Origin of the sequence: Pseudomonas sp. RL_5y_Pfl2_73 (genome assembly GCF_963970515.1) — a bacterium.
In the GTDB taxonomy this organism is placed as follows: domain Bacteria; phylum Pseudomonadota; class Gammaproteobacteria; order Pseudomonadales; family Pseudomonadaceae; genus Aquipseudomonas.
The window spans coordinates 225,190-282,860 of sequence record NZ_CAXAPD010000002.1; the positions used below are offsets into that span (position 1 = coordinate 225,190).

Consider the following 57,671-nt stretch of genomic DNA (forward strand, 5'->3'; position numbering starts at 1 on the left):
TGTCGCCATCACGCAGCTCCAGCGCTTCGCGCGAGCCAGTGGAAGCACCGGACGGCGCGCAGGCGCTGCCGATGATACCGTTGTCAAGCAGCACGTCCGCTTCAACAGTGGGGTTGCCACGGGAGTCGAGAACTTCACGACCTTTGATGTCGACGATTTTTGCCATTGTTGTAAACACTCCAAAGTTGACGTAAACGCTGTGGGAGCACGGCTCGCCGGCGATGGGCCCTCAAGGACGCCATCGCTGGCAAGCCATACTCCCACAAGAGCAGTGCGGCCAGCGGGCCAGAGCGATAATCGAGCGGTACTTTACCGGAGAAAACCGCGTTACGCGGTTTCTATTGTCGGAAAACTCTTGACCAGCTCGTCCAACGCCTTGAGCTGAGACAGGAAGGGTTCCAGCTTGTTCAAACGCAAGGCACACGGACCATCGCACTTGGCGTTGTCTGGATCAGGATGGGCCTCGAGGAACAGACCGGCCAGGGACTGGCTCATGCCCGCCTTGGCCAGATCAGTGACCTGGGCACGACGACCGCCGGCGGAGTCTGTGCGACCGCCCGGCATCTGCAAGGCGTGCGTCACATCGAAGAGCACCGGGTATTCAAACTGCTTCATGATGCCGAAGCCGAGCATGTCGACCACCAGGTTGTTGTAGCCGAAGCTTGAACCACGCTCGCAGAGGATCAACTGGTCATTACCGGCCTCTTCGCACTTGCTCAGGATGTGTTTCATCTCCTGGGGCGCGAGGAACTGGGCTTTCTTGATGTTGATCACCGCGCCGGTCTTGGCCATTGCAACCACCAGGTCGGTCTGACGCGACAGGAAGGCCGGCAACTGGATGACGTCGCAGACCTCGGCGGCGACTGCGGCCTGGGCAGGCTCGTGGACGTCGGTGATGATCGGCACGCCAAAGGCTTGCTTGATGTCCTGGAAGATCCGCATGCCTTCTTCCAGGCCCGGGCCACGGTAGGACGTCACGGACGAGCGATTGGCCTTGTCGAAGCTGGCCTTGAAGACATAGGGGATACCCAGTTTCTGGGTGACCTTCACGTACTCTTCGCAGATCTGCATCGCCATGTCACGGCTTTCCAGCACGTTCATGCCGCCAAACAGCACCATGGGCTTGTCGTTGGCAACCTCGATGTCGCCGACGCGGATGATCTTCTGGGCCATCGTCTTATGCCTTTTTCTGGTGTTGAGTCAAAGCGGCTTTCACGAAACCGCTGAACAACGGATGACCGTCCCGTGGCGTCGAGGTGAACTCGGGGTGGAACTGGCAGGCGACGAACCATGGGTGATCCGGGGCCTCGACCACTTCGACCAGTGCGCCGTCACCGGAACGACCGGAGATTTTCAGGCCCGCTTCGATCAACTGTGGCAGCAGGTTGTTGTTCACTTCGTAGCGATGACGGTGACGCTCGACGATCACATCCTTGGCGTAGCAATCGTGCACCTTGGAGCCGGCGTCCAGCAGGCACTCCTGGGCACCGAGACGCATGGTGCCGCCCAAGTCCGAACTTTCGGTGCGCACTTCCACGGCACCGGTGGCATCTTCCCACTCGGTGATCAGGCCCACGACCGGATGGCCACTGGCGCGATCGAACTCGGTGGAGTTGGCGTCTTTCCAGCCCAGCACGTTACGGGCGAACTCGATGACCGCCACTTGCATGCCCAGGCAGATACCCAGGTAAGGCACCTTGTTTTCGCGAGCGTATTGCACGGCAGTGATCTTGCCTTCCACGCCCCGCAGGCCAAAGCCGCCCGGCACGAGGATCGCATCGGCGCCTTCGAGCAGGCCGGTGCCCTGGTTCTCGATGTCTTCGGAATCGATGTAGCGCAGGTTGACCTTGGTACGGTTGCTGATGCCGGCGTGACTCATCGCCTCGATCAGCGACTTGTAGGCATCCAGCAGTTCCATGTACTTGCCAACCATGGCGATGGTGACTTCGTGCTCCGGGTTGAGCTTGGCATCGACCACCGCTTCCCATTCGGACAGGTCGGCGCTGGCACACTGCAGGCCGAAGCGCTCGACGACGAAGTCGTCCAGGCCCTGGGAGTGCAGGATGCCCGGGATCTTGTAGATAGTGTCGGCGTCTTCGAGGCCGATGACCGCGCGCTCTTCAACGTTGGTGAACTGGGCGATCTTGCGACGCGACGAGATGTCGATCGGGTGATCGGAGCGGCAGATCAGCACGTCAGGCTGCAGGCCGATGGAACGCAGCTCCTTGACCGAGTGCTGGGTAGGCTTGGTCTTGGTTTCGCCGGCCGTGGCGATGTACGGTACCAGTGTCAGGTGCATCAGCATCGCGCGCTTGGCGCCGATTTCAAAACGCAACTGGCGGATGGCTTCCAGGAACGGCTGGGACTCGATGTCGCCCACGGTACCGCCGATTTCGACCATCGCCACGTCGGCATCGCCAGCACCCTTGATGATGCGGCGCTTGATTTCGTCGGTGATGTGCGGGATGACCTGGATGGTCGCGCCCAGGTAGTCACCACGACGTTCCTTGCGCAGCACGTGTTCGTAGACACGGCCGGTGGTGAAGTTGTTGTTCTGGGTCATGGTCGTGCGGATGAACCGCTCGTAGTGGCCCAGGTCCAGGTCGGTCTCGGCGCCGTCGTGGGTGACGAACACTTCACCGTGCTGGAACGGGCTCATGGTGCCCGGGTCAACGTTGATGTACGGGTCCAGCTTGAGCATGGTGACCTTAAGTCCCCGCGCCTCCAGGATGGCCGCCAATGAAGCCGAGGCAATGCCTTTCCCCAATGAAGAAACAACACCGCCCGTGACGAATATGTAGCGCGTCATGAAAAACCCTAGAAGTCTGCGTTAAAGCGGTCCGAGCCGCCGGGGAAAGCGAAGGAAGGCCGAAGCCCCCGATCACCTGCATTAATCACAGTGCACCTTTCAAAAAAACCGCCGCGTTGGGACAGACCGGAAGTGAAATCACCGGTACGTTGCTCGCTACACATTTTTTGGAATCGCCCAGCAAAGACTGCTTGGTAATCGGCAACTCCTGCAATTCAGGCGAATCCACAGAAGTTGTATCAAGAAGGGAGCGTAGTCTACCGGAAAGCCCCTTTCAGCTCAAATCCAGATCTTGGCTTCCTGGCGTCCAGATCAATTGCCAACTGCCATCAGCCTGTGCATCGAGCCCGGCAAGGTTGGCCACCGCCAGCAATTGCTCGCCCTGGTAGAGCAGCGGCAATCGGCCGCGAACGAACGCCGGCACGCCCTTTTCATTGAGCAAACGCTTGAGGTCACGGTGACCACGCCCCGCTAACGCCAGCACCTCGCCGCCTTGACGATAGCGCACACTAAGCGGCCCCGCAGGCGGTGTGCCGTCGAGCACCACCCGGCCATTGCCCGGCAAGCGCTGCGCAACCGCCGGATCTGCCCAGTCGACGCTGCCTGGCAACGAACATAGCCAGTGGTCGGATAACCACCAGACCCGCCCCGCGGCGCGGTGCAGCTCGCCACCGGCCAGGCGCCAGATCGGCCGGGCGTCGTCGGCGGCATCGCGCAACGAGTCCCAGCCCGACCAGTGATCGGTGTCGGGCAGCAGGGTCAGTGGTGCCAGCCAGTGGCTCAAGGCGTTGCGCTGACGGGCCGGCGACAACGCCCGCAAAGGCGCCAGCGCCAGGGATTGCAGTCCGAGCCAGTCGAACGCACCCGCAGTCGCGGCCTGGGCCAGGTCGATTCGCGCCAGATCGTCCAGCAGACCTTGGGCCTCCCCCATGTGCGCAGCGCTGCGAGCCAGGGTCACCGAAGCTTGGGGCCACTGCTCGGCCAGCACTGGAAAAACCCGCTGGCGCAGGTAATTGCGCGCGTACCGTTGGTCGTCGTTGGACGGGTCTTCGATCCAGCTCAAGCCTTGTTGCCTCGCATAAGCCTCCAGCTCCGCCCGGGACACATCGAGTAACGGCCGCAGCAAATGCCCCTGACCCAAAGGACGCTGCCGCGGCATCGCCGCCAACCCCTTCACCCCCGCCCCCCTTAGCAGACGAAACAGCAGGGTTTCAGCCTGGTCATCGCGATGCTGGGCAGTGAGCAGCACTTCGTTGCCGTGGATCGCCGCGACAAAGGCCGCGTAACGCGCCTCCCGGGCGGCACGCTCGACACTGGCACCGGGGCGCACTTGCACAGTCACCACATCCAGCGGCACGCCCAGAGCCGCGCAGACCGAGCGGCAATGGCCCGGCCACGCCTCAGCCACAGCCTGGAGGCCGTGATGCACATGGATAGCACTCAGTGCGGGCAAGGGTTGGCGTTGCGAAAGCGTCGCCAGCAGGTGCAGCAGGACGGTGGAGTCGAGGCCGCCGGAGAAGGCGATGCGCCAGGTGGCGGCGTTGCGCCAGGGAATGAGTTGAGTAAGCAGGCGGCTTGGCAGATCGTTGCTTGGGTTCATGGGTTTCAGCCTTGGCACAAATCAAATGTGGGAGCGGGCTTGCTCTCGAAGGCGGTGAATCAGTCAACACATGGGTTGAATGTTAAACCGCTTTCGCGAGCAAGCCCGCTCCCACATTGGCTCCCCACAACTGCTGGAAGCTTGGTCAGATCAGAGGCCGTAGCTCATCAAGCGCTCGTAGCGACGAGCCAGCAGCGCTTCGTTGTCGAACTTCTTGAGCATCGACAACTGCGAGCTCAGCTCGGCACGAATCAGCGCCGCCGCTGCAGCCGGGTCACGGTGAGCGCCGCCGACTGGCTCGTTGATCACTTTGTCGACGATGCCCAGGCCTTTGAGACGCTCGGCGGTAATACCCATGGCCTCAGCGGCATCCGGCGCCTTCTCGGCAGTTTTCCACAGGATCGAGGCGCAGCCTTCCGGCGAGATCACCGCATAGGTGGAATATTGCAGCATGTTCAAGTGGTCGCAGACACCGATGGCCAACGCACCGCCGGAACCACCTTCGCCGATTACGGTGGCGATGATCGGGGTTTTCAAGCGCGCCATGACGCGCAGGTTCCAGGCAATCGCTTCGCTCTGGTTGCGCTCTTCGGCGTCGATGCCCGGGTAGGCGCCCGGTGTGTCGATGAAGGTCAGGATCGGCATCTTGAAGCGCTCGGCCATTTCCATCAGGCGGCACGCCTTGCGGTAGCCTTCCGGACGCGGCATGCCGAAGTTGCGGCGCACCTTCTCGCGCACTTCGCGGCCTTTCTGATGGCCGATAACCATCACCGGTTGGTCGTCCAGGCGGGCGACACCGCCGACGATCGCGGCGTCGTCGGAGAAGTGACGGTCGCCATGTAGCTCATCGAACTCGGTGAAGATGTGGTCGATGTAGTCCAGGGTATAAGGACGACGTGGATGACGCGCCAGGCGGGCAATCTGCCAGCTGGTCAGCTTGCCGAAGATGTCTTCGGTCAGCGTGCGGCTTTTGTCCTGCAGACGAGAGATTTCATCGCCGATATTCAGCGAATTGTCATTACCGACCAAGCGCAACTCTTCGATCTTGGCTTGCAGGTCGGCGATCGGCTGTTCGAAATCTAGAAAATTCGGGTTCATAGGCGTCCGTCTTGGGTCGACGTCCAAAAGAGCTTGGGCCGGCCGGTTGTCTATTCGCGCCTACCTTAAGGGAGAGGCGCGTTCAGGTCGAGATTAAAAATTCAGGTCGAGATCAGGGGTATTCCGGTTTCAGGAATGGCCCCTGGCCGTCAACGGTATTGGAGGAAGACGTTGTCTTTGCCGAACTGGTCACGCAAGGCTTGAATCAACGCATCCGCCGGATCGATCCGCCAGCCTTCGCCGAACTGCAGCACAGCCTTGGCATCGGGGCGTACATACTCCATGGTGATCGGGCAGGCACCGCGATGGCGCTTGAACAATTCGCCCAACCAGCGTAGCTGATCGCCCTTGAGATCCTGGGTCTGCAACTTCAGGCGCAGGCTTTCAGCCAGGTTGGTACGGGCATCTTCCATGCTCATCACCCGTTTGACCCGCAGCCGCAGGCCACCGGAAAAATCATCGTTGCTGACCTCGCCTTCCACCACCACCATCGCATCGGTCTGCAACAGCGCCTGCGCCGAGTGGAACGCATCGGCGAACAATGAGGCCTCGATGCGCCCGGAGCGGTCGTCGAGGGTGATGAAGCCCATCTTGTCGCCCTTTTTGTTCTTCATCACCCGCAGGGCGATGATCATGCCGGCGACGGTTTGCGTGTCGCGCGCAGGCTTGAGGTCGATGATGCGCTGACGGGCGAAACGGCGGATCTCGCCTTCGTATTCGTCGATCGGGTGACCAGTGAGGTACAGGCCCAAGGTGTCTTTCTCACCCTTGAGGCGCTCCTTGAGGGTCAGCTCCTTGGCCTTGCGATGGTTGCCGTAGACATCGGCGTCTTCTTCGACGAACAACCCGCCAAACAAGTCGGCGTGGCCGCTGTCGTGGGTGCGGGCGGTCTGCTCGGCAGCCTTGATCGCCTCCTCCATCGCCGCCAGCAACACCGCGCGGTTGCGGTCGATGTTGGCCTGGTAGGCCTTGGGCTCATCCTGGAAGTAAGGCCCCAGCCGGTCCAGGGCACCACTGCGGATCAAACCGTCGAGGGTGCGCTTGTTGATGCGCTTGAGGTCAACCCGAGCGCAGAAATCGAACAGGTCCTTGAACGGCCCGTCCTGGCGCGCTTCGGTGATGGCCTCCACCGGTCCCTCGCCCACGCCCTTGATCGCACCCAGGCCATAGATGATGCGGCCTTCGTCGTTCACCGTGAACTTGAACTCCGAAGTGTTCACATCCGGTGCGTCGAGGCGCAGCTTCATGGTCCGCACTTCTTCGATCAAGGTCACGACCTTGTCGGTGTTGTGCATATCCGCCGAAAGCACGGCGGCCATGAACGGCGCCGGGTAGTGCGCCTTCAGCCACGCGGTCTGGTACGACACCAGGCCGTAGGCGGCGGAGTGGGATTTGTTGAAACCGTAGCCGGCGAATTTTTCCACCAGGTCGAAAATGTTACCGGCCAGGTCAGGGTCGATGCCGTTGGTCGCGCACCCCTCAATGAAACCGCCGCGTTGCTTGGCCATTTCCTCGGGCTTCTTCTTACCCATCGCCCGACGCAGCATGTCCGCACCGCCGAGGGTATAACCGGCCATGACCTGGGCAATCTGCATCACCTGTTCCTGATACAGGATGATGCCATAGGTCGGTGCCAGCACCGGTTTCAAGCCTTCGTACTGATAATCCGAGTGCGGGTATGCCAGCTCGGCGCGGCCGTGCTTACGGTTGATGAAGTCATCCACCATGCCCGATTGCAGCGGACCCGGACGGAACAGGGCCACCAGTGCGATCAGGTCTTCCAGGCAGTCGGGCTTGAGCTTTTTGATCAGCTCCTTCATGCCCCGGGATTCAAGCTGGAACACCGCCGTGGTTTCGGCTTTTTGCAACAGGCTGTAGGTCGGCTTGTCATCCAGCGGGATGAAGGCAATGTCCAGCGGCTCTTCGCCGACCTTGGCCCGGTCGCGATTGATGGTTCTCAGCGCCCAGTCGATGATGGTCAGGGTCCGCAGACCAAGGAAGTCGAACTTCACCAGGCCCGCCGCCTCGACGTCATCCTTGTCGAACTGGGTCACCAGGCCGTCGCCTTCTTCGTCGCAATAAATCGGCGAGAAGTCAGTCAGTTTGGTCGGTGCGATCACCACGCCCCCGGCGTGCTTGCCGACGTTACGCACCACGCCTTCGAGCTTGCGGGCCATCTCCCAGATCTCTGCGGCTTCTTCGTCGACCTTGATGAAGTCCCGCAGAATCTCTTCCTGCTCGTAGGCTTTTTCCAGGGTCATGCCGACTTCGAACGGAATCATCTTCGACAGACGATCCGCCAAACCGTAGGACTTGCCCTGCACCCGCGCCACGTCGCGCACCACTGCCTTGGCGGCCATGGAACCGAAGGTGATGATCTGGCTCACGGCGTTGCGGCCATATTTCTCGGCCACGTAGTCGATCACCCGGTCGCGACCATCCATGCAGAAGTCGACGTCGAAGTCGGGCATGGAGACCCGTTCCGGGTTGAGGAAACGTTCGAACAGCAGGTCATATTCCAACGGGTCGAGGTCGGTGATCTTCTGCACATAGGCCACCAGCGACCCGGCACCCGACCCACGGCCAGGACCCACCGGCACGCCGTTGTTCTTGGCCCACTGGATAAAGTCCATCACGATCAGGAAGTAACCGGGAAAGCCCATCTGGATGATGATATCCAGCTCGAAATTCAACCGATCGACATAGACCTGGCGCTTGGCTTCGTAATCTTCGGTGGTGTCCTTGGGCAGCAGGACGCTGAGGCGCTCCTCGAGGCCGTCGAAGGACACCTTGCGGAAATACTCGTCGATGGTCATGCCATCGGGGATCGGGAAGTTGGGCAGGAAGTGTTTGCCCAGCTTCACTTCGATGTTGCAGCGCTTGGCGATCTCGACGGTGTTTTCCAGCGCCTCGGGCAGGTCGCTGAACAACTCGGCCATTTCCTCGGCGCTCTTGAGGTATTGCTGGTTGCTGTAGTTCTTCGACCGACGCGGATCGTCGAGGGCTCGGCCTTCACCGATACAGACGCGGGTTTCGTGGGCTTCGAAATCGTCCTGCTTGATGAACCGCACATCGTTGGTCGCCACCAGCGGCGCACCTATCTTGTCGGCCAGGGCCACGGCGGCATGCAGGTGCTCTTCGTCATTAGGACGATTAGTGCGCTGCACCTCGATGTAGAAGCGGTCAGGGAACACCGACATCCAGTCACGGGCCAGGGTCTCGGCTTCCTCGGGATTGCCACTGAGCAGGGCCAGGCCGATTTCACCCTCCTTGGCCGCCGACAGCATGATCAGCCCTTCACTGGCCTCGGCTACCCACTCGCGCTCGATGATGATCGAGCCGTTGCGCTGGCCATCGATAAAACCACGGGAGATCAGCTCAGTGAGGTTACGATAGCCCAGGGCGTTCATCACCAACAGGCTGATACGGCTCAGCGGTGCGTCCGGGTCCTTGTTCGACAGCCACAGGTCCGCGCCACAGATCGGCTTGATCCCGGCGCCCATGGCGGCCTTGTAGAACTTGACCAGCGAACACATGTTGTTCTGGTCGGTGACCGCCACGGCAGGCATGTTCATGCCCACCAGGGTCTTGACCAGGGGCTTGATCCGCACCAGACCGTCGACCAGGGAGTATTCAGTGTGCAGGCGTAGATGAACGAATGAAGCCGGCATAGTGATCCTGCGTTAAGTCATGAAAACAACAAGGCCCGGATTGTACCGGGCCGTGGGTAAAACATGTAGGAGCTGTCGAGCGAAGCGAGGCTGCGATCTTTCCACTGCCGATTGAGTCGAGAGTGAAAGATCAAGATCAAAAGATCGTCCGAACGCGGCCCGAGCCTTCGCCAGCTCCTACAGGGCACGGCAGGGCATCGCGACGCTTTCGCTAGATTCTTTCGATCAAGCCATCACGGGCTTCATAAGCCAGCCGCACCGGGGCGAACGAGCGCCGATGGATCGGCGTTGGCCCAAGGCGCGCCAGGGCCTCTAGATGAACGGGGGTCGGGTAACCCTTGTGGCCGCCGATGCCATAGCCCGGGTAAATCAATTCGAAGGCGGCCATTTCCCGGTCTCGACTGACCTTCGCCAGGATCGAGGCCGCCGCGATAGCCGGCACCTTGGCGTCGCCCTGGATCACCGCTTCGGCGCGCATCGACAGTTTCGGGCAGCGATTGCCATCGATCATCGCCAGTTTCGGCGTGATGTGCAGGCCCTGCACGGCACGCTGCATGGCGAGCATGGTGGCATGCAGGATATTGAGCTCATCGATTTCTTCGACTTCGGCCCGGGCGATGCACCAGCTCAGGGCTTTCTCGCAGATCTCGTCGTAAAGCTTTTCGCGACGGGCCTCAGTAAGTTTCTTCGAATCATTGAGGCCCAGGATCGGACGCTTCGGGTCGAGAATCACCGCCGCCGTCACCACCGCGCCGCACAACGGGCCGCGTCCCACTTCATCGACACCGGCCACCAACTCTTCCACTTCGGCGACCAGGTTGAAATCCAGGCCCATCTGTAGCTTTGAGTTGCTCATGGTTTTGCGCCAATCAGGGTCAATACCGCGTCAGCCGCCTGGTTGGAAGCATCACGCCGCAAGGTACGGTGGATTTCGTCAAAGCCCCGGGTCTGTTCCTCGCCGCCGTCGATCAAAGGCGACAGCGTGTTGGCCAGCGCCTCGGCGGTCGCCTCTTCCTGCAACAGCTCCGGCACCAACAAGCGCTGGGCCAACAGGTTCGGCAAGGACACGTAGGGGCTCTTGACCATGCGTTTGAGAATCCAGAACGTCAGCGGCGCCAGGCGATAGGCAACCACCATCGGGCGCTTATACAACAGCGCCTCAAGGGTTGCGGTGCCAGAGGCAATCAACACGGCATCGCAGGCCGCCAACGCTTCATGGGAACGGCCGTCGAGCAGCGTCACCGGCAAATCTCGGCCGACCAGCAACGCTTCCAACTGGGCGCGACGCTGCGCACTGGCACACGGCAGGACAAAACGTACACCGGGGCGCAGCGCCCGCAGGCGCTCGGCCGCGTCGAAAAACAAGCCGCCCAGGCGACTCACTTCGCCGCCTCGGCTGCCGGGCATCAAGGCCACCAGCGGCCCATCGGGCAGGCCCAACGCCTGGCGAGCCGCGTCGCGGTCGGCTTCCAGGGGAATGGTATCGGCCAGTGTGTGCCCGACAAACCGCACCGATACGCCCTTCTCTTCGTAGAACTTGGCCTCGAACGGCAGCAGGGTCAGCATCAGGTCGCAACCTTCGCGTATCTTCAGCACCCGCTTCTGCCGCCAGGCCCAGACCGACGGGCTGACGTAATGCACGGTCTTAATACCGGCCTGACGTAACTTGAGTTCGATATTGAGGGTGAAATCCGGCGCATCGATGCCGATGAACACATCCGGTTTTTCATTGATCAGGGTCTGGATCAGCTTCTTGCGCCGGGCCAGTAGCTCACGCAGGCGACCGAGCACTTCCACCAGCCCCATTACCGACAGGCGTTCCATCGGAAAATAGGACGTCAGGCCCTCGGCCTCCATCAACGGCCCGCCGACCCCAATGAATTCGACAGCGGGATGCTGCGCCTTGAGCGCACGCATCAGACCGGCGCCCAGAATGTCACCGGAAGCCTCTCCTGCCACCAGTGCAACACGCAAATTAGCCATGGTCAGCGAGTGATGCCGCGGGTCGAAGACTGGATGGAATCACGGAAGATCGCGACTTCCGGGTATTGCGCCGAAGCCTCGGCCAGTTCGGCGAGTGCCTGCTCGACTGTCAGGCCCTGGCGATACACGACTTTGTAGGCGCGACGCAGCGCCGTAATCGCCTCTTCGCTGAAACCACGACGACGCATGCCTTCGAAGTTCATGCTGCGGGCTTCGGCCGGGTTGCCGAACACTGTGACATAGGCAGGGACATCCTTGCCGATGGCAGTGCCCATGCCAGAGAAACTGTGGGCGCCAATATGGCAATACTGGTGCACCAGGGTGAACCCTGACAGGATCGCCCAATCATCCACGTGCACATGGCCGGCCAGCGCAGTGTTATTGACCAGGATGCAATGGTTGCCAATCACGCTGTCATGGCCGATGTGCGCATAGGCCATGACCAGGTTGTGGTTGCCCAGGGTCGTTTCGCAGCGATCCTGAACGGTGCCACGGTGAATCGTCACGCCTTCGCGGATCACGTTGTGATCGCCGATGACCAGACGGGTTTCTTCACCTTTGTACTTGAGATCGGGCGTGTCCTCGCCTACCGAAGAAAACTGGTAGATGCGATTGTGCCGACCAATCCGGGTCGGTCCCTTGAGAATTACGTGGGGACCGATCACCGTACCCTCGCCGATTTCCACACCTGCGCCGACAATCGACCACGGGCCGACCTCGACATCGGCGGCCAAAACGGCCGTCGGATCGATGATTGCGCGAGGGTCAATCAAACTCATAGTTTGCGTTCCGCGCAGATGATTTCAGCGGAGCAGACTGGCTTGCCATCGACCGAAGCCTGGCATTCGAACTTCCAGATCTGGCGCTTGCAACTGATGAACGTGGCCTCGAGGATCAACTGATCGCCCGGGGTGACCGGCTGGCGGAAACGCAGCTTGTCGGAACCGACAAAGTAATAGAGCGTGCCGTCGGCAGGCTTTACGTCGAGCATTTTGAAACCAAGGATTCCGGCAGCCTGAGCCATCGCCTCGATGATCAATACACCCGGCATGATTGGATGCGCGGGGAAGTGGCCATTGAAGAACGGCTCGTTGATGCTGACATTCTTGTAGGCACGAATGCGCTTGCCTTCAACGTCCAGGTCCACCACCCGATCCACCAGCAGGAACGGGTAACGGTGAGGCAGGTATTCGCGAATCTCGTTGATGTCCATCATTTCGGGGGGAAGCCTATGTAAAGATTGGGAGCGCACGAGTGACGCGCACTCCGCTAGCAAATCAAGATGCCCTAACGGCTGTGCATACTTGATATGGAAATGGTATCAGCCATCAGATGAAGCATTACCGCCAGGGGTCACGTCCCCTACACGCTTTTCCATCTGTTTCAGGCGCCGTGCGATGTCGTCGAGCTGGCGGATACGCGCCGCGCTCTTGCGCCATTCGGCTGCCGGCTGCATGGCCGTACCGGAAGAGTAGGCACCTGGCTCGGTAATCGAGTGGGTCACCATAGTCATTCCGGTCAGGAACACGTTGTCACAGATATCGATATGGCCCACCAGCCCCACACCACCGGCGAGCATGCAGTGCTTGCCGATCTTGGTGCTGCCAGAGATGCCCACGCAGGCGGCCATGGCGGTGTGATCACCAACCTGGACGTTGTGGGCGATCTGGATCTGGTTGTCGAGCTTGACGCCATTGCCAATGACCGTGTCGGCCAGGGCACCGCGGTCGATCGCGGTGTTGACGCCAATCTCCACGTCATCACCAATGGTGACGCCGCCGATCTGAGCAATTTTCTGCCAGATGCCTTTCTCGTTGGCAAAACCGAACCCTTCACCGCCCAGCACCGCGCCGGACTGAATCACCACCCGCTTGCCGATGCGCACATCGTGATACAGGGTGACCCGTGGTGCCAGCCAACCGCCTTCGCCGATCTCGCTGCGCGCGCCAATGACACAATGGGCACCCAGCGTGACGCCGGCACCGATACGGGCCGCACTTTCGATGACCACAAATGGGCCGACGCTGGCCGTGGGGTCAACCACGGCATCCGTCGCGATCACGGCGCTGGGGTGAATACCGGCAGCCGATTTTGGTTTGGGGTCGAACAGATGGGAGATACGAGCATACGCCAGGTACGGATCGGGCACGATCAGGGCATCGCCGGCAAACCCATCGGCATCAGCGGCCTTGAGCAACAGCGCGGTAGCCCGGCTGTCGGCCAGGTACTTGCGGTATTGAGGATTTGCCAGAAAGCTCAACTGAGCTGGGCCAGCCTCTTGCAAAGTGGCTAGCCCAGTAATTGCCTTCTCCGGGTCGCCACGCAGGGTGGCGCCGAGGAACTCGGCCAACTGGCCGAGCTTGATAGTCGCTGTCATGGATTACTTCAGCTGATTCATGCGCTCGATTACTTGGCGCGTGATGTCGTATTGAGGCTTGACATCGATTACTGCACCACGCTCGAACACCAGGTCAAAACCACCTTTCTTGATGACCGCTTCCACGGCGCTGTCGAGTTTCGGCTTGAGTTGCTTGAGCATTTCGCGGTCGGCAACAGCTTTCGCTTCGTTCAGCTCCTTGGACTGGAACTGGAAGTCACGAGCCTTTTGCTTGAATTCAAGCTCCAGACGCTCGCGCTCGCCCTGGGCCATCTTGTCGCCACCGGCTACCAGACGATCCTGAATGCCCTTGGCGCTGCTTTCCAGGCCTTTAAGCTTGGTCAGTTGCGGGCCGAATTTCTTCTCCGCATCCACGGCGTATTTCTTCGCCGCGTCGGATTCCAGCAGGGCCATCTGATAATTCAGAACGGCGATCTTCATGTCGGCAAAAGCCGGACCGGCGACCAGTACGGTTGCCAGGAGAACCAATTGAGTCAACTTACGCACGATGCACTCCTACAAAATCCGTTGTCGTTATCTTGGGTCAGACGCTTAGAACGTCTGGCCGAGGGAGAATTGGAACACTTGGGTTTCAGCGTCATCCGGTTTCTTGATCGGCATCGCCAATGCAAAGCTCAAGGGACCCAGCGCGGTGACCCAGGTCACACCCACACCGACGGAACTGGCCAGGTTGCTCAGACTGATGTCGTTGCACTTTGTATTGGACTTGCTGCCGTTGGCGTTGGTGGTGTTGTTGCAACTGGAGTCGAAAACGTTACCCACGTCCCAGAATACCGAGGTGCGCAAAGAGCGTTGATCCTTGACGAACGGCAACGGGAACAGGATCTCGGCACCGCCCTGAATAAGGACGTTGCCACCGAATGGTAGTGGATCCTGGTCCGGGTCTTTAATAGTCCCTGGGTTGGTACCCTGGCTAGGCGAACTGCGCGGACCCAAGGTACTGTCCTTGAAGCCACGCACCGAGTTGAAACCACCGGCGTAGTAGTTCTCGTAGAACGGCAGGCCGTCGGTCGAACCGTAACCGTCACCGTACCCCAGCTCGGTATGCAGGCGCATGGTGTAGTTGTCGGTCAACGGCTGGAACAGTTGGCCACGGTAGTCGAGCTTGAAGAACGACAGGTCGCTGCCAGGCGTAGTCGCTTCCAGAACCAGGCTCTGGGAATGACCACGGGTCGCCAGCACGCCCTTGTTCAGGGTCGACTCGGACCAACCGGCAGACGCCTTGAAGTTCAGGTAGTTGTCGCCTTCCTTATTAACGAAGTCAAAAATCTCATCGACGGTGTAGCGGCCGGTGTTGATCTTGTCCTGCTGGGCAGTGAGGCCGAAGGTCAAGCGCGAAGTCTCGCTGATCGGGTAGCCCACGTTGGCGCCCACACCGAAACTGTCCACCGCATAGCTGGAGATATCAGAGTCCAGTTCGTCATAGTCGGTGGTGCGGTAGAAGGCGTTGTAGCCCAGGCTCACACCGTCCGCGGTCCAGTAGGGGTCCACGAAGCCGAAGTTGTAGCGGGTCTGGTATTCGCTGCGGGTCAAGCCGACGCTGACCTTGTTACCGGTTCCCAGGAAGTTGTTCTGGGTGATCGAGCCACCGAGGATCAGGCCGGCGCTTTGGGCGAAACCGACACTGGCGGTGATCGAGCCGGAAGCCTGCTCTTCGACGCTGTAGTTCACATCGACCTGGTCATCGACGCCCGGTACAGCCGGTGTCTCGACGTTGACTTCCTTGAAGAAGCCCAGGCGCTCCAGGCGGGTCTTGGACTGGTCGATCAGGTAGGTCGACGCCCAGCCACCTTCCATCTGGCGCATCTCACGGCGCAGCACTTCGTCCTCGGACTTAGTGTTGCCACGGAAGTTGATACGGTTGACGTAGGCACGCTTGCCCGGGTCCACGGCGAAGGTGATGTCGACGGTATGGTCGTCATCGTGCGGCTGTGGCACGCCGTTGACGTTGGCGAAGGTGTAGCCCTCGTTACCCAGGCGACGGGTGATCAGCTCGGACGTGGTGGTCATCAGCTTGCGCGAGAACACCTGGCCCTTCTGCACCAGCAGCAGCGACTTGACCTGGTCTTCAGGTACCTTCAGGTCACCGCTGAGCTTGACGTCACGAACGGTGTACTTCTCGCCTTCGTTGATGTTGACGGTGATGTAGACGTGCTTCTTGTCCGGGGTGATGGACACCTGGGTCGAAGCGATGTCCATGTTGATATAGCCGCGGTCCAGGTAGTAGGAACGCAGGCGCTCCAGGTCACCGGAGAGCTTTTCACGGGCGTACTTGTCGTCGTTCTTGAAGAACGACAGCCAGTTGCTGGTCTTGAGCTCGAACAGGTCGATCAGGTCTTCGTCAGGGAAAACCGTGTTGCCCACCACGTTGATGTGCTGGATGGCCGCCACGGTGCCTTCGTTGATATTGACCTTCAGGCCGACGCGGTTACGCGGCTGCGGCACCACTTCGGTGTCGACGGTGGCCGAGTAGCGGCCCTGGGCAACGTACTGGCGTTGCAGCTCGTTACGTACACCTTCGAGGGTGGCACGCTGGAAGATCTCGCCTTCGGCCAGGCCGGATTGCTTGAGGCCCTTCATCAGGTCTTCGGTGGAGATCGCCTTGTTGCCTTCGATCTCGATACTGGCGACCGACGGGCGCTCGACAACGGTGATGACCAGGACATTGCCGTCACGACCCAGTTGGATATCTTGAAAGAAGCCGGTCTTGAACAGCGCACGCGTGGATTCCACCAGGCGCCGATCATCCGCCTGCTCGCCGACGTTCAACGGCAAGGCACCAAAGACGCTACCCGCGGAGACCCGCTGGAGGCCATTGACGCGAATATCAGAGATAGTGAAGGACTCGGCGTGAACTTCGGCGATCATCAATACGGTGAGAACCGCAGTTAGCAGCAGACGTTTCATGAAGTCCTTTCTTATTCCAACTGGCAATAAACAAACTGCCGCAAAATGCGGCAGATTCGCAATTCAGCGAAGCGTTACAGACGACCCAGATCGTTGACGAGGGCAAGCAACATGACCCCGACCACCAAGCTGATACCGATCTGTATCCCCCAACCCTGCACCCGATCCGACAAGGGACGACCACGCGCCCACTCGATCAGATAAAACAGCAGATGCCCCCCATCCAGTACCGGGATGGGCAGCAAATTCAGAACCCCCAGGCTAATGCTCAGATAAGCGAGGAAATTCAGGAAATCAGCGACGCCCGACTGGGCAGAAGCGCCCGCCACTTTAGCAATGGTTATCGGTCCACTCAAGTTTTTTACCGAGAGCTCGCCGAACAACATTTTCTTGAGCGAGTCCAACGTCAGGACACTCATGGTCCAGGTACGACGCGCCCCCTCGCCAATCGCCGCCACAGGGCCGAAACTGACCTCGCGGATCATTTCCGGCGGCCAGTCGACCGCCTTGACGCCCGCCCCCAGGTAACCAGTCGGCGTCTTGCTCTCGCCACGGGTGGCCAGGGTCACTGAGACATCGATTGGAGCACCGTCGCGCTCGATACGCAGCACAATCTTGCTATCAGGACGTACGCGAACCGAATCCACCACCTGCTGCCAGTCGCCGACCGGCTGGCCGTCGAGCGCCAGCAACCGATCACCGGTCTTCAGGCCAGCAGCCTGGGCCGGGCCTTTCGGATCGAGTTCGGCGAGTATCGGCGGCATCGCTGGACGCCATGGCTGGATCCCCAGAGACCGGATCGGATCCGGCTCATCGGCGCCCTTGAGCCAGTTGTCCAAGGTCAGCTCGCGAGGCGAATCCACCGTAGAGCCCTGCTCGCGCACCATCAATTGCAACGAACCACTCTCACCCAGGCGACGCACCAGTTGCAGATTAACCGCGGACCAGCCCGACGTGGGCTCCCCATCGATAGCGACGATTTCCTGCCCGACACCCAGGCCGGCACGGGCGGCAATGCTACCCACCTCCACCGCACCGATGACCGGACGCACCTGCTCGCTGCCCAGCATGGCCAGGCCCCAGAAAAACACCATCGCCAGCAGGAAGTTGGCAATCGGCCCCGCCGCAACGATGGCGATACGCTGACGGACGGTCTTGCGATTAAAGGATTGATCGAGCTGATCGGCCGGGACTTCGCCTTCGCGCTCATCAAGCATCTTGACGTAGCCGCCCAACGGGATGGCCGCTACGACGAACTCGGTGCCTTTCTTGTCGTGCCAGCGCAGCAAGGGCATGCCAAAGCCCACGGAAAAACGCAAGACCTTGACGCCACAGCGCCGCGCGACCCAGAAATGACCGAATTCGTGAAATGTGACCAACACCCCCAAGGCAATCAGGGTGCCGACAATCATATAGAGCGCGCTCATCTGTTTTCTCCGCAATCCTGTCCAGGGCAACCCTGGCTAACGTATCGCAGCTTCAACGCCCGTGGCGCCGCAGCCATTGGCCCGCCAATTCACGAGCCCTGGCATCCGCCGTAAATACCGCATCGAGGTCATTGACCGAAACCACGGCCTCGAGATTCAAGACTTCCTCGATGATACTCGCGATCTCGAGGTAACGAACACGCCCATCGAGAAACGCTGCAACCGCCACTTCATTGGCGGCGTTAAGCATGGCCGGTGCGCTATTGCCCACCTCGGCCGCCTGGCGCGCCAGGCGCAGGCAGGGAAAACGCTGCTCATCGGGCGCCTGGAAATCCAGGTGAGCGATGGCGAACAGGTCCAGCGGGGCAACACCCGAATCGATGCGCTCCGGCCAGGCCAAGGCATTGGCGATCGGGGTACGCATGTCCGGATTGCCCAACTGGGCCAGCACCGAACCGTCGACATAGTCCACCAGGGAGTGAATCACGCTCTGGGGATGAATCACCACCTCGACCTGGGACGGCTTGGCATCGAACAGCCAGCAGGCCTCGATCAGTTCCAAGCCCTTGTTCATCATGCTGGCCGAATCCACGGAAATCTTGCGCCCCATGGACCAGTTCGGGTGCGCACAAGCCTGCTCGGGTGAAACATGCACCAATTCTTCCAGCGGCGTCTGCCGGAACGGACCACCGGAGGCTGTCAGCAAAATCCGCCGGACGCCCACCGAGCCGAGGCCACGGGAAAAATCCTGCGGCATGCATTGAAAAATCGCATTGTGCTCGCTGTCGATGGGCAGCAATACCGAACCGCTCTTGCGCACAGCCTGCATGAACAACGCGCCGGACATCACCAGCGCCTCCTTGTTGGCCAGCAGGATCTTCTTGCCGGCTTCAACCGCCGCCAGCGTCGGACGCAAGCCCGCCGCACCGACAATTGCCGCCATCACGGCATCGACCTCGGGGTCGGAAGCGACTTGGCAGAGGCCCTCCTCCCCCACCAGCACGCGAGTTTGCAGGCCGGCCGCGCACAGATCGTCCTGCAGCGTCCGCGCCACAGCGGCCTCAGGCACCACGGCAAACCGCGGCGTGTGGCGTATGCACAACGCCAGCAATTCACTCATGCGCGTGAAGCCACTGAGGGCGAACACCTGGTAACGCGCCGGGTGCCGGCCGATGACGTCAAGCGTACTCAGACCGATCGAACCGGTCGCGCCAAGGACCGTGATCTGCTGGGGGCGACTCACGACGCCGCCATCCACAACAGCACGGCAAAGATAGGAATTGCAGCGGTAAGGCTGTCGATGCGATCCAGCACGCCACCGTGACCGGGCAGCAGGTTACTGCTGTCCTTTATCCCCGATTGACGCTTGAACATACTTTCGGTCAGGTCGCCGACCACGGACACAGATACGATCAAGGCGGCGCCAACAAGGCCCATCAGCAGTTGCGCAACCGTCCAGTCCCGCACGAAACCGACCACCGTGGTGACCACCAGGCTCAAGACCAGGCCACCATAGACCCCTTCCCAGCTCTTGCCTGGACTGACCTTCGGCGCGAGCTTGCGCTTGCCGAAAGCCCGACCGGAGAAGTAGGCCCCGACGTCGGCACCCCAGACCAGCACCATCACGGCCATGATCTGCCAGTTGCCCAGCGGGCCTTGCTTGATCCAGATCAGCCCCTGCCAGGCCGGCAGCAGGATCAATAAGCCGATCACCAGCTTGGTCGCCGCATTGGCCCAATGATGCGTCGTCTGCGGATAGGTCAGGACCAGGTAGGTCGCTGTCGCCCACCACAGCACCGCGACACCCAACACCCAAGGCGCGAGACTGGGTACCACGTACATGATGAACAGCATGGCCGCCACGGCTGCTGCGTAGGCCACGCGCGCCGACTGCGCGGGGAAACCCGCCAGCCGCGCCCACTCCCATGCCCCCAAGGTCACGACCAACCCGATGAACAGCGCAAAACTGGCGCCTTCAAGCAGGAAGAAACCACCCAGGGCGATGGGCAACAGGATCAAGGCAGTGATGATTCGTTGTTTAAGCATTAAACCCGGGCTCCAGCTTCGATCTGCTCGCTCGTTTTACCGAAGCGACGCTGACGGGAAGCGAAATCGGCCAGTGCGGTGCGCATGGCTTCGTGTTTGAAGTCCGGCCAGAACAGGTCGGAGAAGTACAACTCGGCATAAGCCAACTGCCAGAGCAGGAAGTTGCTGATGCGATGTTCACCACCGGTACGGATGCACAGGTCCGGCAACGGCAGGTCACCGGTCGCCAGGCAGGTCTGCAGCAGTTCCGGCGTGATGTCTTCCGGGCGCAAGTGCCCGGCCTGGACTTCCCGCGCCAGCCGCTGGGCAGCCTGGGCAATGTCCCACTGACCACCATAGTTGGCAGCGATCTGCAGGACAAACCGATCGGCGCCCGTCGTCGCGGCCTCGGCTTCGCGCATCGCAGCCTGCAATTCAGGATGGAAGCGCGAGCGATCACCGATGATCCGCAGGCTGATTTTGTTCTCGTTGAGGCGCTTGGCCTCGCGACGCAGCGCCTTGAGGAACAGGTCCATCAAGGCACTGACTTCATCGGCCGGACGCTGCCAGTTCTCGCTGGAGAAGGCGAACAGGGTCAGCACCTCGACCCCGGCTTCGGCGCACACTTCAATGACCGCACGAACCGCATCGACCCCCGCCTTATGCCCGGCGACGCCAGGCATAAAGCGTTTCTTGGCCCAACGGTTGTTGCCGTCCATGATGATCGCCACGTGGCGCGGCACCGCGAACGGCACGGCCTGCTTGGTCTTTTCCATGAAAACGAGACCCTTAAACGGCCATCAGGTCCGCTTCTTTTTGCTTGGTGGCCGAGTCGATATCAGCCTCTGCCTTGTCGGTCAGCTTCTGGATATCGACGGCGGCGCGACGTTCCTCGTCTTCGCTGATTTCCTTGTCCTTGACCAGCTTCTTCAGCTCACCCAAGGCGTCGCGACGAATGTTGCGCACGGCCACCCGAGCGTCTTCGGCGGCGCTGCGCGCCTGCTTGGTGAAGCCCTTGCGCGTTTCCTCGGTGAGGGCCGGCATGGAGATCAGCAACAACTCGCCCAGGTTGGTCGGATTGAGGTTCAGCCCGGCGCTCTGGATCGCCTTGTCGACCGCCGCCAGCATGTTGCGCTCAAAGGCTACAACCTGCAGGGTGCGCGAATCCTTGACCGTGACGTTGGCGACACCGCTCAAAGGCGTATCGGCGCCGTAGTAAGGCACCATTACACTGCCCAGGATGCTGGGGTGAGCCTTACCGGTACGAATCTGGCCGAATGCGTGATTCAGCGATTCAAGGGATTTTTGCATGCGCGCCTGGGCGTCTTTCTTGATGTCGTCGATCATTGTTGCGCTTCCTCGATCAGTGTTCCTTCGGCGCCGCCATGCACGATATTCAGCAGGGCGCCGGGCTTGTTCATATTAAAGACACGTAGCGGCATCTTGTGGTCACGGCACAGGCAGATGGCCGTCAGGTCCATGACACCCAGCTTGCGATCCAGCACTTCATCGTAGGTCAGATGATCGAACTTCTCGGCATGCGGGTCCTTGAACGGGTCAGCGGTGTACACGCCATCGACCTTGGTTGCCTTGAGCACGACATCGGCATCGATCTCGATCGCTCGCAGGCAGGCTGCCGAGTCCGTGGTAAAGAACGGATTACCGGTACCGGCAGCAAAAATCACCACTTCCTTGGAGTTGAGGTGGCGCATGGCTTTGCGACGGTCGTAGTGATCGGTTACGCCTACCATGGAAATGGCCGACATCACGATGGCCGAGATATTGGCACGCTCCAGCGCGTCACGCATAGCCAGGGCGTTCATCACAGTGGCCAGCATGCCCATGTGGTCGCCCGTGACCCGATCCATGCCGGCCGCGCTCAGCGCTGCGCCGCGGAACAGGTTGCCGCCGCCGATGACCAGGCCGACCTGAACGCCAATCCCGACCAGCTGACCGACTTCCAGGGCCATGCGATCCAGCACTTTAGGATCGATCCCGAACTCTTCCGAGCCCATCAGGGCCTCGCCGCTAAGCTTGAGTAGAATGCGTTTATAGCGAGCCTGATAACCACTGCCCTGCTGAGCCATTGCGAATCTCTCCTGCGGCGTATTTTCGAAAATTTTTGCAGGCTGTTTGCAGCCTGCCTCTACTCTAGGCTTTGAACGAAAAGTGTCTGTACGACGATCATGCTACGTTCAAAACAGGCTCGGAATGCTCATTGACAACCGTCAAGTCGAACGCGACCCCGGCCGTTCCTTGCCTGTTTTCGCCTTGCCTGATCGCCGCTCGGCGACTTTTCGTTCAAAGCCTAGCCTGACGCTGACACAGCGCCATCGGAACACGGCTTTGTAAGCCAGTTCCGACAGGAAACCAATCAAAATCGGCATCCCCATCCAAAAAGAGGCTGCGCGCGTTAAGCGGGCAGCCTCTTCAGGGCGACAGTTGTAAAAACCGTCTTATTGCTTGCTGGCAGCAGCTACCTGGGCAGCAACTTCAGCAGCGAAGTCGTCAACCGGCTTCTCGATGCCGTCGCCCACTTTGAAGTAGGTGAAGGAAACGATTTCAGCACCGGCTTTCTTCGCCAGGTCGCCAACTTTGACTTCCGGGTTCTTGACGAAAGCCTGCTCAACCAGGCTGGCTTCGGCCAGGAACTTGGAGATACGGCCGCTGACCATTTTTTCTGCGATTTCAGCAGGCTTGCCTTTGAGCTTCTCTTCGTTCAGCTGCAGGAAAACGCCCTTCTCGCGCTCGATCGCTTCAGCCGAAACGTCCGTAGGCAGCAGGAACTCAGGGTTGGTTGCAGCCACGTGCATGGCGATGTCTTTCGCCAGCTCGGTATCGCCGCCCTTCAGGACAACTGCAACACCGATCTTGTTGCCGTGCAGGTAGGTACCGACCACGTCACCTTCAACGCGAACCAGACGGCGGATGTTGACGTTCTCGCCGGTCTTGCCAACCAGGACCAGGCGCGCTTCTTCCTGAGACTCGATCAGCGGAGCTGCGTCGGTCAGTTTGTCAGCGAAGGCTTTTTCGACGCTGGCAGCGACGAATGCCTTGAAGTCATCCTGCAGAGCCAGGAAGTCGGTCTGGGAGTTAACTTCCAGCAGAACGGCAGCCTTGCCGTCGTCCTTGATGGCGATGGCGCCTTCAGCGGCGACGTTGCCCGCCTTCTTGGCAGCCTTGATGGCGCCCGAAGCACGCATGTCATCAATGGCTTTTTCGATGTCGCCGCCAGCCTTGGTCAAGGCTTTCTTGCAGTCCATCATGCCTTCGCCGGTGCGCTCGCGCAGTTCTTTGACCAACGCTGCAGTAATCTCTGCCATTTCAAAATCCTCTTGGATAGGTTTTCAACCATTCCACCCGATCGAACGGGCGATCAATTCTTCCTGGAAAACCACTGCTTATAGGCCGCTGCAGGTTACAAACAAGTCACTGCGCTGGCGGCAAATGGTTTCCGAGGTGGCAAAAAGGGGGCCAAGCCCCCTTTTTGCTTACTGAGTCAACGCCAGGGCGTCAATTACTCAGCCGCTGCTGCCGGTGCCTGAGCTTCTTCAACGAAGACTTCGGTGCCGCCATTCACGTTGTTGCGACCACGAATAACAGCGTCAGCCATCGAACCCATGTACAGCTGGATGGCGCGGATGGCGTCATCGTTGCCTGGGATGATGTAGTCAACGCCTTCCGGGCTGCTGTTGGTGTCAACAACACCGATGACCGGGATACCCAGCTTGTTGGCTTCGGTGATCGCGATGCGCTCGTGGTCAACGTCGATCACGAACAGTGCGTCAGGCAGGCCGCCCATGTCCTTGATACCACCCAGGGAGCGGTCCAGCTTCTCAAGATCGCGAGTGCGCATCAGCGCTTCTTTCTTGGTCAGCTTGGCGAAAGTACCGTCTTCGGACTGGACTTCAAGGTCACGCAGACGCTTGATGGAAGCGCGAATGGTCTTGAAGTTGGTCAGCATGCCGCCCAACCAGCGGTGATCGACGTACGGCGAACCGCAACGTGCTGCTTCTTCAGCAACGATCTTGCCAGCGGAACGCTTGGTGCCGACGAACAGAATCTTGTTTTTGCCCTGGGCCAGGCGCTCTACGAAGGTCAGTGCTTCGTTGAACATCGGCAGGGTTTTTTCAAGGTTGATGATGTGAATCTTGTTACGCGCGCCGAAAATGTACTTACCCATTTTCGGGTTCCAGTAACGGGTCTGGTGACCGAAGTGCACACCGGCCTTCAGCATATCGCGCATATTGACTTGGGACATGATAGTTCCTTGATAAGTCGGGTTTGGCCTCCACGTATCCCAATGACCAACCAGCGGCTAAATAAGCCAAAGGCACCCAGGTCATCGTGTCGACACGTGTGTGGATTTAAGCTTACGGGGTCATCCCCGGAAAGCGGCGCATTTTATACCACAGCAAGGGCGAAAACGGAATACGGATTCTGAAATCCTCTGTGGCAAGGAACTTAGCGAAGCGTCGCACCGCCCCGCTGGGCTTTGTAGGAGCTGGCGAAGCCTGTGATCTTTTGCTCTTTCGCTTGAGACTCAAGCGCCTGGGGAAAGATCGCAGCCTCGTTGCACTCGACAGCTCCTACGGGTACGGGCGGGCGCCAGCGGGGTTCCCCTTGCCACAGAGTTCGGGCTGGGGAGCTCTTTGTGCCGATCGTCTGTTAGAATCGGCTCTTTACAGGGCCACGTGAATCATCATCCGCCGCCCATTTCGCTTTGAACAGCGCCGTCGGGCGCAGAGAGAGCCTGTATGACCGTTACCCTCAAGACTCCCGAGGACATCGCAAAAATGCGTGTCGCCGGCAAACTCGCCGCCGATGTGCTGGAGATGATCGCCGACCACGTCAAGCCTGGCGTGACCACCGAAGAGCTGGACCGCATCTGCCACGACTACATCGTCAACGAGCAGAAAGCCATCCCGGCCCCGCTCAACTACAAAGGCTTCCCGAAGTCGATCTGCACCTCGATCAACCACGTGGTCTGCCACGGCATCCCCAACGAAAAACCGTTGAAGGATGGCGACACCCTGAACATCGACGTCACCGTCATCAAGGACGGCTTTCACGGCGACACCAGCCGCATGTTCCATGTCGGCAACGTGCCGGAATGGGCCGAGCGCCTGTCGAAGGTCACCCAGGAATGCATGTACATGGCCATCGAACTGGTGAAACCGGGCTGCCGCCTGGGAGACATCGGCGAAGTGATCCAGAAGCACGCGCAGAAAAACGGCTTCTCGGTAGTGCGCGAGTTCTGCGGCCATGGCATCGGCAAGGTGTTCCACGAAGAGCCGCAGATCCTGCACTACGGCCGTGCCGGCACGGGCATGGAACTGCAGGCGGGCATGACCTTCACCATCGAGCCGATGATCAACCAGGGCCGCGCCGACACCAAGGTACTGGGCGACGGCTGGACCGCCATCACCAAGGACCGCAAGCTGTCGGCCCAGTGGGAACACACCTTGCTGGTCACCGAGACCGGATACGAGATTTTCACCCTGCGCGGCGATGACACCATCCCTCGCGTTTCCGCCTGATCCGAACCCAGCCTATAGATATAGAGAGAAAGGAAAGTCATTCAATGCCGCAGGTGGATCCCGAACTCTTCGATCGCGGCCAGTTCCAGGCTGAACGGGCCCTGAAGGCGAGCCCCATCTCGGCGTTCAAGAAGGCGATCCGCCAGGCCCACGAAGTGCTCGACCAGCGCTTTCGCAATGGCCGGGACATTCGACGACTGATCGAGGACCGCGCCTGGTTCGTCGATAACATCCTGCAAAAGGCCTGGGAGCAGTTCGACTGGAGCGAAGATGCCGACATCGCCCTGGTAGCGGTGGGCGGTTATGGACGCGGCGAGCTGCACCCCTACTCCGACATCGATCTGCTGATCCTGTTGGACAGCGCCGATCATGAGGTTTTCCGCGACTCCATCGAACGGTTCCTGACACTGCTGTGGGACATCGGCCTGGAAGTCGGCCAAAGCGTGCGTTCGGTGCAGGAATGCGCCGATGAGGCCCGCGCCGACCTGACGGTGATCACCAACCTGATGGAAAGCCGGACCATCGCCGGCCCCGAGCACCTGCGCCAGCGCATGCTCGATGTCACCAGCACGGCACACATGTGGCCCAGCAAGGACTTTTTCCTGGCCAAGCGCGCAGAGCAAAAGGCCCGCCACCACAAGTACAACGACACCGAATACAACCTGGAGCCCAACATCAAGGGCTCGCCCGGCGGACTGCGGGACATCCAGACCCTCCTCTGGGTCGCCCGCCGCCAGTACGGCACGCTGAACCTGCGCGCCCTGGCCGGTGAAGGTTTCCTGGTGGAAAGCGAAAACGCCTTGCTGGCTTCGTCCCAGGAGTTTTTGTGGAAGGTCCGCTACGCCCTGCACATGCTGGCCGGGCGCTCCGAGGACCGCCTGCTGTTCGACCACCAGCGTTCCATCGCCAGCCTGTTGGGTTTCGAGGGGCAGGATGCCAAGCAATCCATCGAAAACTTCATGCAGCAGTACTACCGCGTGGTGATGAGCATTTCCCAGCTCAGCGAACTGATCATCCAGCACTTCGAGGAAGTCATCCTCGCCCCCGACGACGAAGAACCGTCGCAGCCGATCAACTCACGTTTCCAACTGCACGACGGCTACATCGAGGCGCGCAACGACTATGTGTTCCGCCGAACCCCCTTCGCCATGCTGGAAATCTTCGTGCTCATGGCCCAGCAGCCGGAGATCAAAGGTGTGCGCGCCGACACCATTCGCCTGTTGCGGGAAAACCGTCACCTGATCGATGAAGATTTCCGCCACGACATCCGCAACACCAGCCTGTTCATCGAGTTGTTCAAGTGCAAGATCGGCGTGCACCGCAACCTGCGACGCATGAACCGCTACGGGATCCTCGGGCGTTATCTGCCAGAGTTCGGCTTCATCGTCGGACAGATGCAGCACGACCTGTTCCACATCTATACGGTCGATGCCCACACCCTGAACCTGATCAAGCACCTGCGTAAGTTGCAGTACACCCAGGTGTCGGAGAAATTCCCGCTGGCCAGCAAGCTCATGGCCAAGCTGCCCAAGCCCGAGCTGATCTACATGGCCGGGCTGTACCACGACATCGGCAAGGGCCGCCAGGGCGACCATTCCGAGATTGGTGCGGTGGATGCCGAGGCATTCTGCCAACGCCATAAACTGCCTCTGTGGGACAGCCGGCTGGTCGTCTGGCTGGTGCAGAACCACCTGGTGATGTCGACCACCGCCCAGCGCAAGGACTTGTCCGACCCGCAGGTTATCCACGACTTCGCCCAGATTGTCGGCGATGAAACACGCCTGGATTACCTCTACGTGCTGACCGTGGCCGACATCAACGCCACCAACCCGACCCTGTGGAACTCCTGGCGCGCCAGCCTGCTGCGCCAGCTCTACACCGAGACCAAGCGTGCGTTGCGTCGCGGCCTGGAAAACCCGGTGGATCGCGAAGAGCAGATCCGTCGCACCCAAAGTGCCGCCCTGGACATCCTGGTACGCGGTGGCACCGACCCGGACGACGTCGAGCAACTCTGGTCGCAATTGGGCGATGACTATTTCCTGCGCCACACCGCCGGCGACGTGGCCTGGCACAGCGACGCGATCCTGCAGCAACCGGCCGATGGCGGGCCGCTGGTACTGATCAAGGAGACCACCCAGCGCGAGTTCGAGGGGGGGACGCAGATTTTCATTTACGCGCCGGACCAGCACGACTTCTTCGCCGTGACTGTGGCGGCGATGGACCAGCTCAACCTCAACATCCATGACGCCCGGGTCATTACCTCCAGCAGCCAGTTCACCCTCGACACCTACATCGTGCTCGACACCGACGGCGACTCGATTGGCGACAACCCGGCGCGGGTCAAGCAGATTCGCGACGGCCTCACCGAAGCCCTACGCAACCCGGCGGACTACCCGACCATCATCCAGCGCCGGGTGCCGCGCCAGCTCAAGCATTTCGCCTTCGCGCCCCAGGTGACGATCCACAACGACGCCCAGCGCCAGGTCACCGTGCTGGAACTCAGCGCACCGGACCGCCCGGGCCTGCTGGCGCGGATCGGCCATATTTTCCTGGAGTTCGACCTGTCGCTGCAAAACGCCAAGATCGCCACCCTCGGCGAACGGGTAGAAGACGTGTTTTTCATCACCGACGCACATAAGCAGCCGCTGTCCGATCCACAACTGTGCAGCCGGCTACAGGAAGCGATCGTGCGGCATTTGAGCGTCAACCAGGAACCCGATACTCACCTGACACGCATCAGCATCTGAACGAACACATTTCCCCCTGTGGGAGCGAGCCTGCTCGCGATGGCGGCGGAACATCCAGCATTGATGTTTCCTGACACACCGCTATCGCGAGCAGGCTCGCTCCCACATTGAAAGAGGCCCTCGATGAACAACGCTCTGAACCAGTTGCAGCCCTACCCGTTCGAAAAGCTCCGCGCCTTGCTGGGCAGCGTCACGCCCAATCCGGACAAACGCCCGATCGCCCTGTCCATCGGCGAACCCAAGCATCGCTCGCCAAGCTTCGTAGCCCAAGCGCTGGCCAGCAATCTGGAAAAGATGGCCGTGTACCCGACCACCCTCGGTATCCCGGAGTTGCGTGAAGCCATCACCGGGTGGTGCGAACGTCGTTTCAACGTACCGAACGACTGGCTGGACCCGGCGCGTCATGTGCTGCCGGTCAACGGCACCCGCGAAGCCCTGTTCGCCTTCACCCAGACCGTGGTCAACCGTGGCGACGACGCCCTCGTGGTCAGCCCGAACCCGTTCTATCAGATTTACGAAGGCGCAGCGTTGCTGGCCGGGGCCAAGCCGCACTACCTGCCGTGCCTGGACGCGAACGGCTTCAATCCGAATTTCGATGCCGTATCGCCGGACATCTGGAAACGCTGCCAGATCCTGTTCCTGTGCTCCCCAGGCAACCCGACCGGCGCACTGATCCCGGTGGACGAACTGAAGAAACTCATCGCCCTGGCTGACGAATATGACTTCGTGATCGCCGCGGACGAGTGCTACAGCGAACTGTACTTCGACGAACAAACCCCGCCGCCGGGGCTGCTCAGCGCCTGCGTCGAACTCGGCCGCAAGGATTTCAAGCGCTGCGTGGTGTTCCACAGCCTGTCCAAACGCTCCAACCTGCCAGGCTTGCGCTCCGGCTTCGTCGCCGGCGACGCGGACATCCTCAAGGGTTTCCTGCTGTACCGCACCTACCACGGCTGCGCGATGCCGGTTCAGACCCAACTGGCGAGCATTGCCGCGTGGAACGACGAAGTGCACGTACACGCCAACCGCGCGCTGTACCGGGAGAAATTCGATGCCGTGCTGGAGATTCTCAGCCCGGTGCTGGACGTGCAACGCCCCGATGGCAGCTTCTACCTGTGGCCGAACGTAGCGGGCGATGATGCGGCGTTCTGCAGGGACCTGTTCGAACAAGAACACGTGACGGTCGTACCGGGCTCGTACCTGTCCCGCGACGTGGATGGCGTCAACCCAGGCGCCGGGCGCGTGCGCATGGCCCTGGTTGCGCCGCTGGCCGAATGCGTGGAAGCGGCGGAGCGAATCCGCGCGTTCATCCAGCGTCGGGGTTGATGACTGTACCGCACTGAGGCGGACCGCTGCTGTGGCGAGGGAGCTTGCTCCCGCTGGGCTGCGCAGCGGCCCCAACAGCAGCATCCGTACCAACCACCTGTCCCCCGTACAAATCCTCAGTAATACCTGGGCTGCGCAATGCACCTATTTCGGTACACTCCGTTCATGGTTGATATTGCCCCCATACTGAACGTACGTTTCTTCCGCACAGACGCCGGGAATGAGCCCGTTCGCGAATAGCTGACTGACCTGCCTCGCGAGCATAGACGGATGATCGGGACTGACATCAAAACCGTTCAGATTGGTTGGCCTATAGGTATGCCGGTGGCTCGCAAGCTGGACACTGGGTTATGGGAGGTCAGGATTGACCTCGCAGATACCATCGCCCGCGTTCTCTTCACTGTGGTGGGCTCGGACATGGTTCTACTCCACGCTTTCATAAAGAAAAGTCAAAAACGCCAACCACCGACATGGCAACCGCCAAGCAGCGCAAAGCAAGACTATGAGGCACAGCACATGAACAAGCACATCGGATCTGATTTTGACGACTTCCTCGCCGAGCAAGGTATCGCCGAAGAGGTTTGCGCAGCTGCGCTCAAACGCGTTATTGCCTGGCAGATTGCCGAAGCAATGAAGCTTCAGAAAGTGACCAAAAAAGCCTTGGCACAGCGGATGCACACCCGTCGCACTGCTGTTGATCGCGCACTAGACCAGAACGATGCGGGAATGACGCTGGCAACACTTGCCAGCGCAGCGCGTGCGTTGGGTCAAAGGGTGGAAGTACGGTTGGTGCCCGAGCAGGAAGAGGCTCACGCATAAGCGTTGTTGTGGCGAGGGGATTTTTGTATTTGCCTTTCGATTTATCGCGAGCAAGCTTTGCTCCCATGGAAGGTATTCAAGGCGCTGGTAGCATTTGCGTGGGCGGTTCTCGGCATAGTGGGAAATTTGGCGGTTCTCGCTATTACGGTCCCATAAGACTCCTCACGGTGATGGGCAACATGGTATGTACTAGCAGGCGGCTTGCAGCCATGAGCAGTTGATAGAAAACACTGGGCGGTTGCAGGAGCTCAAAGCAACCGCCTATGTCGCTCCCACGGGTTTTGCAACGCATCAACCTGGGCCGTCGCGAAACCGTCCGGTCATGGCATAATCCTTCACCTTTTATTTTCAGCACCTGCAAAGGGGGCAATTCCTTGACCGATTCAAGCAAAACGTTGCACCTTTTCGGCATCAAAGCCTGCGACACGATGAAAAAGGCGCGGACCTGGCTCGATGATCACGCTGTGCACTACGACTTTCATGACTACAAGACTGCCGGCATCGACCGTGAGCACCTGACCCAATGGTGCAACGAGCATGGCTGGCAAGTGGTGTTGAACCGTGCCGGTACGACCTTTCGCAAACTCGACGACGAACGCAAAGCCGATCTCGACCAGCCGAAAGCCATCGAACTGATGCTCGCCCAACCCTCGATGATCAAGCGCCCGGTGCTCGATCTCGGTGACCGAACCCTGATTGGCTTCAAGCCAGATATTTATGCGGCAGAGATCAAGTAAGCCTGCCCAGTCCATTTTGTAGAGGTAATTTCATGTCCACTACCCTGTTCAGCCTGGCCTTTGGTGTCGGCACTCAAAACCGTGAAGGCGCCTGGCTGGAGGTGTTCTACGCACAGCCGCAGCTCAAACCGTCGGCGGACATCGTCGCAGCCATCGCACCGATTCTCGGCTACAGCGACGGCAACCAAGCCATCACCTTCACCACCGCCCAGGCCTCGCAACTGGCAGAAGCCCTCAAGGGTGTCGATGCCGCGCAAGCCGCGCTGCTGACCCGCCTGGCCGAAAGCCACAAGCCACTGGTCGCCACGCTGCTGGCCGAAGATACCCAACTGAGTTCCACGCCTGAGGCTTACCTCAAGCTGCACCTGCTGTCCCATCGCCTGGTCAAGCCTCATGGCCTGAACCTGGCCGGCATCTTCCCTCTGCTGCCGAACGTGGCCTGGACCAGCCAGGGCGCGATCGATTTGAGCGAACTGGCCGAACACCAGCTCGAAGCCCGCCTGCGTGGCGAACTGCTGGAAGTGTTCGCGGTGGACAAGTTCCCGAAAATGACCGACTACGTGGTCCCGGCTGGCGTACGTATCGCCGATGCCGCGAGGATCCGCCTGGGCGCCTATGTGGGCGAAGGCACCACCGTGATGCACGAAGGTTTCGTCAACTTCAACGCCGGCACCGAAGGCCCGGGCATGATCGAAGGCCGTGTTTCGGCGGGCGTATTCGTCGGCAAGGGCTCGGACCTGGGCGGCGGTTGCTCGACCATGGGCACCCTGTCGGGCGGCGGTAACATCGTGATCAAGGTGGGCGAAGGCTGCCTGATCGGCGCCAACGCCGGCATCGGTATCCCGCTGGGCGACCGCAACACCGTGGAGTCGGGCCTGTACGTGACCGCCGGCACCAAAGTCGCCCTGCTGGACGAAAACAACCAACTGGTCAAAGTGGTCAAGGCCCGCGAGCTGGCCGACCAGCCCGACCTGTTGTTCCGCCGTAATTCCGAGACCGGCGCGGTGGAATGCAAGACCCATAAATCGGCCATCGAGCTGAACGAAGCACTGCACGCCCACAACTAAGCTTCACACCCTCACCTGTGGGAGCGAGCCTTTTTTGGGGGAGTCGAGCTTGCTCGCGATGGCAGCGACACGGTTTTACTGCAAGACCGCGTCATCGTTCATCGCGAGCAAGCTCGGCTCCCACATAAAGCCCGCTCCGACAAGGTCCGGCGTCATTCCAGCAGGGCCCGAAAGCATGTTGATTCCATCCCCTTGGCGCGCCGATTTCCCGGCCATCGCCGCCCTGCAACGGCAAGGCCAGACCTACCTGGACAGCGCCGCCACCACGCAAAAACCCCAAGCCCTGTTGGACGCCCTGGCGCATTACTACGCCAATGGCGCGGCCAACGTGCACCGAGCGCAGCATTTGCCGGGTGCTCATGCCACCCAGGCGTTCGAGGACAGCCGCCTCAAGGTCTCGCAATGGCTCAATGCCGAAAACTGCGGGCAAGTCGTCTTCACCCACGGCGCCACTTCGGCGCTGAATCTGCTGGCCTACGGGCTGGAACATCTATTCAACCCGGGCGACGAGATCGTCATCAGCGCCCTGGAACACCACGCCAACCTGCTGCCGTGGCAGCAACTGGCCAAGCGCCGTTCGTTGACACTGGTGGTGTTGCCACTGGATGCCGACGGGGTTATCGACCCTGGCGCCGCCGCCGAACTGATCGGCCCGCGTACGCGCTTGCTGGCGGTGAGCCAGTTATCCAATGTGCTGGGGGCCTGGCAGCCGGTGCCGGCGCTGCTGGCACTGGCCAAGGCCCAAGGCGCGCTGACGGTGATCGACGGCGCCCAAGGCGTGGTTCATGGCCGCCACGACGTGGAGGCGCTGGGCTGCGACTTTTATGTGTTTTCCAGCCATAAACTCTATGGCCCCGATGGGCTGGGCGTACTGTTTGGCCGAACCGAAGCCCTCGGCAACCTGCGTCATTGGCAGTTCGGCGGCGAAATGGTGCAACAGGCTGATTACCACAGCGCCAGCTTCCGCCCGGCGCCGCTGGGTTTCGAAGCGGGCACGCCGCCGATTGCCAGCGTGATCGGCCTGGGGGCGACCCTGGATTACCTGTCCGACCTCGACCCGCTGGCGGTCATCGAGCATGAGGCGGCGCTGCATGACTACCTGCTCCATGGCCTGCTGGCCCGCAACGGCGTTCGCCTGGTGGGCAACCCGCGCGTGGCCTTGGTCAGCTTCGTGGTCGAAGGCATTCACAACGCCGACCTGGCACACCTGCTGACCGAGCAAGGCATCGCCGTGCGCGCTGGGCATCACTGCGCGATGCCGTTGTTCAAGCATTTGCAGCTGTCCGGGGCGATCCGAGTGTCGCTGGCGCTGTACAACGACTCCGCCGACATCGAACGCTTCTTCGAGGCCCTGGACCAGGCGTTGGAGATGCTGCGATGAACCTGCCTGCCGAGGCCGCCACCGCGCTGCAGATTTTCCAGGACGCGTCAGGTTGGGAGCAACGCGCCCGACTGCTGATGCAATGGGGTGAACGTTTGCCGGCGCTGAGCGACGAGGACAAGTGCGAGGCCAACCTGGTCCACGGTTGTGAAAGTCAGGTGTGGCTGGTGGGTCAGTTGCACGATGGGCACTGGCAGTTTTGCGCCAGCAGCGATGCGCGGTTGATCCGTGGGCTGGTGGCGTTGCTGTTGGCGCGGGTCAATGGGCTGTCCGCCGTTGAGCTACAACAGGTGGACTTGCCTGACTGGTTCAATCAGTTGGGATTGTCGCGGCAATTGTCGCCGTCGCGTAGCAATGGATTGAATGCGGTCCTCCAGCGGATGCGCGAATTGACGCAATGATTGTGGCGAGGGAACTTGCTCCCGCTGGACTGCGCCCGTAGGAGCTGTGTAGGAGCTGTCGAGTGCAACGAGGCTGCGACCTTGTCCCAGACAATTGAATCGCAAGCGAAAGATCAAAATCAAAAGATCGCAGCCTTCGGCAGCGCCTACAGAACCCAGTGGGAGCAAGCTTCCTCACCACAAGAGCGATCACTCTCCGGGCTTGGTCCGGTCAGCCGGCCGCCGCACCCCCGCCACGATCTTATCCACAGCCTTGGTCGCCGCAACCATGCCGAACGTCGCCGTCACCATCATCACCGCGCCGAACCCTCCGGCACAGTCGAGCTTGACGCCGTCGCCAACAAAACTCTTCTGCAAACAAATGCTGCCGTCCGGTTTCGGGTAGCGCAGTTGTTCGGTGGAGAACACGCAAGGCACGCTGTAATGGCGGGTCACGGTGCGGGAGAAGCCGTAGTCGCGGCGCAAGGTGGAGCGCACCTTGGAGGCCAGCGGATCGTTGAACGTACGGTTCAAGTCACAGACCTGGATCAGCGTCGGGTCGATCTGCCCGCCTGCGCCGCCCGTGGTGATGATCTGGATTTTGCGGCGCTTGCACCAGGCGATCAGCGCAGCCTTGGCATTGACGCTGTCGATGCAGTCGATCACGCAGTCGATGTTCGGCGTGATGTATTCGGCCATGGTGTCGCGGGTGACGAAGTCGGCCACTGCGTGCACGGTGCAGTCGGGGTTGATCCCACGCAGCCGCTCGGCCATCACGTCGACCTTGGGTTTGCCGACGGTGGTGTCCAGGGCATGTAACTGACGGTTGGCGTTACTGACGCAAACATCGTCCAGGTCGAACAGCGAGATCTCGGCCACACCGCAACGGGCGATGGCTTCCGCCGCCCAGGAACCGACACCGCCAACGCCGACAATCGCCACATGGGCCGCCCGCAGGCGCTCCAGGCCTTCGATGCCATACAAACGGGCGATACCGGCAAACCGTGGATCTTCTGTACTCATGACCATTACCCCAAAAACCGGCGCGCATTATAGGGCTTTGCCGTGGCAAATTAAGCAAAACCTCTCTCCCACAGGTTTTGTGTTCCAACTGACCAGCACCAGGGCCCATGGTGGTCGTTTTGCTATAAGATAACCGCCATTTTGCGAGCCTTGGTCAAATACACTTCAGCGGCCAACCTCAGGACTTGTGGGAGCAGGCTTGCTCGCGAAAGCGGTGTGTCAGCCAATGAAGATATCGACTGACACACTGTCTTCGCGAGCAAGCCCGCTCCCACAAATCCGCGCCTTTATTCCATGCTTTCGGAGTTTTTCATGACGGCCCACGCCGACCTCTCGCCGACCCTGCAACTCGCCTGCGACCTGATCCGCCGTCCGTCCGTGACGCCGCTGGATGCCGATTGCCAGAAACTGATGATGCAGCGCCTGGGCAACGCGGGCTTTACGCTCGAGCCGATGCGCATCGAGGACGTGGATAACTTCTGGGCCAGCCATGGCAAGCATGACGGTCCAGTGTTGTGCTTCGCCGGACATACCGATGTGGTGCCGACCGGTCCGGTGCAGGCCTGGCAGCTCGACCCGTTCGATGCGGTCATCGACGAACAGGGCATGCTCTGCGGTCGTGGCGCGGCGGACATGAAGGGCAGCCTGGCAGCGATGGTCGTGGCGGCCGAGCGATTCGTCGCCGACTACCCGGACCACAAGGGCTCGCTGACATTCCTGATCACCAGTGACGAAGAAGGCCCGGCCCACCACGGCACCAAAGCCGTGATCGAGCGCCTCAAGGCCCGCCAGGAACGACTGGACTGGTGCATCGTCGGCGAGCCGTCGAGCACCACGTTGGTGGGTGATGTAGTCAAGAACGGCCGGCGCGGCTCCCTCGGCGCGAAGTTGACCGTGCGCGGCAAGCAAGGCCACGTGGCTTATCCACACCTGGCGAAGAACCCGATCCACCTGGCCGCGCCTGCCTTGGCAGAATTGGCCGCCGAACATTGGGACCATGGCAACGACTTCTTCCCGCCGACCAGTTTCCAGATCTCCAACCTCAACTCCGGCACCGGCGCGACCAACGTGATCCCCGGTGACCTGGTGGCGGTGTTCAACTTCCGCTTTTCCACCGAATCCACCGTCGAAGGCCTGCAGCAACGCGTCACCGATATCCTCGACAAGCATCAACTGGATTGGCACATCGACTGGGCGCTGTCCGGCCTGCCGTTCCTCACCGAACCGGGTGCGCTGCTCGACGCCGTATCGTCGAGCATCAAGGACGTCACCGGGCGCGAGACCCAAGCGTCCACCAGCGGCGGCACGTCCGACGGTCGCTTCATCGCCACCATGGGCACGCAAGTGGTGGAATTGGGGCCAGTCAACGCGACCATCCACCAGGTCAACGAACGCGTGCTGGCCGCTGATCTCGATGTGCTGACCGAGATCTACTACAAGACGCTGATCAAGTTGCTCGCCTGATGCTCGCCTGCCCGATCTGCAGTGAACCGCTGAACGCGGTGGACAACGGCGTGGCGTGCCCGGCCGGCCACCGGTTCGACCGCGCGCGGCAGGGTTACCTGAACCTGCTGCCGGTGCAACACAAGAACAGCCGCGACCCCGGCGACAACCAGGCGATGGTCGAAGCCCGGCGCGACTTTCTCAACGCCGGGCATTACGCCCCGGTCGCCCGGCGCCTGGCCGAACTTGCCGTCGAACGCGCGCCCGGGCGCTGGCTGGACATCGGCTGTGGCGAGGGCTATTACACCGCGCAGATCGCCGAGTCATTGCCCCATGCCGATGGCTACGCCCTGGACATTTCCCGCGAGGCGGTCAAGCGTGCCTGCAAACGCAACCCGCAGCTGACCTGGTTGATCGCCAGCATGGCCCGAGTGCCGCTGGCGGACGGCTGCTGCCAGTTTCTGGCCAGCGTGTTCAGCCCGCTGGACTGGCAGGAAGCCAAACGCCTGCTCAGCTCCGGCGGCGGCCTGATGAAAGTCGGCCCCACCGCCGGCCATCTGATGGAATTGCGCGAGCGCCTGTACGACGAAGTGCGCGAGTACACCGACGACAAGCACCTGGCCCTGGTGCCGCCAGGCATGATGCTGGATCACAGCGAAACCCTCGAATTCAAACTGACCCTCGACAGTGGCCAGGACCGCGCCAACCTGCTGGCCATGACACCCCATGGCTGGCGCGCCAGCGCCGAACGCCGCGCCAGCGTGATCGAGCAGGCCGAACCGTTCCAGGTCACGGTATCGATGCGCTACGATTATTTCGTTCTTCAATAACCCTTTGATTCCGGGCCCCGGGCAACCGTTCGGGGCCAGTTAAATCCGCGAATGGATTTTTCAAGACCGCAGCGAGGACATCCATGCGCCAACCCGATATCGAGATTTACCTCAAAGACGCCGACGTCGACCACAAGGCCATCGCCGCCTGGCTCGGCCAGGCCCTGGGCCCGTGCAGCGACTGGGTCCAGAAAGGCCAGACCTACAAGTGCAAGGCCGGTAGCATCCCGGTGACCTGGCTGCCCAAGGCCGTGGGTAAATGGAACAGCTTGTACCTGGAAAGTGACCAGACCCCGTGGGAAGACGACATCGCCTGCGCCCGCGCCGCCTTCGCCGCATTGAACGTCGAAGTGCGCTGCGCGCCTGGGTCATGGGTCGAGGAAGAAGGCGAGGAATCGGCGGATCGCTGGATTCGCATCAGTGCCGATGGGGAAGAAGAGATTACCTGGAAGACGGCGTGACGCCAGTCTCAGGTGCAGCCTAGCCCCAAATGTGGGAGCGCTGTGGGAGTAAAGCTTGCTCGCGATGGTGGAGGTACATTCAACATCGATGCATGCTGACCTACCACTGTCGCGAGCAAGCTTTGCTCCCACAGGGCATCTACTATGGCTTCAAGAGTGGGGTTACAACCCCACCACATCCTCAGCCTGCAAGCCCTTCTGCCCTTCCACGACCGCGTACTCGACCTGCTGGCCTTCGGTCAGCGAACGGTGGCCTTCACCGCGGATGGCGCGGTAATGCACGAACACATCCGCCCCGCCTTCACGCTGGATGAAGCCGTAGCCCTTCGCGTCGTTGAACCACTTCACACTGCCGGTTTCCCGTGCTGCCATGGTGCTCACTCCCATTTTTATTTTTTGAGTCGGCTTTTCCCGCCCAACCGCAAAAGGCAAAGCCGTACGAACTTCAGCCACCACATGTCCCTCCATAAGGAAGGCCGTGGCAGTCACTGGCCGAGTATATGACACCCGAGAAAACTCTCAACTGACTTTATTTCGGCGCTTTTTGCCGATTTTCGATGAATCCGGCACACTAGCGGGCCCGAGCAGCCGCTCGGTTTTATCCACTCATGCAGAAGCCGTATGACCCGCTCCCCCTTCCGCCGTCTTGTGTTTGGCACCCTGCGCCGACTGTTGTACCTCTGGGTTCGCTCCGAAACGATCAACCAGTCGTCCTTCTCCCTCAACCTCGACCGCAGTCGTCCGGTGCTCTACGTCCTGCAAGATCCTTCGCTCACTGACCTGGCGGTGCTCGACACCGAATGCACCAAGGCCGGTCTGCCCCGTCCGGTGCTGCCCGTCTCGGTGGGCAACCTGCTGGAACCGGCAGCCTTTTTCTACCTGACGCCAGCACCGGACTGGGTCGGGCGCCAGGATAAGCGCGGTGCGCCGCCGACCCTGACGCGGCTGGTCAACGCCCTGACCCACAATGCCGCCGAAGACGCCCAGATCATTCCAGTCAGCGTGTTCTGGGGACAGTCGCCCGATAGCGAATCCAGCCCCTGGAAGCTGTTGTTCGCCGACAGTTGGGCGGTCACTGGGCGTCTGCGTCGCCTGTTGAGCATCATGATTTTGGGGCGCAAGACCCGCGTGCAATTCTCCGCGCCGATCCACCTGCGCGAGCTGATCGAACACGACAAGGGCCACGAACGCACCGTGCGCATGGCCCAGCGGATCCTGCGGGTACACTTCCGCAATTTGAAAGCCGCGGTCATCGGCCCCGACATCTCCCACCGACGCAACCTGGTCAAGGGCCTGTTGAACCAGCCGCTGGTCAAGCAGGCGATTGCCGAGCAAGCCGAGCGGGAAAACATCTCCGCCGAAAAAGCCAAGGCCCAGGCCCTGCGCTACGGCAACGAGATTGCCTCGGACTATACCTACACCGCGATCCGTTTCCTGGAAGTGGTGCTGAGCTGGTTCTGGAACAAGATTTACGACGGCATCAAGGTCAACCACATCGAAGGCGTGCAGCACGTCGCCCAAGGCCACGAAGTCATCTACGTGCCCTGCCACCGCAGCCACATCGACTACCTGCTGCTGTCATACCTGTTGTTTCGCAACGGCCTGACGCCGCCGCACATCGCCGCAGGCATCAACCTCAACATGCCGGTAATCGGCAGCCTGCTGCGCCGTGGCGGGGCGTTCTTCATGCGCCGCACCTTCAAGGGCAACCCGCTCTACACCGCCGTGTTCAACGAATACCTGCACACGCTGTTCACCAAAGGCTTTCCGGTGGAGTACTTCGTCGAGGGCGGGCGTTCGCGCACCGGACGCATGCTGCAACCCAAAACCGGCATGCTCGCCATCACCCTGCGCAGCTTCCTGCGCTCGTCGCGCATGCCCATCGTGTTCGTGCCGGTCTACATCGGTTATGAGCGGGTACTGGAGGGCCGCACCTACCTAGGCGAACTGCGCGGGGCCAGTAAGAAAAAAGAATCGATCTTCGACATCTTCAAGGTCATCGGCGCCCTCAAACAACGCTTTGGCCAGGTGGCGGTGAACTTCGGTGAACCGATCAAGTTGGCGGAGTTCCTCGACGGCGAACAGCCGGGTTGGCGCCAACAGGAACTGGGCCCGCAATTCAAACCGGCCTGGCTCAACGCGACCACCCACCGCCTCGGCGAGCGCGTGGCCCGTCACCTGAACGAAGCCGCGGCGATCAACCCAGTCAACCTCGTCGCCCTGGCGCTGCTGTCCACCAGCCGCCTGGCCCTGGACGACCGCGCTATGGCGCGGGTGCTCGACCTGTACCTGGCGTTGTTGCGCAAAGTCCCGTACTCACCCCACACCACCCTGCCCGAAGGCGATGGCCGGGCGCTGATCGAACATGTAAAAGGCATGGATTTGCTGTCGGAACAGAGCGATGCACTGGGCAAGATCCTGTACCTGGATGAGCAGAACGCGGTACTGATGACCTACTACCGCAACAACGTATTGCACATCTTCGCCCTGCCGGCGTTGCTGGCGAGCTTCTTCCAGAGCAGCTCGCGCATGAGCCGCGAGCAGATCCTGCGCTACACCCATGCGTTGTACCCGTACCTGCAATCGGAGTTGTTCATTCGCTGGTCGCTGGAAGAACTCGACGGCGTGGTCGACCAGTGGCTCGAAGCATTCGTCGAACAGGGCCTGCTGCGTTTCGAAAAGGACCTGTACCTGCGTCCGGCGCCGAGTTCGCGGCATTTCGTGCTGCTGACTCTGCTGTCAAAAAGTATAGCCCAGACGTTGCAACGCTTTTACATGACCGTTTCGCTGCTGCTCAACAGCGGCCAGAACACCATCAGCGCCGAAGAACTGGAGGACCTCTGCACCGTCATGGCCCAGCGCCTGTCGATCCTGCATGGCCTGAATGCGCCGGAGTTCTTCGACAAGAGCCTGTTCCGCCACTTCATCCAGACGATGCTCGACCTCGATGTGCTGCGCCGCGACGAGGTCGGTAAACTCAGCTACCACGAGTTGCTGGGCGAACTGGCCGAAGGCGCGGCCAAGCGGGTGCTGCCGGCGGAAATTCGCCTGTCGATCCGCCAGGTGGCGCTGCATCGCAGTGAAGATGCCGCGGAGGTCGCCGTCAGCCCCGACAGTTGAAGACTGTCGATCTCTCACCGAGAGCCATGGAACGGTTCCGGTGAGTTGATGGGGCAGTTAACGAGCCTACTCCGACGCTGCGAAGCGGCTAAGACGACGTCAAACAAAGAAAAGACCTACAGAGAACTTTGGAGCAGGCCCCTAGGATGAGCTCACGTCAATGTCGACGTACTGAAAAGGAATTCAGCATGAGCTTACATACCATTACAGCATCCATTCACCTGCCTGACGGCTATAAACTACCCGAAAGCGGTGGTACTCACATCAGCTTCACAACACCGCATACCTCCGGTGGTAGTGGCTCCAACCAAATACCTAAAATGCCATGGATCGTCAGCCTGACCGTTGATGGCGATGTTGCCACCAAAGGGGAGGAGTTTTCGCTGAAAGTGCAAATCAATAGCCCCACCCCATTATTTCTTGATACCCCCCAGACCTTTATCTGGAACGGTGGTGATCAGGAAGTTGATGTCAATCTGACCCTTGCGCCAGTATCGAACACCGAAACCACTCAGCAACTCTCGTTCGGCTCCTGAGTCGCAACGTTCAATTGGGTATGAACCTGCGCCTCCCATCTCTTTGACGCCAGCATGTTGCTGGTGTCATCCCGCGCCACTGACGGCAAAAAACTTAATATAAGGACATTACTGTGGACAACTACTACAACATTTCTTGCATCGCCTACTATCTGGAAAAAATCAGCCTGGCTCCCGACTCAACTCTCTATGCGTTCCTTGAAGATATCAGTGTCGCTGACGCACCGGCTGAAACCGTTGTCACTTGCGTTATTAAAAACGCCGAAACCGCCGGCCTGGGTTTCGAACTCCGAGTGCCCGAATCGGATATTATCGAAAATCATACCTATGGGATCAGGGTGCGTATCGAAACGGAGGGGGAACTACGTTTCATCACTAAAAAGACTCATACCGTCGACCCTCGCGCCAATTACTTGAAACCGATCGAGATACTGATGACTTCGGTTTAATACATATGCTCCATAAACCCACCTATTCAAGAATAGGCAGTGCGTTTGGCGTTTGAGTTTCACGCATCGAGGGGTGAAAGAATCACCTGGGCAGTGACGCTTCGGCTGGATTTTTACCTCTTGATGCTCCAGATTCGCTCTGACGCCAACACGTTGCTGGCGTCAAAGCAAAAAGGTACTTCCAAATGAAAAAACTCGTTCTGTTCGCATTCATTGCCTTGCTGACCGCTTGCCAGTCGTCATTCCCGCCCAACGCATCCACCCAGAACCTCGATGGAGAAGTGTTCTATCTGCAACGCATCGCCCTGCCGCCCAACGCGACCTTGAGCGTGAGCCTGCAGGACATTTCCCTGGCCGACGCCCCTGCGGTGGTACTCGATGAGCAGAGCGGCCCGATCAAAGGCCAGGTCCCGTTGCCGTTCCACCTCAGTTATGATCCGGCCCAGGTCAAGCCCGGCCATCGTTATGCCGTGAGCGCCCGCATCGAAGTGGACGGCCAGTTGATGTTCATCACCACTGAACAACACGCCGTGCAACTCGATGGCAAGGATCCGCAGCCGTTGAAGATCCGCGTCAACGCCGCACGCTGATTCCTTTTCCAACTTTCATCAAGGACGCCATCATGCTTCGCTCAACCCTCCGTTTCACCGGCCTGTGTGCAGGTCTGCTGATCTGCGCCAATGCCATGGCCCTGTCCCTGGGCGACCTGTCGCAAAAAGACGCCACGGGCGGTCTCAAGGACGCCTTGACCCAAGGCGCGCAGGTAGCGGTCAAGCAACTGGGTACACCCGGCGGCTTCAGCAACAACCCGGATGTGAAGATCGAGTTGCCAGGCAAGCTCGGCAAAGTCGCCAGCAAGATGAAAGCTTTCGGCATGGGTGAGCAGGTCGATCAGCTGGAAACCAGCATGAACCAGGCTGCCGAAGCCGCCGTGGTCCAGGCCCAGCCGATCCTGGTCAATGCCGTGAAGAACATGAGCGTAAGCGATGCCAAAGGCATCTTGAGCGGTGGCAACGATTCGGCCACGCAATACCTGAACAAGAGCAGCCACGAGCAGATCCGCGCCAAGTTCCTGCCCATCGTCAAGCAAGCCACCGACAAGGTCGGCCTGGCGCAGAAATACAATGCCTTCGCCGGCCAGGCCGCGACCTTCGGCGTGCTGGACGCCAAGAGCGCCAACATCGAAAACTACGTGACCGAGCAGGCGCTGGACGGCTTGTTCGAGATGATCGGCAAGCAGGAAGCCACCATTCGCCAGAACCCGGCGGCGGCGGCGACCAGTTTGGCGAAGAAGGTGTTTGGTACCCTCTAAGCCAAGCGCAAAAACACTGTGGGAGCGAGCCTGCTCGCGATAGCGGTATCAGCCGTAACATCTCTGTTGGCTATTGCACCGCTATCGCGAGCAGGCTCGCTCCCACACTTGATCTTCAGTGCTATCAGAATCGGCTCAAGTCTTCTTGACCCTGAACCACGCCGCATACAACGCCGGCAGGAACAACAGCGTCAACGCCGTGGCCACGATCAAGCCGCCCATGATCGCCACGGCCATTGGCCCAAAGAACAGGCTGCGCGACAACGGGATCATCGCCAGCACCGCCGCCAGTGCGGTGAGCACAATCGGGCGGAAGCGGCGTACCGTCGCTTCGATGATCGCCTGCCAGGGCGCGAGCCCCGCCTTGATGTCCTGTTCGATTTGGTCCACCAGGATCACCGAGTTGCGCATGATCATCCCCGACAGCGCGATAGTGCCCAGCATGGCGACGAAACCAAACGGCTGGCGGAACACCAGCAGAAACAGCGTGACACCGATCAATCCCAGCGGCGCGGTGAGAAACACCATGGCCGTGCGTGAGAAACTGCGCAGTTGCAGCATCAGCAACGTCAACACCACCACGATGAACAGCGGCACACCGGCATTCACCGATTTCTGGCCCCGGGTCGAGTCCTCTACCGTACCGCCCACCTCCAGCAGGTAACCGTCCGGCAGTTGCGCACGAATCGGCTCCAGGGTCGGGAATATCTGCTGCACCAGGGTCGCAGGTTGTTCCTTGCCGTAGATATCGGCCCGTACGGTCACGCTCGGCAGGCGGTTGCGGTGCCAGATCACGCCTTCTTCGAAACCGTACTCCAGGGTCGCAATCTGCGACAGAGCAACGCTCTTGCCGTTGTCGGTCGGCACTGCCAGGCTCGGCAGCAACGACAGCTCAGTGCGCTCGTGCACCGTGCCACGCAGCAGGATTTCGATCAGTTCGTTGTCTTCCCGGTACTGGCTGACGCTGGAGCCAGTGAGGGAGCTGCGCAGAAAACTCGCCAGGCCGGCGGTGCTGACACCCAGGGCTCGGGCACGGTCTTGATCGACGTTCAGGTACACCACCTTGCTCGGCTCTTCCCAGTCCAGGTGCACATTGGTCACGTAGGGGTTTTCGCGAACTTTGACCGCCACTTTGCGCGCCAGGGCGCGGACCTCTTCGATGTGCTCGCCCGTGACGCGAAACTGCACCGGGTAGCCGACCGGCGGGCCGTTTTCCAGGCGTGTGACCCGCGAACGCAGGGTGGGGAACTGTTCGTTCAGGGTCGCGATCAACCAACTGCGCAAGGGCTCGCGGTCTTCGATGGTCTTGGCCAGCACCACAAACTGGGCGAAGCTGGACGCTGGCAGTTGTTGATCCAGCGGCAAGTAGAAACGCGGAGAACCGGTGCCAACGTAGGCCACGTAATTGTCGATGCCCTCGTGGTCCTTGAGCAGCGCTTCAAGGCGCTTGACCTGCTCGGCGGTGTTGCTCAGGGAGGCGCCTTCCTGCAGTTTCAGGTCGACCATCAGCTCCAGACGCCCCGAGGCCGGGAAGAACTGTTGCGGCACGAAACGGAACAACACCACCGAGCCGACAAACAACAGCACGGTCAGGGTGATGACGGTTTTGCGGCGACGCACGCACCACTCCACCATCCGCCGGACACGCTGATAAAACGGCGTGCCGTAAGGGTCGGTCTGGCCGTCAGCCGTGCCATGTTTGGCCGCGTGAATTTTCGCCAGGTCCGGCAGAAGCTTCTCACCCAAGTACGGCACAAACACCACGGCAACCACCCAGGACGCCAGCAACGCCAGCGTCACGACCTGGAAAATCGAGCGGGTGTATTCGCCGGTGCCCGATTGCGCGGTGGCGATGGGCAGGAAGCCGGCCGCGGTGATCAACGTACCGGTGAGCATCGGGAACGCCGTGCTGGTCCACGCAAAACTGGCGGCCTTGATCCGGTCGAAGCCCTGCTCCATCTTGATCGCCATCATTTCCACCGCAATGATCGCGTCGTCCACCAGCAGCCCCAGCGCCAAGACCAGCGCGCCGAGGGAAATCTTGTGCAGGCCGATCCCCAGGTAATACATCGCGGCGAAGGTCATCGCCAACACCAACGGGATCGCCAGGGCCACCACCATCCCGGTGCGCAGCCCCAGGGAGAAGAAGCTCACCAGCAACACAATCGTCAGCGCTTCCACCAGCACCTGGACGAACTCACCGACCCCGGTCTTCACCGCCGCGGGCTGATCCGACACCTTGCGCAATTGCATGCCGGCCGGAAGTGTGTTCTGGATACGGGCAAAATCGACCTCAAGGGCCTTGCCCAGCACCAAGATGTCACCGCCGTCCTTCATAGCCACCGCCAAGCCGATGGCGTCCTCCCCCATGAAGCGCATGCGTGGCGCCGGTGGGTCGTTGAAACCACGGCGCACATCGGCCACATCACTGATACGGAACGTACGATCGGCGACCCGGATCGGAAAGTTGCGGATCTCTTCCACAGACTGGAAATTCCCCGAAACCCGTAGCTGCAATCGCTCGCTGCTCGTTTCGAAGAAGCCTGCGCTCGATACTGTGTTCTGCTCTTCCAGGGCCTGCTGGACCACCGCCAAGGGCAAGCCGAGGGTCGCCAGTTTGACGTTCGACAGTTCGATCCAGATCTTCTCGTCCTGCAAGCCGAGCAGTTCGACCTTGCCCACGTCCTTGACCCGCTGCAGCTGGATCTGGATGCGATCGGCGTAGTCCTTGAGCACGGCGTAGTCGAAACCCTCGCCGGTCAGCGCGTAGATGTTGCCGAAGGTGGTGCCGAACTCATCGTTGAAAAATGGCCCCTGGATACCCGGCGGCAAGGTGTGGCGAATGTCACTGATCTTCTTGCGGATCTGGTACCACAGCTCGGGAATCTGCGCCGAATGCAGGGAGTCGCGTGCCATGAAGGTCACCTGGGACTCCCCCGGTCGGGAGAACGAGACGATTCTTTCGTAATCGCCGGTTTCCATCAGCTTCTTTTCAATGCGCTCAGTGACCTGTCGCGAGACTTCCTCGGCCGTGGCGCCCGGCCAGTTGGTGCGGACGACCATGGCCTTGAAGGTGAACGGCGGGTCTTCGCTCTGGCCGAGCTTGGTGTAGGAAAGCGCGCCAACGATCGCCAGCAAAAGCATCAGGAACAGTACGATCTGGCGGTTACGCAGCGCCCATTCGGAAAGATTGAAACCCATCGGGGATTACTCCTTGGCCGTCAAGTTGACCAGGCGGTTAGAGCGATCCACCGGCCGCACCTGCTGGCCGTCGAGGAGCACATGCACGCCGGCCGCCACCACCCAGTCATCGGGGCTGAGGCCTTCAAGCACCGGAACGGTCTTTTCGCCGAAGGCGCCGACCCGCACCGGGACTTTTTTCAGGGTGTTGTTGGCGTTGACCACCCAGACATAGGTCGCGCCACTTTCAGCCGTCAGGGCCGACAAAGGCACCGACAGCGGCACCTTTTCGGCGGCCTGGATAGAAACCCGGGCGCTCTGGCCCAACTCGGCCGGAACACTGCCAGCGGTGAAAGCCACACGGGCGGCGAAGGTGCGAGACTTGGGGTCGGCGGCCGGCGATAGCTCGCGAATGCGCCCACTGAAACGCTGGCCGGGCTGGCTCCACAGTTCGACCGAAACCGGCTGGCCGATCTTGAACCGGCCAAACCCCTGTTCCGGCAGGTTGATCAGCACTTCACGCTCGCCGTCGGTGGCTAGGGTGAAGACGGTTTGCCCGGCTGACACCACCTGGCCGACTTCCACCGAACGCCGGGCGACCACGCCATCCTGGGGCGCACGCAGTACCGAATAGCCGGCCTGGTTGTTGGCGACATCGAACACGGCCTTGATCTGCTTGAGCCGCGCGGTGCCGGAGCGGTAAAGGTTCTCGGCATTGTCGTACTTGGAGCGGCTGACCATCTGCCGTTCCATCAAGGTTTTGTAGCGGTCACGCTCGGCGCGTACCAGGTTCAAGTTGGCCTCGGCGGCGGCGACCTGGGCACGGGTCGCTTCCAGTTGCAGGCGCACATCCTCAGGATCGAGTTCGGCCAACGGTTGATTGGCCTTGACCCGCTGCCCCTCTTCGACCAGCCGTCGGCTCACCTTGCCGCCAATGCGAAAGGCCAGTTCGGGCTCGAATCGTGCCCGCACTTCGCCGGGGTAACTGTCCATCGCCTGGGTTGAAGGCTGTGGTTTGACCACCATGGCAGGGCGCACGGCGACCGCGACCGGTTCGTCCTGACCACACGCAGACAATAAAAAAGCCAAGGTGACTGGCACGGCGAGGGGCAGGACATAGCGGAACATGGCGAGTGACCTTTCGCTAATGGTGCTTGGAATAATTATACTGGCGAGTATGTTATTAATAGCAAACTCACCAGTCCAGTATTAAAGCGAAAAAATGTCGAACAATCCTTCACCCCCCTCCGGCCCCGGCCGTCCCAAGGATCTGGCCAAGCGCCAGGCCATTCTCGACGCGGCCAAGCGCCTGTTCGTGAGCACGGGTTACGCCAGTACGAGCATGGACGCCGTCGCTACCGAGGCAGGGGTCTCGAAGCTGACGGTCTACAGTCACTTCAACGACAAGGAGACCCTGTTCTCCGCTGCGGTGATCGCCAAGTGCGAAGAACAGGTGCCGACGCTGTTTTTCGAATGGCCGGACGGTGTTCCGATCGAACACGTGCTGCTGAACATCGCCCGTGGCTTTCACCAACTCATCAGCAGCGAGGAATCGGTGAACCTGCATCGGGTGATCATGGCCCTGGGCAGTCAGGACCCGAAGCTGTCGATGATTTTCTACGAAGCAGGCCCACAGCGGATGCTCTCAGGCATGGAGCGGCTGCTGATCAAGATCAACCAGAGCGGTGCCCTGAGCATCGATAAACCGCGCAATGCCGCCGAGCATTTCTTCTGCCTGATCAAGGGCGCGGCGAATTTCCGGTTGTTGTCTGGTTGCGGCCCAGCCCCGGAACCGGAAGGCGCCGAGGCTCATGTGCAGGAAGTGGTGGGGTTGTTCATGCGGGCTTATCGGCCTTAGCTCGACCGGTAGCCTTCTGCTGGCTGGAAGGGCCTCATCGCAAGCAGGCTCGCTCCCACAGGGTTTGATGAACACACAGATCGTGGGAGCTTGCTCGCGATGCAGGCGACGCGCGCTCAGGGCTTGAGCGCTTTCTTGGGGTAGATGTCGTAGCGACTGGATTTGCCATCGAGCCCATGGCTCGGCTTCGGCCCGTCGATACACGGGGCCTTGCGCGGTCGCTTGACCACCACCCGGTGAGTTGCCAAGGCCAAGGCCGCGGCGAGCAGCGCCGGGGCATCCGGATCATCGCCCACCAGGGGGCGGAACAAGCGCATTTCCTTCTTCACCAGGGCGGTTTTCTCACGATGGGGGAACATCGGGTCCAGGTAGATCACCTGGGGCGGCTCGCCTTCCCAGTGGCGCATCACTTCGATGGAGTTGCCCTTGAGCAAACGCATGCGCGCCACGATCGGCGCCACGTCGAAGTCCTCCGCTGCGCGAGCCAGGCCATCCTCCAGCAGAACCCCAATCAGCGGTTGACGCTCGATCAGGCTCATTTCGCAGCCCAGGCTGGCCAACACAAACGCATCCTTGCCCAACCCGGCTGTGGCATCCAGCACCCGCGGACGCACTCCCTGGGCAATGCCGACCGCCTTGGCGATCATCTGGCCACTGCCGCCACCGTACAAACGCCGATGGGCGGCACCGCCCTCGACGAAGTCCACACGCACCGGCCCAGGCGCATCCGGCCCCAGTTGCTGCAATTGCAACCCCTGTTCGCCGACCTGCAAGGCAAACTCGCCATCGCCGCCCTGCAAAGGCAGGCCAAGCCGCTCGGCCCAGTGCTCGGCCTGCGGCTGGAAGGCCGGGGCCAGGGCCTCGACGTGGATGCGGCAGGCCGCAGGTTGCTCACTCATAGAAGTTGTTCATTCATGGAAACATGCTCAAAAAATTAAGGATCGGCAAAAACGGCCGATAACAACGGTGAACGGCATTTTGCCAGAGCTGAGCGTCGACCGAGAAAAATGTCAGACATTCAATCCACATCGATAGGCGTTATCTCCCCTTACGGCGATTACAGCCTGCGCAATACCCAAGCGCTGAGCGGCGTCAGTCACCTGTGGCAGGATTTTTTTGCCCGGGCCCTGGCCGATCAACTGGGTGATAGCGCACCGGCACCTGGCAGCTACCAGCCAGTGGCCCTCGATGAGGCCGTTGAACCCACCCTCGGCGCCGAATTGCTGGAGCACATCGTCAGCCAGCGCACTTGCGAAGTGACCGAAACGCCGGTCAAGCCGCCTGAACCGCTGTTCCTGCCCATCGCTGAATTCGAACTCGACCTGTTGGACAAACCCTTCCCGCCCTTCCCTGTGGAAGAAATCGCTGCCCAGCAAAAACAGCAGACCTTCGAAAGCAACTGGGTTCGCCCCCTCGTCCTGACCGCCGGCCAACCGCTGCCGGAACCCGGTCCGGCACCACAACCGCGCCCACTGCACCTGCCGATTGCCGAGTTCGAACTCGACCTGCTGGACAAGCCGTTCCCGCCCTTCCCGGAAGAGGAATTGGTGGCGCAGCAAAAACAACTGGATTTCGACACCCGCTGGGCACGTCCGATCGTGCTGCAGAACCTGCGCATCGCCGCCTGACGGGGGGCCTGTATCACAAATACTGTTCCTTTTTGATGGCGTCTGTCGTCGTCAAAAAAGAAGCGTATTTGCGAAACAGGGCACTCAGCGACAGATCCACCATGGCCCCACGTCCAGATGAAAATGGTTGCGGTGCGCCGCGTTGTAATCGGGACTCAAGACCACACTGAACATATCGCAGGCGCCGTCGCGGGCCTGACGCAGGAAGCGCGCATCGGCATTGTCCTTGGGCCAGTCCTTGAGCACGCTGACCGTGCGCCCATCGGCCAGGCGAAACCCGGCAATGTCCAGCGCGCTGGCGGTGGCGTGCTGGCTACGCGCCCCGCTCTCACGACCGTACATATTGCGACAGGCAAAACTGCCAAGGTGATCGACCCGCGTCACTTTCTGCCCGTAGACCGCCATTGCCGCCGGCTGCAACCCATGGCGCTCGAACAGCGCGAAGGCCACGGCCAGCGGACAACTGGCGAGGAAACTGCTGCTCAACGCCACGTCCCCGCCCTGTACCCTCAGCACATTGTTCAGCGGGCAATCGGCCTGGGAGCGGCTGTCGGCCTGGCGAGCGGTGCGCAGCCCCGAGGTGGCGAGGGCCTGGTCACACAACTGCGGGTCGTTGCGCAGGGCCATGAGCTTGAAGCGGGTCAGCAGGTTGGGCGCAAGGTTGACGTTCAGGGGCGCCCAGGGATTCCATTGGGGCGGCAGCGCCACCCAACCGCGCCATACCCCCAGCCCTGCAACGCCAACGAGCAGTGCCACGACCGCAAGAACTTTCAAAAACCGCACGACGTTGCCTCGGGTATCAACCCTTGAATAATTGGTTGGCCTGCTTGAACGGCATCGATCGGCGCGTGAAGGTGAACGTGCCCTGCTGCTGGATTTCTTCGGCGGCGCGGAAGAACTCGCCATACGCGGCCAGGGCCAACGCCGATCCGACACTGATGCGCTTGACGCCCAACTCGCTCAACTGCGCGACGGTCAGGTCCAGCGCCCCGGACATCAGCACGTTCACCGGTTTCGGCGCTACGGCCCGCACCACGGCGAGCACTTGCTCGGCGCTGCTCAGCCCCGGGGCATACAACACGTCGGCCCCCGCGTCGGCGAAGGCCTTCAAGCGGCCAATGGTGTCCTCCAGGTCCGGATTGCCGTGCAGGAAGTTCTCCGCGCGGGCCGTCAGCAGAAAGGGATACGGCAAGCTGCGCACGGCGTCGGCGGCGGTCTTGACCCGCGCCACGGCATGGTCGAAGCAATAGATCGGGCTGTCTTCGCGTCCCGTGGCATCTTCGATCGAACCGCCCACCGCACCAGCCTGCGCTGCACGGAGCAGGTTACGCGCACAATCGTCGGGGGCATCGGCAAAACCGTTCTCCAGGTCCACGGCCACAGGTAGATCGGTGGCGGCCACAATCGCCCGCACGTTGGCCAGCGTGTCCTCCAGGCCCAGCGCACCATCGGGCCGGCCCAAGGAAAAGGCGTGGCCGGCACTGGTGGTCGCCAAGGCCTCGAAGCCGAGGCTGGCCAACATCTTGGCGGACCCGGCATCCCACGGGTTGGGAATGACAAAAGCCCCTTCACGTTCGTGCAAGGCCTTGAACGCCTGGGCTCGACGAGTTTGCGCATCCATGTAGTTCGCTCCTGAGCAGAGAGGGTTGGCCTCAGAGCAAACCCAGTTGCTCGGCGGCGGGCTCTCTATATAGCTCAGGCAGGGCCGGCAAGCCAGGCAAACGACTCATCAGGCGAGCGTGGAAGCGTTGCGCCAGTTTCGCCGCCAGCAGGTTATCGGCGGTGTGCAGGAAGATATAGGGGGTACGCCCCTCTTCGATCCATCCGGCGATTTTCTCCACCCACGGCGTCAGGAACGGCTCGTTGGCTTCCAGCACCGGATGGCCGATAAAGCGCACTTGCGGGCATTGGGTGAACGCCGCTGGCCGGGGCGGCACCCGGGGCTTTTTCGATTGCGCATGAAGCACGGCAGGATCAAGCGAGGTGCAACTGAACAAGGCCCGGGGATCGAGACAGATGCGTTCGACACCGCGATCGAGCAACAAGCGGTTGAGGCGCCGTTCGGCATCGCCCTTGGCAAAGAACTCATCATGACGGACCTCCACGGCCAAGGGGCGCTGCAAGGCGTCGATGAACCCTGCCAGTTCCGACAACCGATTCGGGGTGAAAGCCTTGGACAGTTGCAGCCAGTACGGCGAGACACGCTCACCCAAGGGGCTGAGCAATTGCAGGAAGGTTTCGGTGGCCGTCAGGCGCTCGCGCAAGTCGCCATTGTGGCTGATGTCACCGGGGAATTTGGCGGTGAAGCGAAAGTGCTCGGGCATGGTCTCGGCCCAACGCCGCACGACGGCCGTAGACGGGCTGGCGTAGAAGGTCGTATTGCCTTCCACAGCATTGAACACTTGGGAATAGAGATTCAGGAAGTCGGTGCTTTTGGCGTCCTGGGGATAAAGGTAATCGCGCCAGGCGTTTTCGCTCCAGGAGGGGCAGCCCAGGTAGTAAGGCAAGACCATCAGATGTAGAGATCGAGTCCCAGCACTTCCATATCCCAATCGACGAAACCGGCGGTACTCAGGTAGCTCGCCAGGGCCGTGGCGACACTGCGGCTCATCGCACGGTGGTAAAGCATGTCTTGCTGACGGGCGGGGAGATTGCTCAGGCGTTGCGCGGAAGCTTTGGCGGCACGGGCGGCCAATTGCTCTTCAGACGGAAACTCCAGTTCGCCATCGATATCATCATCGAAGGACTCTTGCTCAGCGACTTTGCCTGCACGAGGCTTGCGCTTGATGGGGTAGGACTGGGAGGAAAAGCCGTCTATACGCATAACAGAATGCTCGGTATCAATGATGGCAATTTAGCGGCACTTTCACAGCCGCGCAAATGCACAAGTGATAACTAGAGCACATAAAGCCTAAAAGGTTTAAAAACGGGGTAAAAAAGTGACGACTGGCAATATTGGGTGTGACTTTTGGCCGGGGAAATGAGTTTGTGGGAGCAAGGCTTGCCCGCAATGATGACGCGGTCTGCTGGAAACCGAGGCGCCTGTATCGCAAGCAAGCTTTGCGCCCACAAAGCCAGGGCTTATCGCTCGGATTTTGGCGTTGCGACCTTGTCCCGCAGATACACCGGTTGGGCATCATCGGCCACAATAGCTTCACCCCGGGCCCAGGCGAAACGGGCCAGCGCCAGCAGGTCTTCGGCGTGAGGCAGCAGAGTAGCGTCCTGGCCGGTCAGGTTGACGGCGATTCGCTCGCCGTAGCCCCACCCGGTACCGGCGCCGAACCAGTCACCGTCGGCCCCGCTCGGCAACGCTGCCGCTTCGGGTGGCAATACCGCTTCAGCGCCGACCAGGCGCATCTCGCCGTCAGTTTCGCGATAGCAGCCCCAGTACACCTCGTCCATGCGCGCATCGATGGCCGCTGCGACTTGGCGGGCGCCCTGTTCGCGCAAGGCGCGCTGGGCCAGCACCGCCAGGTTCGACACCGGCAGCACCGGCCGCTCCAGGGCAAACGCCAGTCCTTGCACCACGCCGATAGCGATGCGCACCCCCGTGAAAGCCCCCGGCCCACGGCCAAAGGCAATCGCGTCCACTGCCTGCAAGGTCGTCCCGGCATCGCTCAGCAGTTTCTGGATCATCGGCAACAGTTTCTGCGCATGCAGGCGCGGGATCACCTCGTAATGGCTCGTGACCTTGCCGTTGTGCAGCAAAGCAACGGAGCAAGCTTCAGTCGCGGTGTCCAGGGCCAGCAAGGTGCTCATCGATGTGTCCGTAAATCAGGTGGAAAAAAGTGCGCCAGTATAAACAACTACGGCCCGCAAGCGGGCCGTAGTTGATGCAACTGATCAGACTTTTCAGCTCAGGGCTTCGAGCACCTTGCCGGTGATCGCATCGACCGAGCCGACGCCCGGGATGTGGCTGTACTTCGGTTTGCCCTGGGCAGCCGACAGGTTCTGGTAGAACGCCACCAGCGGCTTGGTCTGGGAATGGTAGACCGACAGGCGATGACGCACGGTTTCTTCGGTGTCGTCCTTGCGCTGCACCAGCTCTTCACCGGTGACGTCGTCCTTGCCCGCAAGTTTCGGCGGGTTGTAAACGGTGTGGTAGACACGGCCGGACGCCTCGTGGACGCGACGACCGGCAATGCGCTGAACGATCTCTTCGTCATCGACCGCGATTTCGACCACGTGATCGAGCTCCACACCGGCTGTCACCAGGGCTTCGGCCTGGGGAATGGTGCGCGGGAAGCCGTCGAACAGGAAGCCGTTGGCGCAATCGGCTTGAGCGATGCGATCCTTGACCAGAGCGATGATCAGGTCATCCGACACCAGGCCGCCGGCATCCATGATGCTCTTGGCCTTGACGCCCAGCTCGGTGCCCGCCTTGACTGCGGCACGCAGCATGTCGCCGGTGGAAATTTGCGGGATACCGAATTTTTCGGTGATGAACTTTGCCTGAGTACCTTTACCGGCCCCGGGAGCTCCCAGCAGAATGACGCGCATCGATGTGCTCCTCAATTTTTTTATGTAAAACGCTCGGATTCGCCTCGTGGGGCCAATCTTCGAAAAACAGAATCGTGACCGCCCAAACGGCCAAAGGCTGATCAAGATACACAGCAGGCTCGACCCACACAAGCCGCCGAAAGTCGGAGGAACCCGCGCCCGATACGACCTTCGGAGGGGGTGGCGAGAGGCGCAACCGGGCAACGAACTGTGGCCAGGTCGACCTGTTCTCTCCCCCGGCGGACAGCGCCCGGGAACACCGGGCGAGCCGTTTCGGTGCGCTGCCTAACCTTAACCGGTGTTGCGCAAACCGGCGGCAATCCCCGCCACAGACACCAGCAACGCCTGTTCCACGGGGCTGCCCTGGGCCACATCCTGCTGCCGTGAGCGCGCCAACAGCTCGGCCTGCAACAGGTGCAGTGGGTCGAGGTAAGTGTTGCGCAAGCGAATGAATTCCAGTGTGGCAGGGCTATGTGCCAGTAGCTGCGACTGACCGGTCAACCCAAGGACCACCGAGCAGGCCTGCGACAATAGGTCGCGTAAATGCGCCCCCAAAGGCAGCAGCCCAGGCTCCACCAAACGCTCGTCGTAGGAGCGGGCAATATCGGCGTCGGCCTTGGCCAGCACCATCTCCAGCATGTCGATGCGGGTCCGGAAGAACGGCCATTGCTCGCGCATCTGCCCCAGCAACTCACCTTCGCCGCGCTCCAGGGCCTTGCTCAGTGCGGTTTCCCAGCCGAGCCAGGCCGGCAGCATCAGGCGGGTCTGGGTCCAGCCGAAGATCCATGGGATCGCCCGCAGGCTTTCGATGCCGCCGGCCCGTCGCTTGGCCGGACGGCTGCCCAGGGGCAGGCGCCCCAGTTCCTGCTCGGGGGTGGACTGGCGGAAGTACTCGACAAATTGCGGGCTCTCCCGCACCACGGCACGGTAGGCACTGACGCCATCGGCCGCCAGTTCGTCCATCAGGTCCCGCCACTGTGGCGTTGGGGGTGGCGGTGGCAGCAGCGTCGCTTCAAGCACGGCGGCGAGATAAAGATTGAGGTTCTGTTCGGCGATGTCCGGCAGGCCGAATTTGAAACGAATCATTTCGCCTTGCTCAGTGGTGCGGAAACGCCCGGCCACCGAACCCGGTGGCTGGGACAGGATCGCCGCATGCGCCGGACCGCCACCACGGCCCACGGTGCCGCCGCGACCGTGGAACAACAGCAATTCGACTTGCTGCTCGCGGCAGATGTCCACCAGCCGTTCCTGGGCCCGATACTGCGCCCAGGCCGCCGCCGTGGTCCCGGCGTCCTTGGCCGAATCGGAATAGCCGATCATCACTTCCTGGGGACCTTGCAGCCGCGAGCGATAACCGGGCAACAGCAACAGCTGCTCGATCACCGGCCCGGCGTTGTCCAGGTCGGCCAGGGTTTCGAACAGCGGCACCACCCGCATTGGCCGCAACACGCCGGCGTCCTTCAGCAACAGCTGCACCGCGAGGACATCGGAAGCCGCACCGGCCATGGAGATCACGTAGGACCCCAGGGACGCCGCCGGTGCCGCGGCCACTTCCCGGCACGTCGCCAAAACTTCCGCCGTATCGGCCGACGGCTTGAAATGGGCCGGCAGCAGCGGACGCCGGTTACTCAGTTCCGCCAGCAAGAAGCTGATGCGCTGCTCCTCGTTCCAATCCTCATAGCGTCCCAGGCCCAGGTAGTCAGTTATTTCCGTCATGGCGGCGGTATGGCGCGTCGAGTCCTGGCGTACATCGAGGCGCACCAGGAACAAGCCGAAGGTCACCGCCCGGCGCAGGCAATCGAGCAGCGGCCCGTCGGCAATCACGCCCATGCCGCATTCGTGCAACGAGTGGTAGCACAGCTCCAGGGGGTCCAGCAGCTCGCGGTTGTGCTGTAACACGTCGGTGCTTGGCGGCGTGGCGGCGCTCAGGGAAGCGTGGGCCCAGTTGCGGGTGGCGCGCAGGCGTTCACGCAGTTGCTTGAGCACGGCGCGATAAGGTTCGGCGCTGTCGCCCGCCTGGGCACGCAAGGCTTCGCTGGCGCGTTGCATCGACAGTTCGGCCGCCAGTTGATCAACGTCACGCAGGTACAGATCCGCTGCCATCCACCGCGCCAGCAACAGCACCTCGCGGGTCACGGTGGCGGTGACATTGGGGTTGCCGTCACGGTCGCCGCCCATCCAGGAGGCAAAACGGATCGGCGCGGCCTCCAGCGGCAGGCGCAAGCCGGTGGCGGCATGCAGGGCCTGGTCGGCCTTGCGCAGGTAATTGGGAATGGCCTGCCACAACGAGTGCTCGATTACCGCGAACCCCCACTTGGCCTCGTCTACCGGGGTCGGCCGGGTGCGGCGGATTTCTTCGGTGTGCCAGGCTTCGGCGATCAAGCGCTGCAAGCGTTCGTGAATCTGTGCGCGCTCGGCGCTGGTCAGGTCGCGGTGATCCTGGGCGGCCAATTGCGCGGCGATGGCGTCGTATTTCTGGATCAGCGTACGGCGAGCCACTTCCGTGGGGTGGGCCGTGAGAACCAGTTCGATCTCCAGCCTTCCCAATTGCCGGGCCAGGGCTTCGGCGCCATGGCCCTCAGCCCGCAACCGGGCGAGCAGCTCGGGCAACACCCGCGCCTCGAAGGGCTCCGGCTGCGACGCTTCACGGCGGTGGATAAGTTGGTATTGCTCGGCGATGTTGGCCAGGTTAAGAAACTGGTTGAACGCCCGCGCCACCGGAAGCAGTTCGTCCTCGCTCAACTGATTGAGACTGGCGCTGAGTTCGGCGTCCACGGAACCGCGTCGGTCAGCCTTGGCGCCCTTGCGGATCTGCTCGATCTTGTCGAGAAACGTGTCCCCGTATTGTTCGCGGATGGTGTTGCCCAATAGCTCACCGAGCAGGTGAACGTCTTCGCGCAAGCGTGCATCGATATCGGTCATCAGCATTTCTCCAGCAAAAAAGTCCGGGCAGCTCTTGGACTAGAGAGTGCCGATGCCCACCGTTTCTGACAAGCGATGAAGGGACATTAAACCTTGGACGACAAAGCTAGTCTCATGATTAAGCCACACAACGGCTTGTCACTCTCCGCGCCCGCCACGAGCAGGCTTATCGAGGTCATCATGAAAATTCGTGAGCTTGCCCAGCATTGGGAAGAAAACGCCAAGGGCCGTCTGACCCAGACTGGCTACATGATTCATCTGGACGTGGAAGCCGCCGCCCGGCTGGCAGCAATCTGCGACATGTACCCCAAGCGCCAGCCCGAGGAACTGCTCGGCGAGCTGATCGGGGCCGCACTGGAAGAGCTGGAAGCCAGCTTCCCCTACATCAAAGGCTCGCAAGTCGTGGCCACCGATGAAGAAGGCGACCCATTGTACGAAGACGTGGGTCCGACCCCGCGATTCCTCGCACTGTCCCGTCGGCACCTGCACGAACTTTC

The 57,671-nt window shown here is 60.9% G+C and carries 52 protein-coding genes and 1 pseudogene (2 of these 53 only partly in view); 20 read left to right on the forward strand and 33 right to left on the reverse strand.

What is annotated here, in order from left to right; translation table 11 throughout:
• The 21 genes from eno to rpsB form a co-directional block, all read right to left on the reverse strand.
• Positions 1-166, reverse strand: the 5' portion of a protein-coding gene (gene eno, locus AACY42_RS02855) for a phosphopyruvate hydratase (protein WP_339476243.1). It extends 1,124 nt beyond the left edge of the window; 166 of the gene's 1,290 nt are visible here — the first part of the coding sequence; it begins with the start codon at positions 164-166; its stop codon lies beyond the left edge, outside the window.
• A 161-nt stretch (positions 167-327) separates the two neighbouring features.
• On the reverse strand, positions 328-1,173 hold the full coding sequence (kdsA, locus tag AACY42_RS02860) for a 3-deoxy-8-phosphooctulonate synthase (protein ID WP_339476245.1): 846 nt from the start codon (positions 1,171-1,173) through the stop codon (positions 328-330).
• Positions 1,174-1,177: 4 nt separating this feature from the next.
• Positions 1,178-2,809: a CTP synthase gene (locus tag AACY42_RS02865; protein ID WP_339476247.1), complete on the reverse strand. Its 1,632-nt coding sequence runs from the start codon at positions 2,807-2,809 to the stop codon at positions 1,178-1,180.
• Positions 2,810-3,083: 274 nt separating this feature from the next.
• The gene (gene tilS / locus AACY42_RS02870) at positions 3,084-4,409 is read right to left on the reverse strand and encodes a tRNA lysidine(34) synthetase TilS (RefSeq protein ID WP_339476250.1); all 1,326 of its coding nucleotides are present in this window, start codon (positions 4,407-4,409) and stop codon (positions 3,084-3,086) included.
• A gap of 150 nt (positions 4,410-4,559) precedes the next feature.
• Positions 4,560-5,507, reverse strand: a complete 948-nt coding sequence (locus AACY42_RS02875) for an acetyl-CoA carboxylase carboxyltransferase subunit alpha (protein ID WP_339476252.1) — start codon at positions 5,505-5,507, stop codon at positions 4,560-4,562.
• Between the two features lie 149 nt (positions 5,508-5,656).
• Positions 5,657-9,178, reverse strand: coding sequence for a DNA polymerase III subunit alpha (gene dnaE, locus AACY42_RS02880; protein ID WP_339476255.1), 3,522 nt, complete (start codon positions 9,176-9,178; stop codon positions 5,657-5,659).
• A gap of 211 nt (positions 9,179-9,389) precedes the next feature.
• On the reverse strand, positions 9,390-10,034 hold the full coding sequence (gene rnhB / locus AACY42_RS02885) for a ribonuclease HII (protein ID WP_057451690.1): 645 nt from the start codon (positions 10,032-10,034) through the stop codon (positions 9,390-9,392).
• On the reverse strand, positions 10,031-11,161 hold the full coding sequence (lpxB, locus tag AACY42_RS02890) for a lipid-A-disaccharide synthase (RefSeq protein WP_339476261.1): 1,131 nt from the start codon (positions 11,159-11,161) through the stop codon (positions 10,031-10,033). The genes rnhB and lpxB overlap by 4 nt, the downstream gene beginning before the upstream one ends.
• Positions 11,162-11,163: 2 nt before the next feature.
• Entirely contained in the window at positions 11,164-11,940 is a 777-nt protein-coding gene (gene lpxA, locus AACY42_RS02895) for an acyl-ACP--UDP-N-acetylglucosamine O-acyltransferase (RefSeq protein ID WP_339476263.1), read from the reverse strand.
• On the reverse strand, positions 11,937-12,377 hold the full coding sequence (gene fabZ / locus AACY42_RS02900; protein WP_339476265.1) for a 3-hydroxyacyl-ACP dehydratase FabZ: 441 nt from the start codon (positions 12,375-12,377) through the stop codon (positions 11,937-11,939). Before fabZ ends, lpxA begins: the two co-directional genes overlap by 4 nt.
• 105 nt (positions 12,378-12,482) lie before the next feature.
• Complete coding sequence (gene lpxD, locus AACY42_RS02905; RefSeq protein ID WP_339476271.1) at positions 12,483-13,538, reverse strand: UDP-3-O-(3-hydroxymyristoyl)glucosamine N-acyltransferase; 1,056 nt, start codon at positions 13,536-13,538, stop codon at positions 12,483-12,485.
• Positions 13,539-13,541: 3 nt separating this feature from the next.
• Positions 13,542-14,045 carry an OmpH family outer membrane protein gene (locus AACY42_RS02910; RefSeq protein WP_339476273.1) on the reverse strand — a complete coding sequence of 168 codons (504 nt, stop codon included), beginning with the start codon at positions 14,043-14,045 and terminating at the stop codon, positions 13,542-13,544.
• A 45-nt stretch (positions 14,046-14,090) separates the two neighbouring features.
• Positions 14,091-16,466, reverse strand: coding sequence for an outer membrane protein assembly factor BamA (gene bamA, locus AACY42_RS02915; RefSeq protein WP_339476275.1), 2,376 nt, complete (start codon positions 16,464-16,466; stop codon positions 14,091-14,093).
• Positions 16,467-16,540: 74 nt separating this feature from the next.
• Positions 16,541-17,893, reverse strand: a complete 1,353-nt coding sequence (rseP, locus tag AACY42_RS02920; RefSeq protein WP_339476277.1) for an RIP metalloprotease RseP — start codon at positions 17,891-17,893, stop codon at positions 16,541-16,543.
• A gap of 52 nt (positions 17,894-17,945) precedes the next feature.
• Positions 17,946-19,136: a 1-deoxy-D-xylulose-5-phosphate reductoisomerase gene (ispC, locus tag AACY42_RS02925; RefSeq protein ID WP_339476280.1), complete on the reverse strand. Its 1,191-nt coding sequence runs from the start codon at positions 19,134-19,136 to the stop codon at positions 17,946-17,948.
• Positions 19,133-19,939: a phosphatidate cytidylyltransferase gene (locus AACY42_RS02930; RefSeq protein ID WP_339476283.1), complete on the reverse strand. Its 807-nt coding sequence runs from the start codon at positions 19,937-19,939 to the stop codon at positions 19,133-19,135. The genes ispC and AACY42_RS02930 overlap by 4 nt, the downstream gene beginning before the upstream one ends.
• Positions 19,939-20,694, reverse strand: a complete 756-nt coding sequence (gene uppS / locus AACY42_RS02935; RefSeq protein WP_339476285.1) for a polyprenyl diphosphate synthase — start codon at positions 20,692-20,694, stop codon at positions 19,939-19,941. Before uppS ends, AACY42_RS02930 begins: the two co-directional genes overlap by 1 nt.
• A gap of 13 nt (positions 20,695-20,707) precedes the next feature.
• Positions 20,708-21,265, reverse strand: coding sequence for a ribosome recycling factor (gene frr, locus AACY42_RS02940; RefSeq protein WP_339476287.1), 558 nt, complete (start codon positions 21,263-21,265; stop codon positions 20,708-20,710).
• Positions 21,262-22,005, reverse strand: coding sequence for a UMP kinase (gene pyrH / locus AACY42_RS02945; protein ID WP_186705496.1), 744 nt, complete (start codon positions 22,003-22,005; stop codon positions 21,262-21,264). Before pyrH ends, frr begins: the two co-directional genes overlap by 4 nt.
• A 369-nt stretch (positions 22,006-22,374) precedes the next feature.
• Entirely contained in the window at positions 22,375-23,241 is an 867-nt protein-coding gene (gene tsf / locus AACY42_RS02950) for a translation elongation factor Ts (protein ID WP_339476289.1), read from the reverse strand.
• Between the two features lie 194 nt (positions 23,242-23,435).
• On the reverse strand, positions 23,436-24,179 hold the full coding sequence (gene rpsB / locus AACY42_RS02955) for a 30S ribosomal protein S2 (protein ID WP_339476291.1): 744 nt from the start codon (positions 24,177-24,179) through the stop codon (positions 23,436-23,438).
• A 496-nt stretch (positions 24,180-24,675) separates the two neighbouring features.
• Between rpsB and map the strand changes: the two genes are divergently transcribed.
• From map to AACY42_RS03000, 9 genes and pseudogenes are all read left to right on the forward strand, one after another.
• Positions 24,676-25,458 (forward strand): type I methionyl aminopeptidase, encoded by a 783-nt coding sequence (gene map, locus AACY42_RS02960; RefSeq protein WP_339476292.1) that lies wholly within the window; start codon positions 24,676-24,678, stop codon positions 25,456-25,458.
• A 44-nt stretch (positions 25,459-25,502) separates the two neighbouring features.
• Complete coding sequence (locus AACY42_RS02965) at positions 25,503-28,205, forward strand: [protein-PII] uridylyltransferase (protein WP_339476294.1); 2,703 nt, start codon at positions 25,503-25,505, stop codon at positions 28,203-28,205.
• Between the two features lie 123 nt (positions 28,206-28,328).
• Positions 28,329-29,528, forward strand: a complete 1,200-nt coding sequence (gene dapC / locus AACY42_RS02970; protein WP_339476297.1) for a succinyldiaminopimelate transaminase — start codon at positions 28,329-28,331, stop codon at positions 29,526-29,528.
• A 240-nt stretch (positions 29,529-29,768) separates the two neighbouring features.
• Positions 29,769-30,034: pseudogene (locus AACY42_RS02975) on the forward strand (type II toxin-antitoxin system RelE/ParE family toxin).
• Positions 30,035-30,044: 10 nt separating this feature from the next.
• A complete protein-coding gene (locus tag AACY42_RS02980; RefSeq protein ID WP_339476298.1) occupies positions 30,045-30,347 on the forward strand; it encodes a Fis family transcriptional regulator in 303 nt (100 codons plus the stop codon).
• A 374-nt stretch (positions 30,348-30,721) separates the two neighbouring features.
• The gene (locus AACY42_RS02985) at positions 30,722-31,084 is read left to right on the forward strand and encodes an ArsC family reductase (RefSeq protein ID WP_046065315.1); all 363 of its coding nucleotides are present in this window, start codon (positions 30,722-30,724) and stop codon (positions 31,082-31,084) included.
• A gap of 32 nt (positions 31,085-31,116) precedes the next feature.
• Positions 31,117-32,151, forward strand: a complete 1,035-nt coding sequence (gene dapD, locus AACY42_RS02990; RefSeq protein WP_339476299.1) for a 2,3,4,5-tetrahydropyridine-2,6-dicarboxylate N-succinyltransferase — start codon at positions 31,117-31,119, stop codon at positions 32,149-32,151.
• Positions 32,152-32,326: 175 nt separating this feature from the next.
• Positions 32,327-33,532 (forward strand): cysteine desulfurase, encoded by a 1,206-nt coding sequence (locus tag AACY42_RS02995; protein ID WP_339476301.1) that lies wholly within the window; start codon positions 32,327-32,329, stop codon positions 33,530-33,532.
• Positions 33,529-33,933 (forward strand): SufE family protein, encoded by a 405-nt coding sequence (locus AACY42_RS03000; RefSeq protein ID WP_339476303.1) that lies wholly within the window; start codon positions 33,529-33,531, stop codon positions 33,931-33,933. The genes AACY42_RS02995 and AACY42_RS03000 overlap by 4 nt, the downstream gene beginning before the upstream one ends.
• Positions 33,934-34,122: 189 nt before the next feature.
• Here the strand turns inward: AACY42_RS03000 and tcdA are convergent, their stop codons facing one another.
• A complete protein-coding gene (gene tcdA / locus AACY42_RS03005; protein WP_339476305.1) occupies positions 34,123-34,941 on the reverse strand; it encodes a tRNA cyclic N6-threonylcarbamoyladenosine(37) synthase TcdA in 819 nt (272 codons plus the stop codon).
• Between the two features lie 306 nt (positions 34,942-35,247).
• Here tcdA and dapE point away from each other — a divergent pair, with 306 nt between their 5' ends.
• From dapE to AACY42_RS03020, 3 genes are all read left to right on the forward strand, one after another.
• Positions 35,248-36,399: a succinyl-diaminopimelate desuccinylase gene (gene dapE, locus AACY42_RS03010; RefSeq protein ID WP_339476306.1), complete on the forward strand. Its 1,152-nt coding sequence runs from the start codon at positions 35,248-35,250 to the stop codon at positions 36,397-36,399.
• Positions 36,399-37,208, forward strand: a complete 810-nt coding sequence (locus AACY42_RS03015) for a putative RNA methyltransferase (RefSeq protein WP_339476309.1) — start codon at positions 36,399-36,401, stop codon at positions 37,206-37,208. Before dapE ends, AACY42_RS03015 begins: the two co-directional genes overlap by 1 nt.
• Before the next feature lie 83 nt (positions 37,209-37,291).
• Positions 37,292-37,669 (forward strand): hypothetical protein, encoded by a 378-nt coding sequence (locus AACY42_RS03020; protein ID WP_053182357.1) that lies wholly within the window; start codon positions 37,292-37,294, stop codon positions 37,667-37,669.
• Positions 37,670-37,831: 162 nt separating this feature from the next.
• On the opposite strand, the gene AACY42_RS03025 is transcribed toward AACY42_RS03020, so the two are convergent.
• Positions 37,832-38,041, reverse strand: a complete 210-nt coding sequence (locus tag AACY42_RS03025; protein WP_003198198.1) for a cold shock domain-containing protein — start codon at positions 38,039-38,041, stop codon at positions 37,832-37,834.
• Between the two features lie 249 nt (positions 38,042-38,290).
• Here AACY42_RS03025 and plsB point away from each other — a divergent pair, with 249 nt between their 5' ends.
• The 5 genes from plsB (at position 38,291) to AACY42_RS03050 (ending at position 43,086) form a co-directional block, all read left to right on the forward strand.
• Positions 38,291-40,789, forward strand: a complete 2,499-nt coding sequence (gene plsB / locus AACY42_RS03030; protein ID WP_339476317.1) for a glycerol-3-phosphate 1-O-acyltransferase PlsB — start codon at positions 38,291-38,293, stop codon at positions 40,787-40,789.
• 188 nt (positions 40,790-40,977) lie between these two features.
• Positions 40,978-41,325: a hypothetical protein gene (locus AACY42_RS03035; RefSeq protein WP_339476320.1), complete on the forward strand. Its 348-nt coding sequence runs from the start codon at positions 40,978-40,980 to the stop codon at positions 41,323-41,325.
• Positions 41,326-41,438: 113 nt separating this feature from the next.
• Positions 41,439-41,774, forward strand: coding sequence for a YbaY family lipoprotein (locus tag AACY42_RS03040; protein ID WP_339476323.1), 336 nt, complete (start codon positions 41,439-41,441; stop codon positions 41,772-41,774).
• 185 nt (positions 41,775-41,959) lie between these two features.
• Positions 41,960-42,364 carry a YbaY family lipoprotein gene (locus AACY42_RS03045; protein WP_339476325.1) on the forward strand — a complete coding sequence of 135 codons (405 nt, stop codon included), beginning with the start codon at positions 41,960-41,962 and terminating at the stop codon, positions 42,362-42,364.
• A 32-nt stretch (positions 42,365-42,396) separates the two neighbouring features.
• Positions 42,397-43,086: a DUF4197 domain-containing protein gene (locus AACY42_RS03050; protein ID WP_339476327.1), complete on the forward strand. Its 690-nt coding sequence runs from the start codon at positions 42,397-42,399 to the stop codon at positions 43,084-43,086.
• Positions 43,087-43,221: 135 nt separating this feature from the next.
• Here the strand turns inward: AACY42_RS03050 and AACY42_RS03055 are convergent, their stop codons facing one another.
• Together AACY42_RS03055 and AACY42_RS03060 are read right to left on the reverse strand one after the other, a co-directional pair.
• On the reverse strand, positions 43,222-46,287 hold the full coding sequence (locus tag AACY42_RS03055) for an efflux RND transporter permease subunit (protein WP_339476330.1): 3,066 nt from the start codon (positions 46,285-46,287) through the stop codon (positions 43,222-43,224).
• 6 nt (positions 46,288-46,293) lie between these two features.
• Positions 46,294-47,394, reverse strand: a complete 1,101-nt coding sequence (locus AACY42_RS03060; RefSeq protein WP_339476333.1) for an efflux RND transporter periplasmic adaptor subunit — start codon at positions 47,392-47,394, stop codon at positions 46,294-46,296.
• A gap of 94 nt (positions 47,395-47,488) precedes the next feature.
• On the opposite strand from AACY42_RS03060, the gene AACY42_RS03065 reads away from it, so the two are divergent.
• Entirely contained in the window at positions 47,489-48,124 is a 636-nt protein-coding gene (locus tag AACY42_RS03065; RefSeq protein WP_339476335.1) for a TetR/AcrR family transcriptional regulator, read from the forward strand.
• A 116-nt stretch (positions 48,125-48,240) separates the two neighbouring features.
• Here AACY42_RS03065 and AACY42_RS03070 read toward each other — a convergent pair whose 3' ends face one another.
• Positions 48,241-49,023, reverse strand: a complete 783-nt coding sequence (locus AACY42_RS03070) for a class I SAM-dependent methyltransferase (protein ID WP_339476341.1) — start codon at positions 49,021-49,023, stop codon at positions 48,241-48,243.
• A gap of 108 nt (positions 49,024-49,131) precedes the next feature.
• Between AACY42_RS03070 and AACY42_RS03075 the strand changes: the two genes are divergently transcribed.
• Positions 49,132-49,752 carry an energy transducer TonB gene (locus AACY42_RS03075; RefSeq protein WP_339476343.1) on the forward strand — a complete coding sequence of 207 codons (621 nt, stop codon included), beginning with the start codon at positions 49,132-49,134 and terminating at the stop codon, positions 49,750-49,752.
• Positions 49,753-49,836: 84 nt separating this feature from the next.
• On the opposite strand, the gene AACY42_RS03080 is transcribed toward AACY42_RS03075, so the two are convergent.
• The 7 genes from AACY42_RS03080 to ppc form a co-directional block, all read right to left on the reverse strand.
• A complete protein-coding gene (locus AACY42_RS03080) occupies positions 49,837-50,535 on the reverse strand; it encodes an extensin-like domain-containing protein (RefSeq protein WP_339476345.1) in 699 nt (232 codons plus the stop codon).
• Positions 50,536-50,551: 16 nt separating this feature from the next.
• Entirely contained in the window at positions 50,552-51,373 is an 822-nt protein-coding gene (locus AACY42_RS03085) for an isocitrate lyase/PEP mutase family protein (protein ID WP_339476347.1), read from the reverse strand.
• Positions 51,374-51,404: 31 nt separating this feature from the next.
• The gene (locus AACY42_RS03090; protein ID WP_339476350.1) at positions 51,405-52,265 is read right to left on the reverse strand and encodes a DUF72 domain-containing protein; all 861 of its coding nucleotides are present in this window, start codon (positions 52,263-52,265) and stop codon (positions 51,405-51,407) included.
• Complete coding sequence (locus tag AACY42_RS03095) at positions 52,265-52,576, reverse strand: hypothetical protein (protein ID WP_339476353.1); 312 nt, start codon at positions 52,574-52,576, stop codon at positions 52,265-52,267. The genes AACY42_RS03090 and AACY42_RS03095 overlap by 1 nt, the downstream gene beginning before the upstream one ends.
• A gap of 257 nt (positions 52,577-52,833) precedes the next feature.
• Positions 52,834-53,511 carry a tRNA (adenosine(37)-N6)-threonylcarbamoyltransferase complex dimerization subunit type 1 TsaB gene (gene tsaB, locus AACY42_RS03100; RefSeq protein WP_339476356.1) on the reverse strand — a complete coding sequence of 226 codons (678 nt, stop codon included), beginning with the start codon at positions 53,509-53,511 and terminating at the stop codon, positions 52,834-52,836.
• Positions 53,512-53,604: 93 nt separating this feature from the next.
• Complete coding sequence (gene adk, locus AACY42_RS03105; RefSeq protein ID WP_339476359.1) at positions 53,605-54,252, reverse strand: adenylate kinase; 648 nt, start codon at positions 54,250-54,252, stop codon at positions 53,605-53,607.
• 291 nt (positions 54,253-54,543) lie between these two features.
• On the reverse strand, positions 54,544-57,174 hold the full coding sequence (gene ppc / locus AACY42_RS03110; protein ID WP_339476361.1) for a phosphoenolpyruvate carboxylase: 2,631 nt from the start codon (positions 57,172-57,174) through the stop codon (positions 54,544-54,546).
• Between the two features lie 180 nt (positions 57,175-57,354).
• On the opposite strand from ppc, the gene AACY42_RS03115 reads away from it, so the two are divergent.
• Positions 57,355-57,671, forward strand: the 5' portion of a protein-coding gene (locus tag AACY42_RS03115; protein WP_339476364.1) for a pilin assembly protein. 28 nt of this gene lie beyond the right edge of the window; the window shows 317 of its 345 coding nt (coding positions 1-317); its start codon is at positions 57,355-57,357; its stop codon lies beyond the right edge, outside the window.

Coding starts and splice junctions, on each gene's coding strand:
- AACY42_RS02995 (WP_339476301.1), top strand. CDS start 32,327: ATGTTGATTCCATCCCCTTGGCGCGCCGATTTCCCGGCCATCGCCGCC.
- AACY42_RS03025 (WP_003198198.1), bottom strand. CDS start 38,041: ATGGCAGCACGGGAAACCGGCAGTGTGAAGTGGTTCAACGACGCGAAG.
- AACY42_RS03075 (WP_339476343.1), top strand. CDS start 49,132: ATGTCAGACATTCAATCCACATCGATAGGCGTTATCTCCCCTTACGGC.
- tcdA (WP_339476305.1), bottom strand. CDS start 34,941: ATGGTCATGAGTACAGAAGATCCACGGTTTGCCGGTATCGCCCGTTTG.
- uppS (WP_339476285.1), bottom strand. CDS start 20,694: ATGGAAAAGACCAAGCAGGCCGTGCCGTTCGCGGTGCCGCGCCACGTG.
- map (WP_339476292.1), top strand. CDS start 24,676: ATGACCGTTACCCTCAAGACTCCCGAGGACATCGCAAAAATGCGTGTC.
- AACY42_RS02865 (WP_339476247.1), bottom strand. CDS start 2,809: ATGACGCGCTACATATTCGTCACGGGCGGTGTTGTTTCTTCATTGGGG.
- tsaB (WP_339476356.1), bottom strand. CDS start 53,511: ATGAGCACCTTGCTGGCCCTGGACACCGCGACTGAAGCTTGCTCCGTT.
- AACY42_RS03055 (WP_339476330.1), bottom strand. CDS start 46,287: ATGGGTTTCAATCTTTCCGAATGGGCGCTGCGTAACCGCCAGATCGTA.
- kdsA (WP_339476245.1), bottom strand. CDS start 1,173: ATGGCCCAGAAGATCATCCGCGTCGGCGACATCGAGGTTGCCAACGAC.
- AACY42_RS03000 (WP_339476303.1), top strand. CDS start 33,529: ATGAACCTGCCTGCCGAGGCCGCCACCGCGCTGCAGATTTTCCAGGAC.
- tilS (WP_339476250.1), bottom strand. CDS start 4,409: ATGAACCCAAGCAACGATCTGCCAAGCCGCCTGCTTACTCAACTCATT.
- frr (WP_339476287.1), bottom strand. CDS start 21,265: ATGATCGACGACATCAAGAAAGACGCCCAGGCGCGCATGCAAAAATCC.
- bamA (WP_339476275.1), bottom strand. CDS start 16,466: ATGAAACGTCTGCTGCTAACTGCGGTTCTCACCGTATTGATGATCGCC.
- AACY42_RS03095 (WP_339476353.1), bottom strand. CDS start 52,576: ATGCGTATAGACGGCTTTTCCTCCCAGTCCTACCCCATCAAGCGCAAG.
- lpxA (WP_339476263.1), bottom strand. CDS start 11,940: ATGAGTTTGATTGACCCTCGCGCAATCATCGATCCGACGGCCGTTTTG.
- AACY42_RS03060 (WP_339476333.1), bottom strand. CDS start 47,394: ATGTTCCGCTATGTCCTGCCCCTCGCCGTGCCAGTCACCTTGGCTTTT.
- AACY42_RS03015 (WP_339476309.1), top strand. CDS start 36,399: ATGCTCGCCTGCCCGATCTGCAGTGAACCGCTGAACGCGGTGGACAAC.
- lpxB (WP_339476261.1), bottom strand. CDS start 11,161: ATGGCTAATTTGCGTGTTGCACTGGTGGCAGGAGAGGCTTCCGGTGAC.
- AACY42_RS02875 (WP_339476252.1), bottom strand. CDS start 5,507: ATGAACCCGAATTTTCTAGATTTCGAACAGCCGATCGCCGACCTGCAA.
- tsf (WP_339476289.1), bottom strand. CDS start 23,241: ATGGCAGAGATTACTGCAGCGTTGGTCAAAGAACTGCGCGAGCGCACC.
- AACY42_RS02965 (WP_339476294.1), top strand. CDS start 25,503: ATGCCGCAGGTGGATCCCGAACTCTTCGATCGCGGCCAGTTCCAGGCT.
- AACY42_RS02930 (WP_339476283.1), bottom strand. CDS start 19,939: ATGCTTAAACAACGAATCATCACTGCCTTGATCCTGTTGCCCATCGCC.
- AACY42_RS02980 (WP_339476298.1), top strand. CDS start 30,045: ATGAACAAGCACATCGGATCTGATTTTGACGACTTCCTCGCCGAGCAA.
- AACY42_RS03020 (WP_053182357.1), top strand. CDS start 37,292: ATGCGCCAACCCGATATCGAGATTTACCTCAAAGACGCCGACGTCGAC.
- rseP (WP_339476277.1), bottom strand. CDS start 17,893: ATGAGCGCGCTCTATATGATTGTCGGCACCCTGATTGCCTTGGGGGTG.
- AACY42_RS03085 (WP_339476347.1), bottom strand. CDS start 51,373: ATGGATGCGCAAACTCGTCGAGCCCAGGCGTTCAAGGCCTTGCACGAA.
- AACY42_RS03035 (WP_339476320.1), top strand. CDS start 40,978: ATGAGCTTACATACCATTACAGCATCCATTCACCTGCCTGACGGCTAT.
- pyrH (WP_186705496.1), bottom strand. CDS start 22,005: ATGGCTCAGCAGGGCAGTGGTTATCAGGCTCGCTATAAACGCATTCTA.
- plsB (WP_339476317.1), top strand. CDS start 38,291: ATGACCCGCTCCCCCTTCCGCCGTCTTGTGTTTGGCACCCTGCGCCGA.
- AACY42_RS03045 (WP_339476325.1), top strand. CDS start 41,960: ATGAAAAAACTCGTTCTGTTCGCATTCATTGCCTTGCTGACCGCTTGC.
- ppc (WP_339476361.1), bottom strand. CDS start 57,174: ATGACCGATATCGATGCACGCTTGCGCGAAGACGTTCACCTGCTCGGT.
- adk (WP_339476359.1), bottom strand. CDS start 54,252: ATGCGCGTCATTCTGCTGGGAGCTCCCGGGGCCGGTAAAGGTACTCAG.
- dapE (WP_339476306.1), top strand. CDS start 35,248: ATGACGGCCCACGCCGACCTCTCGCCGACCCTGCAACTCGCCTGCGAC.
- AACY42_RS03065 (WP_339476335.1), top strand. CDS start 47,489: ATGTCGAACAATCCTTCACCCCCCTCCGGCCCCGGCCGTCCCAAGGAT.
- rpsB (WP_339476291.1), bottom strand. CDS start 24,179: ATGTCCCAAGTCAATATGCGCGATATGCTGAAGGCCGGTGTGCACTTC.
- dnaE (WP_339476255.1), bottom strand. CDS start 9,178: ATGCCGGCTTCATTCGTTCATCTACGCCTGCACACTGAATACTCCCTG.
- AACY42_RS03050 (WP_339476327.1), top strand. CDS start 42,397: ATGCTTCGCTCAACCCTCCGTTTCACCGGCCTGTGTGCAGGTCTGCTG.
- dapC (WP_339476297.1), top strand. CDS start 28,329: ATGAACAACGCTCTGAACCAGTTGCAGCCCTACCCGTTCGAAAAGCTC.
- fabZ (WP_339476265.1), bottom strand. CDS start 12,377: ATGATGGACATCAACGAGATTCGCGAATACCTGCCTCACCGTTACCCG.
- lpxD (WP_339476271.1), bottom strand. CDS start 13,538: ATGACAGCGACTATCAAGCTCGGCCAGTTGGCCGAGTTCCTCGGCGCC.
- rnhB (WP_057451690.1), bottom strand. CDS start 10,034: ATGAGCAACTCAAAGCTACAGATGGGCCTGGATTTCAACCTGGTCGCC.
- AACY42_RS03070 (WP_339476341.1), bottom strand. CDS start 49,023: ATGAGTGAGCAACCTGCGGCCTGCCGCATCCACGTCGAGGCCCTGGCC.
- AACY42_RS03090 (WP_339476350.1), bottom strand. CDS start 52,265: ATGGTCTTGCCTTACTACCTGGGCTGCCCCTCCTGGAGCGAAAACGCC.
- dapD (WP_339476299.1), top strand. CDS start 31,117: ATGTCCACTACCCTGTTCAGCCTGGCCTTTGGTGTCGGCACTCAAAAC.